The following is a 54,959-nucleotide window of genomic DNA, read 5'->3' as shown; positions in this document are numbered from 1 at the left end:
GCCGCCTTGCAGACACAGTATGGCATCCCGACTTCATGCGTATTGGAAACCTTCAGCTGAGAAATCGATTGATTGCAGCGCCTATGGCCGGTATTACCGACAGGCCTTTCAGGACGCTCTGTCATGAGATGGGTGCAGGCATGGCGGTTTCTGAGATGCTGTCATCAAACCCTGAAGTTTGGGCGAGTGACAAATCTCGGTTACGTATGGTGCACAGCGATGAGCCAGGCATTCGTGCCGTACAAATTGCCGGTTGCGATCCCAGCGAAATGGCCCAAGCTGCACGTGTTAACGTTAATGCCGGTGCACAGGTCATTGACATTAATATGGGCTGCCCTGCAAAGAAAGTTAACCGTAAAATGGCGGGTTCGGCCTTACTGCAATACCCCGAGACAGTGGAATCTATCCTCTCCGCGGTGGTTAATGCAGTGGATGTGCCGGTAACGCTTAAAATTCGTACTGGTTGGGATCCTGAAAACAGGAACTGTGTCGCGATTGCCCAATTGGCTGAACGCTGTGGCATTCAAGCCCTGACGATACATGGCCGCACTCGTGCCTGCCTGTTCAACGGGGAAGCTGAATACGACAGCATTCGGACAGTTAAGCAGAGTGTCTCTATTCCGATTATCGCGAATGGAGACATAACTGACCCGCATAAAGCCCGAGCGGTGCTCGACTACACCGGAGCCGATGCTCTGATGATAGGACGTGCTGCTCAGGGAAGACCGTGGATCTTCCGGGAAATCCAGCATTATCTGGACACTGGGGAGCTGCTTGCTCCGCTGCCCTTGGCAGAGGTGAAGCGCTTGCTTGTTTCGCATATACGTGAGCTGCACGACTTTTACGGTTCAGGCAAAGGATACCGTATAGCGCGAAAGCACGTCTCTTGGTATCTCCAGGAGCATGCCCCGAATGACCAGTTTCGGCGCACATTCAACGCCATTGAGGATGCCAGCGAACAGCTGGAGGCGTTGGAGGCATACTTCGAAAATCTTGCGTAACGAAATAAAGAGCTGAAAGAACTATGTTCGAACAACGCGTAAATTCTGACGTACTGACTGTTTCTACCGTTAACTCACAAGATCAGGTAACGCAAAAGCCGTTACGTGATTCGGTAAAACAAGCACTGAAGAACTATTTTGCTCAACTGAATGGTCAAGACGTTAGTGACCTGTATGAGCTGGTTTTGGCTGAAGTCGAGCAGCCTCTGTTGGACATGGTGATGCAGTATACCCGTGGCAACCAGACTCGCGCTGCCTTGATGATGGGTATCAACCGCGGTACGCTGCGTAAGAAATTGAAAAAATACGGTATGAACTGATTTTTAGTTCAGCCTGCTAATCACGCCAACCTTCGGGTTGGCGTTTTTATTTGTGCTTTATGCAACAAAGCCAAATAAAAACGCGTGAAACGATCAAGCGCCTAATGGTAACGAGTGTTGCAATCGCAAACGTAATATTTTCTCATCGCCTTGCTTGCCTCCCCTTTCTGTTTCTTCCCCTATGTTGCCGCTTATTGCGCGGTCTATGAGCTTTTGTGATCCCTCCCGACCTTATTAGCAACAAGTCCTGTCTGTACATTTTATCCTGAGGCTCTTCTCACACTGCTTCCATATAGTGAAACTAATTGCACTAAATGTGATCGAGTCGGCTCGCTATGCTTCCTTTTGGTGCGCGATATTAGCGGAACTTTCTAAGTGCTTCGGAGTATTAATAGATCTTTCTAAGGAATTCATGATTCTGCAAACCTGGCATCAGCTTTGCAAAGTCGTGAATGGCTGACTGCCGCAGACAGGAAAAAACGCACAAAAAAGTGCGCAATACATAACAACACGATTCCGCCACACAGGATGCTTTATGAAAAAGATGATGCTCTCCACTTTGGTCGCTGCTGCTTCTCTCTTTGCTGTTGCTCAGCAAGCGCATGCAGGAACCACATTGGATGCGATTAAAAAGAAAGGGTTTGTTCAGTGCGGTATCAGTGACGGCCTGCCGGGCTTTTCCTACGCTGATTCCAACGGCAAATTCACGGGAATTGATGTCGACGTCTGCCGTGCAGCGGCGGCGGCAGTCTTTGGGGATTCCACTAAAGTGAAATATACCCCGCTGACGGCTAAAGAGCGCTTCACAGCGCTGCAATCAGGTGAAGTGGATATCCTTTCACGTAATACGACCTGGACCTCCGCGCGTGATGGCGGCATGGGCTTTTTGTTTGCTGGTGTGAATTATTATGATGGCATCGGCTTCCTGACACATCAGAAAGCGGGTCTCAAAAGCGCTAAAGAGCTGGATGGCGCTACCGTATGTATTCAGGCAGGCACCGATACCGAGCTGAACGTGGCGGACTTCTTTAAAGCCAATAAAATGCAGTACACACCTGTCACCTTTGATCGTTCTGACGAATCAGCTAAAGCGCTCGACAGCGGCCGCTGCGATACGCTGGCTTCTGATCAGTCTCAGCTCTATGCATTGCGCATTAAGCTGGGTAAACCAGACGAATTCATCGTGCTTCCTGAAGTCATTTCAAAAGAGCCGTTGGGACCGGTGGTACGCCGTGGTGATGATGACTGGTTCACCATCGTGAAATGGTCGCTTTACGCAATGCTAAATGCTGAAGAGATGGGCATCACTTCTAAAAACGTTGATCAGATGACGGCCAAACCTACCACGCCGGATATGGCGCACTTGCTGGGTGCTGAAGGCGACTTTGGCAAGGATTTGAAGCTTGATAACAAATGGGCTTACAACATCATTAAGCAGGTTGGTAACTATCAGGAAAGTTTTGACCGTAACGTTGGTAAAGACAGTGCGCTGAAAATCGCACGTGGTCAGAATGCGCTTTGGAACAACGGCGGTATTCAATACGCGCCACCGGTACGTTAATTACACCTCGCCAATCGGGCACCGTATTCTTCGGTGCCCCACCAAAGCTTTTGTCATTGAGGTTTCAACATGTCGCAACGCCCAATCGTGAAAAGGGATTTTTCATTCGGTAATCCCAAAGTTCGCGCCTGGCTTTACCAAACAATCGCGATAGTAGCGGTCATTGCGGTGGTGGGGTATCTCATCCACAACACAGTGATCAACCTGTCTAATCGTGGGATAACATCCGGTTTTGGTTTTCTGGAACGTAATGCTGGCTTCGGTATCGTCCAACATCTTATTGCTTATACAGAAGCAGATACCTATGCGCGTGTCTTTCTGGTTGGTTTAACTAACACTCTGCTGGTCTCCGCCCTTTGCATCGTGTTTGCCTCTTTTTTAGGTTTTTTTATTGGCCTTGCTCGCCTGTCTGAAAACTGGCTGCTGCGTAAAATCTCTAATATCTATATCGAGACCTTCCGTAATATTCCGCCACTGCTGCAAATTTTCTTTTGGTATTTTGCCGTGTTGCGTAATTTGCCGGGACCGCGCCAGGCATTAAGTGCATTTGATATGGCTTTTGTTAGTAATCGAGGTTTATACGTTCCCTGGCCTACGTACGCAGCGGGAACCTGGCCTTTTGTTATCGCATTGCTGCTAGCCGTTGCCGCTAGCTATGGGATGTTTCGTTTTAATCGAACGCATCAGCGCAAAACCGGCCAATTGCGTCGTACCTGGCCCGTAGCGATCGCTATGCTAGTCATTTTTCCATTCATTGCACATTTGGGATTTGGGGCCGCTACCCATTGGGATTTACCACAACTGCGTGGATTTAACTTCCGCGGTGGCTTCGTGATGATTCCTGAACTGGCCGCGTTAACGCTGGCATTGTCGATTTATACATCGTCATTTATCGCTGAAGTTATACGCTCTGGTATTCAGTCAGTACCGTATGGACAGCATGAGGCTGCGCGTTCGCTAGGCTTACCGCATCCAGTCACGTTACGTCAGGTCATTATTCCACAGGCGATGCGCGTCATCATTCCACCGCTGACCAGCCAATACCTCAACATAGTGAAAAACTCCTCTCTGGCCGCAGCTATCGGTTATCCCGATATGGTGTCGTTGTTTGCCGGGACCGTGCTCAACCAAACTGGCCAGGCGATCGAGACCATTGCGATAACTATGGGCGTTTACCTGATTATCAGCTTGTTGATTTCATTATTGATGAACCTCTACAACCGCAAAATTGCGCTGGTTGAGCGTTAAGAGAACGGGATAACTATGTCTGTTACTACACATGAAACACCGCCCGTACCTACCACGCCAATAAGTCGCGCCTGGAGTTGGGCACGTAAGAATCTGTTTTCAGGTTGGGTGAACTCCCTGCTTACCCTCTTTTGCATCTGGGTGATGTGGAGTGTGATTCCACCGGCATTGAATTGGTTAATCTTTCAGGCTAACTGGTTTGGCACAACCCGTGCTGACTGCACGAAAGAAGGCGCATGTTGGGTATTTATCCATTCGCGCTTTGGTCAGTTTATGTATGGGCTTTACCCACATGAGCAGCGCTGGCGTATTAACCTGACGCTGATTATTGGCCTGCTTTCAATTGTTCCGATGTTCATCAAGAATTTGCCATACAGAGGGCGCTATATCGCTGCTTGGGCGGTTACTTATCCCATTATCGTCTGGTTCATGTTGTATGGTGGATATTTTGGTCTTGAGCGCGTGGAAACGCGTCAATGGGGTGGTTTAACGCTAACGTTAATTATCGCTGCTGTTGGGATCGCCGGTGCATTGCCATTGGGTATTTTGTTAGCGCTAGGACGCCGTTCACACATGCCAGTTGTACGCTCGCTTTCAGTAATATTTATTGAATTCTGGCGTGGTGTTCCGCTAATTACTGTGCTGTTTATGTCTTCGGTGATGTTGCCGCTGTTCATGGCCGAGGGCACCACTATCGATAAGTTAGTGCGCGCATTGGTTGGCGTCATACTTTTCCAATCGGCTTATGTCGCAGAAGTGGTAAGAGGCGGGTTACAAGCGCTGCCGAAAGGCCAATATGAAGCTGCGGAGTCGCTGGCGTTAGGATACTGGAAGACTCAGATGCTGGTTATATTACCTCAAGCATTGAAGCTAACTATTCCCGGCCTGGTGAATACTATTATTGCGCTATTTAAAGACACTAGCCTGGTAATCATTATTGGCCTTTTCGATCTCTTCAGCAGCGTTCAGCAGGCAACTGTCGATCCAGCATGGCTAGGCATGTCCACTGAAGGCTACGTATTTGCCGCGCTTGTTTATTGGATTTTTTGTTTCAGCATGTCGCGTTATAGCCAGTATCTGGAAAAGCGCTTTCACACCGGGCGTAAATCGCACTGAGGTTTTTAAATGACACAAATTATCACTCCATCTGCCAATGCTATGATGATTACGCTCGAAAATGTGAATAAATGGTACGGACAATTTCATGTTCTCAAAGATATTAATCTTCATGTAAAACCGCGTGAGCGCATTGTATTATGCGGCCCTTCCGGTTCAGGTAAGTCGACGACTATTCGTTGTATCAATCATTTAGAAGAACATCAGCAAGGTCGAATTGTGGTAGATGGCATCCATCTCAACGATGATGTCCGCAATATTGAGAAAGTTCGAACAGAAGTGGGTATGGTATTTCAGCACTTCAATTTATTTCCCCATCTGACAGTTTTGCAGAACTGTACGTTGGCTCCTTCATGGGTACGTAAAATGCCAAAGAAGGAAGCTGACGAGCTGGCTATGCATTATCTGGAGCGAGTCCGTATTGCCGAGCATGCCCACAAATTTCCGGGTCAGCTTTCAGGTGGTCAGCAACAGCGTGTAGCCATTGCTCGCTCTCTGTGTATGAAACCGAAAATTATGCTTTTTGATGAACCTACCTCAGCACTCGATCCCGAAATGGTAAAAGAGGTACTCGATACCATGATCGGTTTGGCTGAAGATGGTATGACAATGCTATGCGTCACGCATGAGATGGGGTTTGCTCGTACCGTGGCTGATCGAGTGATCTTTATGGATCGTGGTGAAATCGTTGAGGTTGCTCCACCGCAGGAGTTCTTTGCGAACCCTAAATCGGAACGCACGCGCGCTTTCCTGTCGCAGGTTATCCATTAACAGGATGACAATTATGCCGTTCACACCCGGCCACGCGCCGGGTTTTTTATATGTATTTTTGCGGTGTCTCGATCACGTCAATCTTTCCATCCCATTGATTAAATAGACGTTATTTTACCGTGGAATTTATAGACGCAAGGACAGGAAAGGATTAAAAATGTTGTTTTTATTAACGTACAAAACGAAAAAAGCCCTTTGCAGATGCAAAGGGCTTTTTCTTATTTGATGCCTGGCAGTTCCCTACTCTCGCATGGGGAGACCCCACACTACCATCGGCGCTACGGCGTTTCACTTCTGAGTTCGGCATGGGGTCAGGTGGGACCACCGCGCTACAGCCGCCAGGCAAATTCTTTAAAATCGAACTCATGCTTATACTACTGGTGCTGATACCCAGAGTCGAACTGGGGACCTCACCCTTACCAAGGGTGCGCTCTACCAACTGAGCCATATCAGCACACTAAATTTGATGCCTGGCAGTTCCCTACTCTCGCATGGGGAGACCCCACACTACCATCGGCGCTACGGCGTTTCACTTCTGAGTTCGGCATGGGGTCAGGTGGGACCACCGCGCTACAGCCGCCAGGCAAATTCTGTTATCCCGCGCCGCTTCTGCCGCGCAGGTGTATCCGGTGAACAAGCTGAAATTTCTCTGTCTCTCAACCAAAACGCCTCTGGCGTTGTAAGGTTAAGCCTCACGGGTCATTAGTACCGGTTAGCTCAACGCATCGCTGCGCTTACACACCCGGCCTATCAACGTCGTAGTCTTCAACGTCCCTTCAGGACCCTCAAGGGGTCAGGGAAAACTCATCTCGGGGCAAGTTTCGTGCTTAGATGCTTTCAGCACTTATCTTTTCCGCACTTAGCTACCGGGCAGTGCCACTGGCGTGACAACCCGAACACCAGCGGTGCGTTCACTCCGGTCCTCTCGTACTAGGAGCAACCCCCTCAGTTTTCCAGCGCCCACGGCAGATAGGGACCGAACTGTCTCACGACGTTCTAAACCCAGCTCGCGTACCACTTTAAACGGCGAACAGCCGTACCCTTGGGACCTACTTCAGCCCCAGGATGTGATGAGCCGACATCGAGGTGCCAAACACCGCCGTCGATATGAACTCTTGGGCGGTATCAGCCTGTTATCCCCGGAGTACCTTTTATCCGTTGAGCGATGGCCCTTCCATTCAGAACCACCGGATCACTATGACCTGCTTTCGCACCTGCTCGAGCCGTCACTCTCGCAGTCAAGCCAGCTTATGCCATTGCACTAACCTCACGATGTCCGACCGTGATTAGCTGACCTTCGTGCTCCTCCGTTACTCTTTAGGAGGAGACCGCCCCAGTCAAACTACCCACCAGACACTGTCCGCAGCCCGGATTACGGGCCTACGTTAGAACATCAAGCATTAAAGGGTGGTATTTCAAGGTTGGCTCCACGCGGACTGGCGTCCGCGCTTCAAAGCCTCCCACCTATCCTACACATCAAGGCTCAAGGTTCAGTGTCAAGCTGTAGTAAAGGTTCACGGGGTCTTTCCGTCTTGCCGCGGGTACACTGCATCTTCACAGCGAGTTCAATTTCACTGAGTCTCGGGTGGAGACAGCCTGGCCATCATTACGCCATTCGTGCAGGTCGGAACTTACCCGACAAGGAATTTCGCTACCTTAGGACCGTTATAGTTACGGCCGCCGTTTACCGGGGCTTCGATCAAGAGCTTCTCCTTGCGGATAACCCCATCAATTAACCTTCCGGCACCGGGCAGGCGTCACACCGTATACGTCCACTTTCGTGTTTGCACAGTGCTGTGTTTTTAATAAACAGTTGCAGCCAGCTGGTATCTTCGACTGGCTTCAGCTCCGGGAGCAAGTCCCTTCACCTACGCGCCAGCGTGCCTTCTCCCGAAGTTACGGCACCATTTTGCCTAGTTCCTTCACCCGAGTTCTCTCAAGCGCCTTGGTATTCTCTACCTGACCACCTGTGTCGGTTTGGGGTACGATTTTGTGTTACCTGATGCTTAGAGGCTTTTCCTGGAAGCAGGGTATCAGTTACTTCAGCACCGTAGTGCCTCGTCATCACGCCTCAGCCTTGAGGCCGTCCGGATTTACCTGGACTGCCAGCCTACACGCTTAAACCGGGACAACCGTCGCCCGGCTAACCTAACCTTCTCCGTCCCCCCTTCGCAGTAACACCAAGTACAGGAATATTAACCTGTTTCCCATCGACTACGCCTTTCGGCCTCGCCTTAGGGGTCGACTCACCCTGCTCCGATTAACGTTGAACAGGAACCCTTGGTCTTCCGGCGAGCGGGCTTTTCACCCGCTTTATCGTTACTTATGTCAGCATTCGCACTTCTGATACCTCCAGCAGACCTCACAGTCCACCTTCGACGGCTTACAGAACGCTCCCCTACCCAACAGCGCTTACGCGCCGCTGCCGCAGCTTCGGTGCATGGTTTAGCCCCGTTACATCTTCCGCGCAGGCCGACTCGACCAGTGAGCTATTACGCTTTCTTTAAATGATGGCTGCTTCTAAGCCAACATCCTGGCTGTCTGTGCCTTCCCACATCGTTTCCCACTTAACCATGACTTTGGGACCTTAGCTGGCGGTCTGGGTTGTTTCCCTCTTCACGACGGACGTTAGCACCCGCCGTGTGTCTCCCGTGATAACATTCTCCGGTATTCGTAGTTTGCATCGGGTTGGTAAGCCGGGATGGCCCCCTAGCCGAAACAGTGCTCTACCCCCGGAGATGAGTTCACGAGGCGCTACCTAAATAGCTTTCGGGGAGAACCAGCTATCTCCCGGTTTGATTGGCCTTTCACCCCCAGCCACAAGTCATCCGCTAATTTTTCAACATTAGTCGGTTCGGTCCTCCAGTTAGTGTTACCCAACCTTCAACCTGCCCATGGCTAGATCACCGGGTTTCGGGTCTATACCCTGCAACTTAACGCCCAGTTAAGACTCGGTTTCCCTGCGGCTCCCCTATACGGTTAACCTTGCTACAGAATATAAGTCGCTGACCCATTATACAAAAGGTACGCAGTCACCCCATAAAAGAGGCTCCCACTGCTTGTACGTACACGGTTTCAGGTTCTGTTTCACTCCCTCGCCGGGGTTCTTTTCGCCTTTCCCTCACGGTACTGGTTCACTATCGGTCAGTCAGGAGTATTTAGCCTTGGAGGATGGTCCCCCCATATTCAGACAGGATACCACGTGTCCCGCCTTACTCATCGAGCTCACAGCTTGTGCACTTTTGTGTACGGGACTATCACCCTGTACCGTCGGACTTTCCAGACCGTTCCACTAATGCACAAGCTGATTCAGGCTCTGGGCTGCTCCCCGTTCGCTCGCCGCTACTGGGGGAATCTCGGTTGATTTCTTTTCCTCTGGGTACTTAGATGTTTCAGTTCCCCAGGTTCGCCTCGCAACACTATGTATTCATGTTGCGATGATGCACTGAGTGCACCGGGTTTCCCCATTCGGACATCGACGGCTGTAGCGGTTCATATCACCTTACCGTCGCTTTACGCAGATTAGCACGTCCTTCATCGCCTCTGACTGCCAGGGCATCCACCGTGTACGCTTAGTCGCTTAACCTCACAACCCACAGGCGTTTTGCAACGCTGCGTGCTGCAAGCATTTGAGAGACTCGAACGCGTCGCCTGTGCACCCCTTATTACGGAGGGATGCGGCGCGCGTCGTTTCAATTTTCAGCTTGTTCCGGATTGTTAAAGAGCAATATCTCAAACACGGCTGAAAAGCCGGCTTTGAGATATTTTGTGGAGACACCTTTCACCTGTCACCAAGCAAGTGGCGTCCCCTAGGGGATTCGAACCCCTGTTACCGCCGTGAAAGGGCAGTGTCCTAACCGCTAGACGAAGGGGACACAAAGGTGTGTCACGACTTCGCAGCCGTCTTGCTCATTACTTTTCTATCAGACAATCTGTGTGAGCACTTCGCGGGAAGGTATCTTCAGGTAAGGAGGTGATCCAACCGCAGGTTCCCCTACGGTTACCTTGTTACGACTTCACCCCAGTCATGAATCACAAAGTGGTAAGCGCCCTCCCGAAGGTTAAGCTACCTACTTCTTTTGCAACCCACTCCCATGGTGTGACGGGCGGTGTGTACAAGGCCCGGGAACGTATTCACCGTGGCATTCTGATCCACGATTACTAGCGATTCCGACTTCACGGAGTCGAGTTGCAGACTCCGATCCGGACTACGACGCACTTTGTGAGGTCCGCTTGCTCTCGCGAGGTCGCTTCTCTTTGTATGCGCCATTGTAGCACGTGTGTAGCCCTACTCGTAAGGGCCATGATGACTTGACGTCATCCCCACCTTCCTCCGGTTTATCACCGGCAGTCTCCTTTGAGTTCCCGACCGAATCGCTGGCAACAAAGGATAAGGGTTGCGCTCGTTGCGGGACTTAACCCAACATTTCACAACACGAGCTGACGACAGCCATGCAGCACCTGTCTCAGAGTTCCCGAAGGCACCAAAGCATCTCTGCTAAGTTCTCTGGATGTCAAGAGTAGGTAAGGTTCTTCGCGTTGCATCGAATTAAACCACATGCTCCACCGCTTGTGCGGGCCCCCGTCAATTCATTTGAGTTTTAACCTTGCGGCCGTACTCCCCAGGCGGTCGACTTAACGCGTTAGCTCCGGAAGCCACGCCTCAAGGGCACAACCTCCAAGTCGACATCGTTTACGGCGTGGACTACCAGGGTATCTAATCCTGTTTGCTCCCCACGCTTTCGCACCTGAGCGTCAGTCTTCGTCCAGGGGGCCGCCTTCGCCACCGGTATTCCTCCAGATCTCTACGCATTTCACCGCTACACCTGGAATTCTACCCCCTCTACGAGACTCAAGCCTGCCAGTTTCAAATGCAGTTCCCGGGTTGAGCCCGGGGATTTCACATCTGACTTAACAGACCGCCTGCGTGCGCTTTACGCCCAGTAATTCCGATTAACGCTTGCACCCTCCGTATTACCGCGGCTGCTGGCACGGAGTTAGCCGGTGCTTCTTCTGCGGGTAACGTCAATCGACGCGGTTATTAACCGCATCGCCTTCCTCCCCGCTGAAAGTACTTTACAACCCGAAGGCCTTCTTCATACACGCGGCATGGCTGCATCAGGCTTGCGCCCATTGTGCAATATTCCCCACTGCTGCCTCCCGTAGGAGTCTGGACCGTGTCTCAGTTCCAGTGTGGCTGGTCATCCTCTCAGACCAGCTAGGGATCGTCGCCTAGGTGGGCCATTACCCCGCCTACTAGCTAATCCCATCTGGGCACATCCGATGGTGTGAGGCCCGAAGGTCCCCCACTTTGGTCTTGCGACGTTATGCGGTATTAGCTACCGTTTCCAGTAGTTATCCCCCTCCATCGGGCAGTTTCCCAGACATTACTCACCCGTCCGCCACTCGTCACCCAAAGAGCAAGCTCTCCTGTGCTACCGTCCGACTTGCATGTGTTAGGCCTGCCGCCAGCGTTCAATCTGAGCCATGATCAAACTCTTCAATTTAAGTTTGATTTGCTTAAACAAGTTAAGCGGTGCTCATCTGTAAAACGTCATAATGAATTTCATTATGTGTTCACTCGTGAGGCTTGATATTTTTTACGTCCGGAGACGCTGATATCCATCCTGCGAGTGCCCACACAGATTGTCTGATAAATTGTTAAAGAGCAGTGCGAACAGCGGCTTAGCCGGTCTGTCGCGAGGTGGCGTATATTACGCTTCTCTCCTTCAGAGTCAACCTCTTTTTCAGAAGCTTTTCTCCGGCGACGCAGTTTCCTGTGTCTCCTGAACCGCCATCCCGTTGCCGGTTTGCCGTGTCAGTGGAGGCGCATTATAGGGATCCAATTTCTTAGCACAAGCCTTTTTCTGGATCTTTTTTCTAAGTGGCGAGAAAACATTCATATTGATGAGATCGTCATCGATCTCAGGCAGAATCCCCTTGCCTGCCGCTCAAAATCACACCAGGCTGCAAAGAAACTAAGTAAAGGAGAGCTTTTATGTCATCAGCCTTACGTCCTTACAAACGCCTTTATCCACAGCTGGGCCAGCGCGTAATGATAGATCCGACCAGCGTTGTCGTTGGGGATGTCATCATGTCGGATGATGTTAGTATTTGGCCCTTGGTTGCTATTCGTGGAGATGTGAATCAAGTGCGTATTGGTGCCCGTACTAACATACAGGACGGCAGCGTTCTGCACGTCACTCATAAATCAGCATCAAATCCCGAAGGTTACCCTCTAATAATTGGTGAAGATGTCACGGTTGGGCATAAAGCAATGCTACACGGCTGCACTATAGGTAATCGTGTTTTGGTTGGGATGGGGTCTATTTTGTTGGATGCGGTCGTTGTAGAAGATGATGTGATGATTGGTGCAGGAAGCTTGGTGCCTCCAGGTAAACGTCTCGAAAGCGGTTATCTATATTTAGGAAGTCCGGTAAAACAGATTCGACCGCTTAACGAAAAGGAAATTGAAGGGCTGCTCTATTCGGCTAATAATTATGTCGGATGGAAAGATGACTATTTGACAGAAAGCCAAACCCAACCCTGAACATCAACTTCATCTCGACGAATACAGCGTTCGGCTTCTTCTTCCAGATCCCAGCGGTGGTTGCTAAAAAGCGTCATCGCTTCCTCGTCGCCAAACCGTTGATGTAACGCCTCTGTATGGATGGCACAGGTCAGCCCCATGCCATTAACTAATACAGGAAAACAAATAGCGTTTAAATTCGGATCGAGATGTTCTCGATCGGGAAATTGAATCGCCTGATTCATAGCTCTAGCTCTCTTTTCAAAGATTCAATTACTGGCGCGGTATCAGGCATAACGCCATGCCATAAATGAAAGGCATGTGCCGCTTGTCCCACCAGCATGCCCAGACCGTCGGCTAAATGAAGTGCACCAAACTGTTGGCACCAATATAAGAACGGCGTTTGCCCAGACTGATAAAACATGTCATAGCAGCGTAAGCTGGGATGCACTAACGAAACAGGTAAGGGTGGAGTATGCCCATCAACGCCACTAGACGTAGCATTAATGATGAGTTCGAACGCTTTGCCTTCTAATTCATCAAAGCTACAAGTATTGATTGCACCGCTGTGTTTAAAGAGATTTGCTAATTCATCTGCTCGCGAGCGCGTACGATTAGTCACGGTTAATGCAATGCCCAAAGAAAGTAAGGGTAGAATTACGCCACGTGCAGCGCCGCCTGCCCCGACCAGAAGAACTCTGTCTCCCGGCTTAATCATCGAGAGACGTTCGAGATCGCTCAATAAACCAATACCATCAGTATTGTCGCCGAGGATAGTGCCATCTTTGCGCTTCTTTAATGTATTCACTGCGCCGGAAAGGGCTGCCCGCTCGCTAAGCTCGTCTGCCAATTTCCACGCCTGCTGCTTAAAAGGCAGGGTGACATTTGCCCCTACGCCTTCTTGAGCAAAGAACTCAGCGATTTCCTGCGGAAATCCATCTAGCGGAGCACAAATACGGCCGTAGCGATGTTCTATTCCCGTCTGTTGGGCAAAGGCTTGGTGAATGAATGGTGACTTACTGTGGCTAACAGGGTTACCAAAAACAGCATAGTTATTCATAAATTATCCCTGTCGTATGAGATCACCGGTGATGACGTCGCGAATTTCGGAAGGATTTTGCCTCCCACCGGTTAATCCCGGGAGGACAGGAAAGTCATTACCAAACTGCAATTTTACTTCTTCTATTGTGCGGCAAGGCGGTTGCCCCGAAAGATTAGCGCTGGTTGAAACTAAAGGTTTACCAAATGCGCGGCATAATGCTTGTACATCAGGATGATCACTGACTCGTATCGCCAATGAATCAAATTTTCCCGTTAACCAACGGGGAGTATGCGGCGGAGCCGGCACAACAAATGTTACTGGTCCAGGCCAGCAGGCAAACATCCGCTCTCGCTGGATGACTGAAAGCTCTCGATCGGACACATAGGGTTCTAATTGCGCATATTCAGAAGCAATCAGGATCAATCCTTTTTCGACGGGTCTTTGTTTAAGAGCTAATAACGCCATTACTGCACTTTCATTATCCGGATCGCACCCCAGCCCAAAAACAGCTTCAGTAGGATAGGCGATTACGGCGTGACGTTTAAGGTGACCTACGCAATCATTTAACGAAGTAGAAAGATCTTGGTTATGCATGTTGAACTCTTAATTCTCTTGAGCGATAGCTTTGCCGCAACTTTTACTGGCACAGAACAGCTTTACGCCCTGCGCAGTTTTTTCTCAACTAATAACGGAAACTGGCAATATGGACACACACCTGCAATTGGGGTGAGATTTACTGCAAATTGACAGGCCGGATAACGATCGCAGGCATGAAACGTTTTGCCGAAGCGCGATCGGCGCTGTACAAGCTTGCCTTTCTGACACTGAGGACAATCAATCGTAGTCTCATCTGGTTTGTCGATGGTTTCCGTATAAGCGCATTCGGGATAATGGCTGCAACCGATAAACATACCGTAGCGCCCTTGGCGCAGCACTTTATCTGCTCCACAATCCGGGCAAGCATGCCCCTCCAACACTTTAACGATATGGCCATCAGCCTGATTTTTCAGTGGGCGGATATAATCGCAAGCAGGATAATTTGCGCAGCCAAGAAAAGGTCCATGTTTGCCAGAACGAATAACAAGTTCTGCCCCGCAAGCGGGGCAGGGATCCTGTTTTCGCACAGCGAAGAGTGCAGTTTTACTCATAACGATAGAGATGTATGAAAAGGAATTTAATGCAGCATACCTTCATTGACGTCGAATAGCAGTTCTTCCATCTGCTGATAAGCGTTTTCACATCCAGGTATATTAAACAAAACCATTAATATTACCCACTTAAGGTCCTCAAGATCGAAGTCTGGAGTATCAAGCGCCATGACACGTTCAATGACCATTTCACGTGTTTCCAAATTCAAAACTTGAATTTGTTCCAAAAATAACAGGAAACCACGGCTTTCAGCATCTAAACGTTTGCTCTCTTCATCTGTATAGATACGCATGGAGAGCGGATCATTTGTCAGTAAAATTGGCGCAACCAGCCCTTCTTGATAGTCCGCCAACTTCTCTAACCAGTTCAACGCATTATAAATATCTTCACGATGAAAACCGGCATCCGTCAAGTCATCTGTCAATCTGTCCTGATCAACACCCATTTCTGCTTCGTTGTGGATATATGTCTCAAACAAGTACATGAGTACGTCGAACATGGCATGCCCTCCTCAATCGGACATAGCCGCCGGGTACAGCTGCGATCCATCCTGCTAACTCCAGTTCCAGCAACTGAGCTGAGATAACTGGCACAGGTTGGCCGGCACGTTCAGCGACAACGTCAACAGGTGTAACCTCATCACCTACGTTAGCCAACACATCGGCAAATGGCAATGGAGCATGAACATTGTCATCACAATATATTTCATCTGATTTTGTAACAGGTAACCAGTTAAGCGCACTGCCCAAATCTTCGAGAATATTATTGGGGTGCGCCACTAACATTGCGCCTTGTTGGATTAGCCAATTTGTACCTTCGCTGCTGGGATTACCCAATGACCCGGGCAAAGCATATACGTTACGATTTTGCTCAAGGGCATAACGTGCGGTAACAAGTGAACCGCTCTTGAGTGAGGCTTCAACCACTAACACACCTTGGCTCAGGCCACTGATAATACGATTACGTCGAGGGAAATGGGTGGCGTTAGGTGGTGCATTTAGCGGGAATTCTGAGATAATCGCCCCACCTTTTTCTACGATTTCTTCAGCGAGTGCGAAATGAGATTTCGGATAGAGGTGCTTCAAACCACTACCCAATACTGCCACCGTTTTGCCTTCGACATTAAGTGCAGCATGATGTGCAACGCCATCAATGCCACGGGCTAACCCACTCGTTATAGTCAAACCACTTAACGCCAATTGTTGAGTAAACCATTCGCACCAGTGTCGTCCATAATGTGAGCAATTACGGCTCCCGACCACAGCCAACTGCGGTGTATTTAGAGCTGCAGGATCACCCTTGATATAAATAAGCGGCGGGAAGCGATCAGTCTCAGTAAGCAAAGCGGGGTAATGGTCATCAAGCGCCGTAAGGAAATGGTGTTTGCGATGACTGGCGAGCCATGCCTGTAGCTCTTTGAAATTAGCCTGCTGGAAACTATTGAATTGTTGTCGTTGGCGCTCATCAAATTTAAGCTGAGACAAATGTTTAGCGACATCACCCCCGCTTAAAAGCAGGTTTGCGGCTTCAAGCCAACGCTTACCAACCATTCCGCTAACAGCGGCTAATTGTAGACATAACGCCATCTTTTCCATTTTTTAGCATCCATTTTCGCTGAGGCTTCCTGCGGTGGAATGCTGTCAATCATGCCCCAAAAAGTCTACAATATGAGGTAGTAATCTTTACTTAACCGAATACAGATCTGGAAATTTATGTCAGTTTTGCAGGTATTACATTTCCCTGACGAGCGTCTGCGCAAAATCGCCGCGCCAGTTAAAGAAGTTAACGCAGATATTCAGCGTATCGTGGATGATATGTTTGAAACGATGTACGCCGAAGAAGGCATTGGGCTGGCCGCTACGCAAGTCGATATTCATCAACGCATTATAGTGATTGATGTTTCTGAAAGCCGTGAAGAACGCTTGGTGCTGATTAATCCCGAGTTGCTGGAAAAAAGTGGCGAAACGGGAATTGAAGAAGGTTGTCTCTCTATACCCGATCAACGCGCTTTCGTACCGCGTGCTGAGCGTGTAAAAATTCGTGCGCTCGATCGCGATGGTAATAGCTTTGAGCTGGAAACCGGTGATTTGTTGGCAATCTGTATCCAGCATGAAATTGATCACCTGGACGGCAAACTTTTTATTGATTATCTGTCGCCGTTGAAGCGTCAGCGAATCAAAATGAAATTAGAGAAGCTGGCGCGTCAAAACACGCGAGAATCTTAAGCTCTTTAGAAGGGATAAATGTGTCTGCCCCATTAAAAATAATCTTCGCTGGCACACCTGACTTTGCAGCGCGTCATCTTGACGCGCTGCTCGCTTCTGAGCATCAGGTAGTGGCTGTATTTACACAGCCCGATCGCCCTGCAGGCCGCGGTAATAAATTGACGCCTAGTCCGGTAAAGGTTTTGGCTCAGTCAAACGACATTCCAGTCTTCCAACCTAAATCATTACGCCCTGAAGAGAGTCAGCAGTTGGTTGCCAATCTTCAGGCAGATATTATGGTTGTCGTTGCCTATGGTTTGATCCTGCCAAAAGCGGTTCTTGATATGCCACGATTAGGATGCATTAACGTGCACGGCTCGCTACTCCTCGCTGGCGTGGTGCAGCACCCATTCAGCGTGCGCTGTGGGCTGGAGATAACGAAACGGGTGTCACTATCATGCAGATGGATGTCGGCCTGGATACCGGCGATATGCTGTATAAGCTTGCCTGCCCTGTCACCGCTGAAGATACCAGTGCAACGCTTTATAACAAACTTGCACAGCTTGGGCCGCAAGGATTACTGGATACGCTGTCGCAGCTTGCTGATGGCCGTGCGCATCCAGAAAAGCAGGATGAAGCATTAGCCAATTATGCAGAGAAATTGAGTAAAGAAGAGGCGCGTCTTAACTGGCAGCTCCCCGCGATGCAACTTGAGCGCTGCATTCGCGCTTTCAATCCATGGCCAATGAGTTTTTTCAACATTGATGATCAGCCAATTAAAGTCTGGCAAGCAAGCGTGCTTCCGCATGCTGATAAGCAACCCGGTGAAATCATCCAGGCTGATAAGCAAGGTATACAAATAGCGACAGCAGAGGGCGTGCTCAATTTGCTCCAGCTTCAACCTGCTGGGAAAAAGCCAATGTCTGCACAAGATCTTCTCAACTCGCGCCGTGAATGGTTTGAACCTGGAACTATTCTGGCCTGACCCTTTAGCCCGGTAATCACCGGGCTTTTTGTTTGATGACAAAAACCTATGAACAAAAATACCAATCTACGTAGCCTTTCAGCCCAGCTTATCGAACGTGTTGTCGATAAAGGTGAATCACTCAATACCGTATTGCCTCAGGCACAAAAAAACTGTCCGATAAAGACAGCGCACTAGTGCAAGAAATTTGCTTCGGTGTACTACGCACTTTGCCACAGCTTGAAGCCTTGATTGGTAAATTAATGGAACGCCCCTGACGGGTAAACAACGCGTTTTACATTATTTGATCATGGTTGGATTGTATCAATTACTCTACACACGCATACCTGCTCACGCTGTTTTGGCAGAAACTGTTGCGGGTGCAGAAGTTTTAAAACGTGGTAGCTTGAAAGGCTTATTGAATGGCGTGCTTCGCCAGTTTCAGCGACAGCAGGATGCATTGCTTGCCAGTATAAAAGAGGGTCCACAGCGCTACCTCCATCCTGGATGGCTACTGAAGCGTTTGCAAATTGCCTGGCCTACACAATGGCAACAAATTGTTGAAGCAAACAACGTTCGTCCGCCAATGTGGCTACGCGTAAACCAGCAACATCATTCTCGTGATAGCTGGCTTGCTTTATTAGCTGAAACTCAAAAAACAGCCTTTATAGATGCTGAAGTGCCTGAGGCTTTGCGACTCGAAACCCCTACGTCTGTGACCCAATTGCCAGGCTTCGATCAAGGCTGGGTAACAGTTCAAGATGTTTCAGCTCAACGCTGCGCTTTATTGCTTGAGCCTAAAAATGGTGAATACATTCTCGATCTCTGTGCAGCACCGGGTGGAAAAACCACTCATATTTTAGAAATCGCACCTGAAGCTCGGGTGCTTGCAGTGGATATTGATGCACAGCGTCTGGTGCGCGTGCATGAAAATTTACAACGGCTAGGGATGAAGGCTGAAGTGAAGCAAGGCGATGGTCGCTCTCCCCAAGATTGGTGTGGCGATGAACTGTTTGATCGCATTTTACTTGATGCGCCTTGTTCAGCGACTGGTGTAATTCGTCGACATCCAGATATTAGTGGCTGCGCCGCGAACGCGATATTGCCGAACTAGCCAAACTTCAATCTGAGATCATTGAAGCTATTTGGTCCCAGCTCAAACCCGGCGGAACGCTATTGTATGCGACATGTTCCATACTCCCGGATGAAAATCAGCTGCAGATAAGCGCATTTCTGGAACGCCATAATGATGCTGTCGCGTGCTCACTTTTTGGTGCGCCTGAAACAGGCTTGCAAGTATTTCCAACTGTCGATGGTGGCGATGGTTTCTTCTACGCTAAGCTTGTGAAGAAACCTGAGGTAAATTGAAATGAGCATTCTTAATCGATGAAAATCATTATTCTTGGTGCCGGTCAGGTAGGTGGCACACTGGCAGAGAACCTGGTCGGCGAAAATAACGACATAACGGTAGTTGATACCGATTCAACGCGTCTACGTCAGTTACAAGATAAGTTTGATCTGCGTGTTGTTCAGGGCCATGGTTCTCATCCGCGTATTTTACGCGAAGCCGGTGCCGAGGATGCTGACATGTTGGTTGCTGTCACTAACTCTGACGAGACCAATATGGTTGCCTGCCAAATCGCCTATTCACTTTTCAATACGCCTAACCGTATTGCTCGTATCCGTGCTGCTGATTATTTGCGTGATGCGGATAAATTATTTATTCCAGAAGCCGTGCCCATTGACCACCTTATCTCTCCAGAGCAATTAGTGATCGATAATATTTATCGATTAATTCAGTATCCTGGCGCGCTGCAAGTCGTTAATTTTGCTGAAGGGAAAGTGAGTCTTGCCGTAGTAAAAGCTTACTATGGTGGGCCTTTAGTCGGGAATCCACTTTCTATCCTACGCGAACATATGCCGCACATTGATACGCGTGTCGCCGCCATTTTTCGTCAGGATCGCCCTATCCGCCCGCAAGGTTCAACCATTGTAGAAGCGGGCGATGAAGTGTTTTTTATAGCGGCCAGTCAAAATATTCGTGCTGTTATGAGCGAAATGCAGCGGCTCGAAAAGCCTTATAAGCGCATCATGCTTGTTGGTGGTGGAAACATTGGTTTTGGTTTAGCCCAAAGACTTGAGAAAAATTACAGCGTCAAATTAATAGAGCGCAATCCACAACGCGCTGCAGAACTGGCAGAGCGTCTTGAGGATACTATCGTGTTTTATGGTGATGCTTCTGACCAAGAGTTGCTGGCAGAAGAACATGTTGAACAAGTTGACTTGTTTATCGCTGTTACCAATGACGATGAAGCTAATATCATGTCTGCGATGCTCGCGAAAAAGATGGGCGCGAAGAAAGTCATGGTATTGATACAACGTCGTGCTTATGTCGATTTAGTGCAAGGAAGCGTTATTGATATTGCGATATCACCACAGCAAGCAACTATATCTGCCCTGCTGGGCCATGTGCGCAAAGCTGATATCGTAGGCGTTTCATCTTTACGCCGTGGTATTGCCGAGGCAATAGAAGCCATAGCCCACGGTGATGAAACAACATCACGTGTCGTTGGGCGTCCAATTGATGATATTAAACTGCCACCTGGTACTATTATTGGTGCCATAGTACGTGGCGATGATGTCATGATTGCTAATGACAATCTGCGTATAGAACAAGGCGATCATGTCATCATGTTTTTGACAGATAAAAAGTTTGTTCCTGATGTTGAACGGCTATTCCAGCCTAGCCCTTTCTTTTTATAGAAGAAATGAACGTTAAAATACTAACTCAAGATAATTCTGCTAATTGCGCATCGATGATGGCAAATACAGGAAGCTTTGTTAGACTTTAGGTCATTGGCCAGGGCAAGGAGAGAAGAATGAGTTTATTCAAAGAGTTTCGTGATTTTGCAATGCGTGGAAACGTGGTTGATCTCGCGGTAGGTGTGATCATCGGTGCAGCATTCGGCAAAATCGTTTCATCTTTAGTCGCAAACATAATTATGCCACCACTAGGATTGCTGATTGGTGGCGTTGATTTTAAATCATTTAGCTGGGTGCTCAAACCTGCAGAAGGAGAGACGCCGGCAGTAATAATACAGTATGGTATTTTCATTCAGACAGTTTTTGATTTCATTATTGTTGCCTTCGCGATTTTTATGGCTATTAAATTGATGAACAAACTGCACAAGAAAAAGAAGTTGAAAAACCAGCTGCAAAACCGAGTAATGAAGAGGTTCTGCTCACTGAGATTCGTGATTTGCTTAAACAGCAAAATACAAAAATCTAAAATAGGCCGCCAACGAGGCGGCTTTTTTATAGTTTAAAGAAGGGCAGTGATAAATTTTGGATTTATCACTGCCCTCCCAAATATTTTCCTTATTAGATTTTTCTTTGCGCTTAAAGCTGCCTTTCCCTTTACGCTGTTGCACAATACGTTGACGGTACAGCGGATCGTGAAGCAATGCTTCAATAGCATTGTCTCTAATTATCCCTTTGGTATGTTTATAACCACTCATATATTCTCCTGTAATGTATTCCTGTTTTGTATCTCGCAATGTAACACAGCCTAACTTTCATTCAACACTGGACCACGTTCTAACGCTTCCAGAATTGAGCAGGCAACACTTGTATGACTATCACCGCAACATGCTTCTGATAAATGAAGGAGCGATTGCTGCATTACTTTTAACTCAGCCATCATTTTATTAACTTCATTAAGCCTTTTTTCAACTATGGCTTTTGATTCCTGGCAGGTGTGTTTAGCAGGTTCGACTCGAATAGAAAGCAACTCTCTGATTGATTCGAGGCTAAAACCTAACTGGCGGCCATAGCGAATAAATTTTAAACGTTGAAGATCGCTACTGCTATAAAGTCTAAAACCACCCTCCGTTCGAATCTCATGATCCATCATATGTTGCTTCTCGTAAAAGCGAATCGTATCTGGCGTAACATCCGCTAGCTTTGCAAGCTGACCAATACGGTACATTTAATTCTCCCCAAGCGTTGGCGAATGGATTTTCCATATTCGCTATGAAGAAAGTCTGTATTCATTCCCGCTTGATGAAGTTTAAATTCTAACAACATTAGGTACTTACAATGATCTGAATATTGAGGATCGTCAGGATCGAGTTGCTGGAGAAGATCGTTGATTTCTATAGCCTGACGGCGTATTTCAAGCTCTGGCGGTAAAAAGCCTGAATTTTTAAGCAGCCGATAGCCCGCTCGGAGTTCTGAAGGTACGTGACTATCATCATCGAGCTCGAGAGGTTTACCCTCCCGGGAAGATGACTAAGTTCACCTTTATCCTGTGCTGCTTTTATATGCTGCTCAGCAAGTTGATCGAGTAACCACATAAGTGCCTCCAAAATCGCATGATGATCAGAATAGTTAATTTGCTTAACGATAGGCAATAAAAAACCCGCCGAAGCGGGTTCTTTACGTTGCTACAGATTACTCTGCAACAGCTTCTGCTTGAGCTTCTGGACGATCAACCAGCTCGATGTATGCCATCGGAGCGTTGTCACCAGCGCGGAAGCCACACTTCAGAATACGAGTGTAACCACCGGCACGGCTCGCGAAACGCGGGCCCAGTTCATTAAACAGTTTTGCCACGATCTCGTTATCACGAGTACGGGCGAATGCCAGACGACGATTAGCTACGTTGTCGGTCTTGGCAAGAGTAATCAGCGGCTCAACTACGCGGCGCAACTCTTTGGCTTTCGGCAGAGTCGTCTTGATGATCTCATGACGAACCAAAGAGCCAGCCATGTTGCGAAACATAGCCTGACGATGGCTGCTGTTGCGGTTCAGTTGACGACCACTCTTACGATGGCGCATGACCTTATCCTTCTCAGTGAAACCTTAACCTGTGATCCGGTTATTCATCAGCAATGCTTGCCGGCGGCCAATTCTCGAGGCGCATGCCCAAAGAAAGACCACGTGAGGCGAGCACATCTTTAATCTCAGTAAGAGATTTTTTACCCAGGTTAGGCGTTTTAAGCAGCTCAACCTCAGTACGCTGTACCAGATCACCGATGTAGTGGATAGCTTCTGCCTTAAGGCAGTTAGCAGAGCGGACAGTCAATTCCAAATCATCAACTGGGCGCAGCAAGATCGGATCGAATTCTGGTTTCTCTTCTTTAACTTCTGGCTGACGTACATCACGTAAGTCAACAAAAGCTTCAAGTTGTTCAGCCAGGATGGTAGCTGCACGACGAATCGCCTCTTCAGGATCGATTGTGCCGTTAGTCTCCATTTCGATGACCAGCTTATCCAAATCAGTACGTTGTTCTACACGCGCTGCTTCAACATTGTAGGCGATACGGTCTACAGGGCTATAGCATGCGTCAACCAACAGACGGCCGATTGGGCGCTCATCTTCTTCCGAATGAATTCGGGCAGAAGCCGGCACATAACCACGTCCACGCTGAACTTTGATACGCATGCTAATAGATGCGTTCTCATCGGTCAGATGACAGATTACATGCTGAGGCTTGACGATTTCGACATCACCATCATGGGTGATGTCGGCTGCAGTCACAGGGCCAATGCCAGATTTATTCAGCGTTAAGATAACTTCATCTTTCCCCTGAACTCTTACCGCCAGCCCTTTCAGGTTGAGCAGGATTTCCAGGATATCTTCCTGTACGCCCTCTTTGGTGCTGTACTCATGCAGTACACCATCAATTTCAACCTCGGTCACCGCGCAACCCGGCATGGAAGAAAGCAGAATACGGCGCAGTGCGTTACCAAGAGTATGGCCAAAGCCACGCTCTAACGGCTCAAGGGTCACCTTGGCGTGCGTCGAACTCACTTGCTCGATATCTACCAGGCGCGGTTTTAGAAACTCTGTCACAGAACCCTGCATTGTGTCCTCTCTTTGGTACTAAGCTTTACTTGGAGTAAAGCTCGACGATCAGGTGTTCGTTAATGTCCGCAGACAGATCAGTACGCTCAGGAATACGCTTGAACACACCTTCCATCTTAGTCGCATCAACTTCCAGCCAGGTTGGCTTTTCACGCTGCTCAGCCAGCTCCAGAGCGGCCTTCACGCGAGATTGCTTTTTGGCTTTCTCACGGATGCTAACAACATCATTCGGAGATACCTGATAAGAAGCGATGTTAACAACGCGGCCATTTACCAAAATAGACTTGTGGCTTACCAACTGACGTGATTCTGCACGCGTTGCACCAAAGCCCATACGATAAACTACGTTGTCCAGACGGCCTTCCAGCAGAGCCAACAGGTTTTCACCGGTGTTGCCTTTCAGACGTGCTGCTTCTTTATAGTAGTTACGGAACTGACGCTCAAGAACACCGTAGATGCGACGAACTTTTTGCTTTTCACGTAACTGACCGCCGTAGTCAGACAGACGCGGTTTACGCGCACCATGCTGGCCAGGGGCTTGTTCAATTTTACACTTGGTGTCAATCGCGCGAACGCCAGACTTAAGGAATAAGTCAGTGCCCTCACGACGGCTCAGCTTGAGCTTAGGACCCAAATATCTTGCCATTTTCTTTCTCCAACTATCCTAAAAAACGAGGGCGTTATACGCGACGTTTTTTCGGCGGACGACAACCGTTATGAGGGATAGGAGTCACATCAGTAATATTAGTGATGCGGAAACCAGCGGCGTTCAGAGCACGAATAGTTGATTCGCGACCCGGACCCGGACCCTTAACCATAACTTCCAGGTTCTTAATACCGTAATCTTTTACCGCTTCTGCACAGCGCTCTGCAGCGACCTGAGCAGCAAACGGAGTAGATTTACGTGAACCGCGGAAACCGGAACCACCGGCGGTTGCCCAACCCAATGCGTTACCCTGACGATCAGTAATAGTAACGATGGTGTTGTTAAAAGAAGCATGGACATGAGCCACGCCATCTGAGACTTGTTTTCTTACACGCTTGCGTGCACGAACTGGTGCCTTTGCCATTATTTACTCACCCCGATTATTTCTTGATCGGTTTACGCGGACCCTTACGGGTACGTGCGTTGGTCTTAGTACGCTGACCGCGAACCGGCAGACCACGACGATGGCGCAAACCACGATAGCAACCAAGGTCCATAAGACGCTTGATGCTCAGGGTGATTTCACGGCGCAGATCACCTTCTACAACGAATTTAGCAACTGCATCACGCAGCTGATCAATTTGTTCTTCAGACAGCTCACTGATCTTAACATTTTCAGCAATACCCGTTGAAGCGCAGATGGCTTTTGAACGAGTCTTACCGATACCGAAGATCGAAGTTAATGCGATAACGGTATGTTTTTGATCAGGAATGTTAATGCCTGCTATACGGGCCACTATGCACTCCTATTATTAAATAAGCACGTTCCATGCTGAAAAGCCCGTTTTCAGGATACTCAAATGGCAACGTACTGACATACAAAAGATTGGCTGGCTAATCTAGCCAGCTCAACCCGACTTTGCAAGAAAAATATGTGACAATATCAGCCTTGGCGCTGTTTATGCTTTGGCTCGGCACTGCAGATCACACGAACGACACCGTCGCGACGAATGATTTTGCAGTTACGACATAATTTCTTGACGGAAGCACGAACTTTCATTTTTACTCTCCGTAACTTCTCAACCACCTGAATTAACGGCCATAGCCCTTCAGGTTAGCTTTCTTCAGTGCAGACTCGTACTGACTTGACATCATTAAAGTTTGCACTTGAGCCATAAAGTCCATGATGACGACCACTACGATGAGCAGTGACGTACCGCCAAAGTAGAAGGGGACCTTCATCGCATCACGCATGAACTCCGGGATAAGGCAGATAAAAGTAATATACATAGCGCCAATTAAGGTCAAACGTGTCATTACTTTATCGATGTACTTCGCCGTTTGCTCTCCCGGACGAATTCCCGGTACGAATGCACCAGACTTCTTCAGGTTATCTGCTGTTTCACGTGGGTTGAAAACCAACGCCGTGTAGAAGAAACAGAAGAAGATGATTGCAGTCGCATAGAGTAGCACATAAAGCGGCTGTCCTGGTTGCAAATACAGCGAAATAGTTGTCAGCCAGTTCCAACCGGTCCCGCCCCCAAACCACGATGCAATCGTTGCCGGGAACAGAATAATGCTGGAAGCAAAAATAGCTGGGATTACGCCCGCCATATTCACTTTCAACGGTAAATGTGTGCTCTGTGCAGCGTATACACGACGACCTTGTTGACGTTTTGCATAGTTCACCACAATGCGGCGTTGACCACGCTCAACGAAAATAACAAAGAAGGTCACTGCAAATACAAGAACTGCAACCAACAGCAACAGAAGGAAGTGCAGGTCACCTTGCCGCGCTTGCTCGATGGTATGGCCAATGGCCGGCGGTAAACCCGCAACAATACCTGCGAAGATAATGATCGAAATACCGTTACCGATACCCCGTTCAGTAATCTGTTCGCCTAGCCACATCAAGAACATCGTTCCTGAGACCAGACTCACAACAGCGGTAAAATAGAAGGCAAAGCCCGGATTCATCACCAGGCCCTGCATTCCAGGCATATTCGGCAAACCGGTAGCAATACCAATCGACTGAAATATGGCTAATACCAACGTACCGTAACGAGTGTACTGACTAATCTTACGACGGCCAGCCTCCCCTTCCTTCTTAATTTCCGCTAACGCTGGATGAACCACCGTCAATAACTGGATAATTATCGATGCCGAAATATACGGCATGATACCCAGTGCGAAAATAGAAGCACGGCTAAGAGCACCACCAGAGAACATGTTAAACATTTCAATGATGGTGCCACGCTGTTGTTCAAGCAGTTTGGCAAGTACAGTGGCATCAATACCGGGGATTGGAATAAAAGAGCCAATACGGAAGACAATCAGTGCACCGATAACAAACAAAAGTCTGCGTTTCAGTTCACCAAAGCCGCCTTTGGCGCTTTGAAAATCTAATCCCGGTTGTTTAGCCATCTGCTACTTATTCCTCAATTTTACCGCCAGCAGCTTCGATTGCAGCACGAGCACCTTTAGTGACACGTAAACCGCGAATCGTTACCGGTGTAGAAACTTCACCAGACAGAATTACTTTTACGAATTCAATCTGCACACCGACAATGTTGGCCGCTTTCAGCGTGTTCAGGTCTACGATACCGCCTTCAACTTTCGCCAGATCAGACAGACGAATCTCTGTGGTGATCATTGATTTGCGAGAGGTGAAGCCGAATTTCGGCAGACGACGGTACAGAGGCATCTGACCGCCTTCAAAACCGCGACGTACGCCACCGCCAGAACGTGAGTTCTGACCTTTGTGACCACGACCACCGGTTTTACCGAGGCCAGAACCAATACCACGACCTAAACGCTTAGGTGCGTGCTTAGACCCGTCGGCCGGAGACAGAGTATTTAAACGCATCTCTTACTCCTCCACTTTAACCATATAGGAAACCGCGTTAACCATACCGCGTACAGCAGGCGTATCTTCACGCTCAACGGTGTGGCCAATACGACGCAGACCCAGGCCAACCAGTGTGGCTTTATGCTTAGGCAAACGGCCAATTGCACTGCGGGTTTGAGTGATTTTAATAGTGTTAGCCATCGTGATTACCCCAGAATTTCTTCAACGGATTTACCACGCTTGGCAGCGACCATTTCCGGAGAATTCATATTGCCCAGGCCATCAATCGTTGCACGAACCACGTTAATCGGGTTGGTGGAACCATATGCTTTAGCCAGAACGTTATGTACTCCAGCGACTTCCAGGACGGCGCGCATTGCACCACCGGCGATGATACCGGTACCTTGAGAAGCCGGCTGCATGAACACGCGGGAACCCGTGTGAGCACCTTTAACAGGGTGCTGCAGAGTGCCGTTGGTCAGCGCGACGTTAATCATATTGCGACGGGCTTTCTCCATCGCTTTCTGGATCGCTGCTGGAACTTCACGCGCTTTACCGTAACCAAAACCAACGCGGCCGTTACCATCACCCACTACAGTCAGTGCGGTGAAGGAAAAATACGACCACCTTTTACAGTTTTAGAAACACGGTTTACCGCGATCAGTTTTTCCTGCAGTTCGCCAGCTTGTTTCTCGATGTGTGCCATCTTAGACCTCTACCTTAGAACTGAAGGCCAGCTTCACGAGCAGCATCTGCCAGTGCCTGGACGCGACCATGATATTGGAAACCGGAACGGTCGAAAGAAACACCAGTGATGCCTTTTTCGATTGCGCGTTCTGCAATAGCTTTACCTACAGCAGCTGCGGCTTCTTTATTACCGGTATACTTCAGTTGTTCAGTGATAGCTTTTTCTACAGTAGAAGCAGCGACCAGAACTTCGGAACCGTTCGGGGCGATTACCTGTGCGTAAATGTGACGCGGGGTACGATGTACCACCAGGCGAGTAGCACCCAGCTCTTTGAGCTTGCGACGTGCACGGGTCGCACGACGGATACGAGCAGATTTCTTATCCATAGTGTTACCTTACTTCTTCTTAGCCTCTTTGGTACGCACGACTTCGTCGGCGTAACGGACACCCTTGCCTTTATAAGGCTCAGGACGACGGTAGGCGCGCAAGTCAGCTGCAACCTGGCCGATCAACTGTTTATCTGCACCTTTCAGTACGATTTCAGTCTGAGTCGGACACTCTGCAGTGATACCCGCGGGCAGCTGGTGATCTACTGGATGAGAGAAACCCAGAGACAGGTTAACTACGTTGCCTTTAATGGCAGCACGATAACCTACACCAACCAGCTGCAGCTTCTTAGTGAAGCCTTCGGTAACACCGATAACCATTCCGTTAAGCAGCGCGCGAGAAGTACCCGCTTGCGCCCAGCCATCAACGAAACCTTCGCGTGGAGCGAAAGTAAGAGCGTTGTCAGCATGCTTAACTTCAACAGCATCATTGATAGTACGAGTCAGCTCGCCGTTTTTACCTTTAATCGAAATTACCTGACCGTTGAGTTTTACCTCTACGCCGGCAGGAACAACGACAGGTGCTTTAGCAACACGAGACATAGTATCCTCCGATTACGCTACGTAGCAGATAATTTCGCCACCAAGACCAGCTTGGCGCGCTGCACGATCAGTCATGACACCTTTAGATGTAGAAACTACAGCGATGCCCATACCAGCCATTACCTTTGGCAGCTCATCTTTTTCTTATAGATGCGCAGACCAGGACGGCTTACTCGCTGAATGCTTTCTACAACAGCTTTTCCCTGGAAATACTTAAGAGTAAGTTCCAGTTCCTGCTTGATGTCGCCTTCGATTTTAAAATCTTCAATATAGCCTTCTTCTTTCAGCACGTTGGCAATTGCCAATTTCAGCTTGGAAGAGGGCATGATGACCGCAACTTTGTTTGCGGCCTGACCGTTACGGATACGGGTCAGCATATCCGCGATCGGATCTTGCATGCTCATCTGTGTTACTCCCGTGATTCAATTGGTGACAATTACCAGCTAGCCTTTTTAAGACCCGGGATTTCACCGCGCATTGCGGCTTCACGGACCTTGATACGGCTCAACCCAAACTTCCGCAGGAAACCGTGCGGACGACCTGTTTGACGGCAGCGGTTACGCTGACGTGAAGGGCTGGAATCACGCGGCAGACTCTGCAGCTTCAGAACAGCATCCCAACGATCTTCGTCGGAAGCGTTCACATCAGAAATGATCGCTTTCAGTTCAGCGCGTTTTGCGAAGAATTTGTCTGCTAAATTCGCACGCTTAACTTCGCGTGCTTTCATAGATTGCTTAGCCATTAAGTAACCCTACCTTACTTACGGAACGGGAAGTCAAAGGCAGCCAGCAGAGCACGGCCTTCATCATCAGATTTCGCAGTAGTGGTAATGGTGATATCCAAACCACGAACGCGATCGACTTTGTCATAGTCGATTTCTGGGAAGATGATCTGCTCACGTACACCCATGCTGTAGTTGCCACGACCATCGAATGACTTAGCGGACAGGCCACGGAAGTCACGGATACGTGGAACAGCAATGGTGACCAGACGCTCAAAGAACTCCCACATGCGTTCGCCACGCAGAGTTACTTTACAGCCGATCGGATAGCCCTGACGGATTTTGAAGCCTGCAACTGATTTGCGTGCTTTGGTGACTAACGGCTTTTGGCCGGAGATTGCTGCCAAGTCAGCTGCTGCGTTATCCAGCAGTTTCTTGTCAGCGATCGCTTCACCTACACCCATGTTCAGGGTGATCTTCTCGACCCGAGGGACTTGCATGACAGAATTGTAGCCAAACTCTGTCATGAGTTTCTGGACTACTTCGTCTTTGTAGTAATCATGCAGTTTCGCCATCGTACTACTCCAAATTACTTGATAGTTTCGCTATTAGATTTAAAGAAACGGACTTTTTGCCGTCTTCGAATCTAAAGCCTACACGGTCTGCCTTGCCAGTTGCCGTATTGAACAGTGCAACGTTAGAAACCTGCACTGCAGCTTCCTTTTCAACGATGCCACCTGGTTGGTTCAGAGCCGGAACCGGCTTCTGATGTTTCTTCACCAGGTTGATACCTTCAATAATGACCTTGCCAGAAGACAGGACATTCTTAACTTTACCGCGCTTACCTTTATCTTTACCGGTTAACACGATAACTTCGTCGTTACGACGGATTTTAGCTGCCATTGTTCGCTCCTTAGAGTACTTCTGGTGCCAGAGAGATAATTTTCATGAACTTTTCAGTACGAAGTTCACGAGTTACCGGCCCAAAAATACGCGTACCGATAGGCTGCTCACTGTTATTGTTTAAAATAACGCATGCATTACCATCGAAGCGAATGACAGAACCGTCCGGGCGACGAACACCCTTCCTGGTGCGCACCACTACCGCCTTCAGGACATCACCTTTTTTCACCTTACCACGCGGAATTGCTTCCTTGATGGTAACTTTGATGATATCGCCGACGCCTGCGTAGCGACGGTGCGAGCCACCCAGAACCTTGATACACATTACGCGACGTGCACCGGAGTTGTCGGCGACGTTCAGCATAGTCTGTTCTTGGATCATTTTAGTGCTCCGCTAATGTCAACTACTACTTCGGGACCTAGACCTCAGGTCGTTAGAAAGCCCCATAATTGAGGGCGCGGCATTATAACACCGGTTCTCGCAGATGGGTAGAAAAATGAACGGCTCTTGCGAGCCGTTCATCAGATTTTTAAAGAGGGCGAATTCTATTACAGAATCGCTTTCTCTACAACGCGAACCAGCGTCCAAGACTTAGTCTTAGACAGTGGACGGCATTCGCGGATTTCAACCACGTCACCGATACCACATTCGTTGTTCTCGTCATGGATGTGCAGCTTGGTCGTACGCTTAATGAATTTACCGTAAATTGGGTGCTTCACGAAACGTTCGATAGCGACAACTGCAGATTTCTGCATTTTGTCACTGATCACACGACCTTGCAGAGTACGGATTTTATCGGTCATTACGAACCCGCCTTCTCAGTCAGTAAAGTCTTAACGCGTGCAACATCACGGCGAACTTGCTTCAGCAGATGGGTCTGCTGCAGCTGGCCAGATGCTGCCTGCATGCGCAGGTTAAATTGCTCACGCAGCAGATTAAGCAGCTCAGTGTTCAGCTCTTCAACGCTTTTTTCACGCAGCTCAGTTGCTTTCATTACATCACCGTCTTAGTTACAAAGGTGGTTTTGATAGGCAGTTTTGCTGCTGCCAGCTTGAATGCTTCACGGGCCAGCTCTTCTGGTACGCCGTCCATTTCATACAGGACTTTACCAGGCTGGATCAGGGCAACCCAATACTCAACGTTACCCTTACCTTTACCCATACGCACTTCCAGCGGCTTCTCGGTGATCGGTTTGTCCGGGAATACACGGATCCAGATCTTACCTTGACGCTTAACTGCACGGGTCATAGCACGACGTGCTGCTTCGATCTGACGAGCAGTCAGACGACCACGGCCAACAGCTTTCAGACCGAAAGTACCGAAGCTGACATCCGTACCGGCAGCCAGACCGCGGTTACGGCCTTTGTGCACTTTACGGAATTTCGTACGCTTTGGTTGTAACATCAGCGACTCTCCTTACTTACGGCCTTTACGCTGCTGCTTTTTAGGTTGAGCAGCCGGTTCCGGTTGTTCAACAGCAGCCATACCACCCAGGATCTCACCTTTGAAGATCCATACCTTAACGCCGATTACACCATAAGTGGTGTGCGCTTCTGAGGTGTTGTAGTCGATGTCAGCACGCAGAGTGTGCAACGGCACGCGACCTTCACGGTACCATTCGGTACGTGCGATCTCGGCGCCGCCCAGACGGCCGCTAACTTCAACTTTAATACCTTTCGCGCCCAGACGCATGGCGTTCTGAACAGCACGCTTCATCGCACGACGGAACATCACACGACGCTCCAGCTGTGAAGTGATGCTGTCAGCTACCAGTTTCGCGTCCAGTTCCGGTTTACGGACTTCGGCGATGTTGATCTGTGCAGGAACGCCAGCGAGTTTCGCGACGACCGTGCGCAGTTTTTCAACGTCTTCACCTTTCTTACCGATAACGATGCCCGGACGAGCAGTGTGAATAGTCACACGGATGCTCTTCGCTGGACGCTCGATAACGATACGAGATACAGACGCTTTAGCCAGTTCTTTAGTCAGGAACTGACGTACTTTAAAATCGCTGTCCAGGTTGTCAGCGAATTCTTTGGTGTTCGCAAACCAAGTAGAGTTCCATGGTTTTACAATACCCAGGCGAATACCATTAGGATGTACTTTCTGACCCATTGCTAGTCTCCAGAGTCTCAGCGATCGGACACAACCACAGTGATGTGGCTGGTGCGCTTCAGGATGCGATCTGCACGACCTTTGGCACGCGGCATAATGCGTTTCATGGTCGGACCTTCATCAACGAAAATTTTCGTGATTTTCAGATCGTCGATATCAGCGCCATCGTTGTGTTCAGCGTTAGCAATGGCAGATTCCAAGACTTTTTGACCAATACAGCAGCTTTCTTATTGGTGTAGGTCAAAATATCCAGAGCCTGCGACACTTTCTTACCGCGAATCAGGTCAGCCACCAGGCGTACCTTCTGAGCAGAAGAACGAGCATGGCGATGTTGAGCAATAGTTTCCATCTCTTCCTCCTACTTATTTCTTCTTGGCTTTTTTATCAGCCGCGTGACCGCGATAAGTACGTGTCGGCGCGAATTCACCCAATTTGTGACCAACCATTTCGTCGGAAACAAAGACAGGAACGTGCTGACGACCATTATGGACAGCGATGGTCAAACCGATCATGTTAGGAAAGATCGTTGAACGACGGGACCAAGTGCGCAAAGGCTTCTTGTCACCGCTTTCCACCGCTTTCTCTACCTTCTTCAGCAAGTGCAGGTCAATAAAAGGACCTTTCTTGAGAGAACGTGGCATGGCTTATCCTCTAATATTATTTGCTACGGCGACGTACGATAAATTTATCGGTACGCTTGTTGCTACGGGTCTTCTTACCTTTGGTCTGAACGCCCCACGGAGTTACCGGGTGCTTACCAAAGTTACGACCTTCACCACCACCGTGCGGGTGATCAACTGGGTTCATCGCGGTACCACGAACGGTCGGACGAATACCACGCCAACGGGTTGCACCGGCTTTACCCAGAACGCGCAGCATATGCTCAGCGTTACCGACTTCGCCCAGAGTTGCGCGGCAGTCAGATTCGACTTTACGCATTTCACCTGAACGCAGACGCAGGGTCACGTAGGAACCTTCACGCGCAACGATCTGCACGTAAGCACCAGCAGAGCGAGCAATCTGACCGCCTTTGCCTGGTTTCATTTCTACGTTATGAACGGTAGAACCTACTGGGATGTTACGCATCGGCAGGGTATTACCTGCTTTGATCGCAGCATCAACGCCAGATTGAATCTGGTCGCCAGCTTTCAGGCCTTTAGGGGCCAGGATATAACGGCGCTCGCCGTCTTTGTACAGAACCAGTGCGATGTTCGCAGAGCGGTTCGGATCGTACTCAAGACGTTCAACAACTGCCGGGATACCATCTTTGTTGCGTTTGAAGTCAACCAGACGGTATGCCTGCTTATGACCACCACCGATGTGACGGGTAGTGATACGACCGTTGTTGTTGCGGCCACCGGATTTGCTGTTTTTTTCCAGCAACGGGGCAAACGGCTTGCCCTTGTGCAGCTCTGGGTTCACCACTTTAACAACGTGACGACGACCCGGAGATGTCGGTTTACATTTAACAACTGCCATTGTCTTTCTCCTCCGACTTACTCAGCGCCGCCGACGAAGTCCAGATTCTGGCCTTCCTTCAGGGTGACGTAAGCTTTTTTCCAGTCGCTACGACGACCGATACGCTGTCCGTGACGCTTAACTTTACCTTTAACAACTAAGGTGTTTACGTCTTTAACTTCTACTTCGAACAGTTTCTCAACAGCAGCAAAAATCTCTGCTTTAGTCGCGTCTTTAGCTACTTTGAGTACGATGGTATTGGTTTTTTCCATCGCGCTAGATGCTTTTTCAGATACATGCGGCGCGCGCAGTACTTTCAGCAGACGTTCTTCACGGATCATGCCAGCATCTCCTCAACTTGCTTAACTGCATCAGCAGTCATAACGACTTTGTCGAAGGCGATCAGGCTAACTGGATCGATACCTGCTGCATCACGCACGTCAACCTTGTACAGGTTACGCGCAGCCAGGAACAGATTCTCATCCAGTTCACCGGTGATGATCAACACGTCTTCCAGCGCCATGTCTTTCAGTTTCTGTACCAGCAGCTTGGTTTTCGGTGCTTCTACAGCAAATGATTCGACAACGATCAGACGATCTTGACGTACCAGTTCGGACAGGATGCTTTTCAGCGCGCCGCGGTACATCTTTTTATTAACTTTTTGACTGTGATCCTGCGGCTTCGCAGCGAAAGTCACACCACCTGAACGCCAGATTGGGCTCTTAACAGAACCTGCACGAGCACGGCCGGTGCCTTTCTGACGCCAAGGCTTTTTGCCTGAACCGGTTACTTCTGCGCGAGTTTTCTGCGCGCGAGTACCTGGCGGGCGCCTGATGCGTAAGCAACAACAACCTGGTGAACCAGCGCTTCGTTAAAATCACGACCGAAGGTAGTTTCGGAAACAGTCAGCGCGCTCTGCGCGTCTTTCAATACTAATTCCATTGCTATCCCCTTACGCCTTCACAGCTGGTTTAACAATCAGGTCGCTACCGGTCGCACCGGGAACTGCACCTTTAACCAGCAGCAGGTTGCGCTCAGCGTCAACACGTACTACATCCAGGCTCTGAACGGTTACGCGCTCGTTACCCAGCTGACCTGCCATCTTCTTGCCTTTGAACACTTTGCCCGGAGTCTGGTTCTGACCGATTGAACCCGGAACGCGGTGTGACAAGGAGTTACCGTGAGTAGCGTCCTGGGTACGGAAGTTCCAGCGCTTAACGGTACCAGCGAAACCTTTACCTTTAGAGGTGCCAGTTACGTCAACTTTTTTAACTTCAGCGAAAATCTCAACGCTGATGCTCTGACCTACAGAAAACTCTTCACCTTCAGCGGTGCGGAATTCCCACAGGCCACGGCCAGCTTCTACGCCAGCTTTAGCAAAATGACCAGCTTCAGGTTTGTTCACACGGTTTGCTTTTTAGCACCGGTGGTAACCTGAATTGCCTGGTAACCATCGTTCTGCAGGGCTTTAACCTGAGTAACGCGGTTCGCTTCAACTTCGATTACGGTGACGGGGATAGATACGCCATCTTCAGTGAAGATGCGGGTCATGCCCACTTTTTTACCGACTAAACCAATCATTGTTTCAACCTCTCAATCGCTCGATGACCTGATTAACCCAGGCTGATCTGCACGTCAACACCGGCAGCCAGATCCAGACGCATCAGAGCATCAACGGTTTTTTCAGTTGGCTCAACGATGTCTACCAGACGCTTGTGAGTGCGAATTTCGTACTGATCACGCGCATCTTTGTTAACGTGCGGAGAGATCAGAACGGTAAAACGCTCTTTGCGGGTTGGCAGCGGGATCGGACCACGAACCTGCGCACCAGTGCGCTTGGCGGTCTCAACGATTTCCGCGGTTGATTGATCGATCAGACGATGATCAAACGCTTTAAGACGGATACGGATTCTTTGGTTCTGCATGAGACCAGAGCTCCAAACTTTTTATAGACGAAAAAATTACTACTCGAACCCATTACGATTGATGGGAGAGTGTAATCGTTCAGCATATAACTCCCCAATTGGGAGTATTGTCAGACGGCCCAAAATTCTGCCGTCTACGATTCTGCTCGAATCGCGCCTACCAATGTCGGCAGGCCCGCGCATTATACGTAAATCTGTTCAGGAAGCAACCCGCGTTCTTGTTATAACCCCCATTCTCACGAAAATATTATCCGCTCACTCCTCCCTTTGCATGGCTGGTAACATAAGAAGGGGTGATTTGATGGGTAGCTTAAGGTGAATTTCTCTATACCTGTTCTGATGCAGCTGCGTGCTGCAGCGAAAATATGCAGAGATTTTAATGAGGGATTTTTTGGCAGGCTAAAAAGATTAACCACTTAACAAGCCCGCGTTTTCGTATCTTCAATGATTCGCGGGCTTGGCGTAGTGTTGGTTTGAGTCAGATTCATTCGTCTTTTATTTGTGCCAGTAGGTAATTTTGAATACCCAATTTTTGTATCAGATCGAGTTCCGTCTCTAGCCAGTCAATGTGATGTTCTTCTTCAGCTAAAATTTCAATCATCATATCGCGGCTAACGTAATCATGGATTTTATCTGCGTAGGTAATGGCTTCACGCAAATCCTTCGCTCCCTCAAGTTCAAGAGCCAAATCTGAGTTCAACATCTCAGGAACATCTTCGCCAATTCGAAGTCTGCCTAGATCTTGTAAGTTGGGTATACCTTCAAGGAACAAAATTCGCTCAATGTACTTGTCCGCATGTTTCATCTCATCTATTGATTCATGATATTCAACATCATTGAGGCGTATCAGGCCCCAATTTTTAAACATACGCGCATGAAGAAAATACTGATTGATAGCAACCAATTCATTTCCCAGCAATTTATTGAGATGACTTATGATTTTGACGTCGCCCTTCATTTTGCTTCCTCCGCTTCCAGTTATCTTGAGCGTAGATGCGTATAAAAAGAAGTCAAAAAAACGCGACAAATATTGTGGGTATTTAGCAGGAATTTAAAACAGCAATTTAAATAGCTTCTTTATACAGCGGTACAAGCTGCATCTCTTCGTCCATTATTTCACGTGTGGCACGAATACACTTCCCGCATTGCTTCCCCACGGGAACAATTTGGCGCAGTTGCTGGATAGATTTTGGCTGGTAGCGGCGAACCGCTTCACGGATAGTTTTATCGCTGATGGCATTGCACAGGCAGACGTACATTTACTCTTCACTCTGGTACATTTTCTATACGTAGTGTAAATGCGAATAGTTTTTATTTCAAACCCAGGCTTTGTGGGGTAATTAGAAAAAGAGCAAAAAAAGAGCACCGAAGTGCTCTTTCTGCATAGTGGCTGCAATACACAGCCACTTAAGCAATCACAATTAAGCGATAACTTTAGCAACAACGCCCGCACCAACGGTACGGCCGCCTTCACGGATTGCGAAGCGCAGACCGTCGTCCATTGCGATTGGGTGAATCAGGGTAACAACCATTTTGATGTTGTCGCCCGGCATTACCATCTCAACGCCTTCTGGCAGCTCTACTGAGCCAGTCACGTCAGTTGTACGGAAGTAGAACTGTGGACGGTAGCCTTTGAAGAACGGAGTATGACGGCCGCCTTCGTCTTTCGACAGAATATAAACTTCTGATTCGAACTGGGTGTGTGGCTTGATTGAGCCTGGCTTAGCCAGAACCTGTCCACGCTGGATGTCTTCACGCTTGATACCGCGCAGCAGAACACCACAGTTTTCGCCAGCCTGACCCTGATCCAGCAGTTTGCGGAACATTTCAACGCCGGTACAGGTTGATTTCACGGTATCTTTGATACCAACGATTTCAACTTCGTCGCCGACTTTAACGATGCCGCGCTCAACACGACCGGTAACAACAGTACCACGGCCAGAGATTGAGAATACGTCTTCGATTGGCAGCAGGAACGGCTTGTCAATTGCACGCTCTGGCTCTGGGATGTAGGTATCCAGGAATCCAGCCAGTTCGATGATTTTCTCTTCCCACTCAGCTTCGCCTTGCAGCGCTTTCAGAGCAGAACCACGAACGATTGGAGTATCGTCGCCTGGGAAATCATACTGAGTCAGCAGATCACGGACTTCCATCTCAACCAGTTCCAGCAGCTCTTCATCATCAACCATGTCGCACTTGTTCAGGAACACGATGATGTAAGGAACGCCAACCTGACGACCCAGCAGGATGTGCTCACGGGTCTGAGGCATTGGGCCGTCAGTCGCAGCAACAACCAGGATCGCGCCGTCCATCTGCGCAGCACCGGTGATCATGTTTTTCACATAGTCGGCGTGGCCTGGGCAGTCAACGTGTGCGTAGTGACGAGTCGGGGTTTCATACTCAACGTGAGAAGTGTTGATGGTGATCCCGCGCGCTTTCTCTTCTGGCGCGTTATCGATCTGATCAAACGCGCGAGCCTGGCCGCCGTAAGTTTTAGACAGAACGGTAGTGATTGCTGCAGTCAGAGTGGTTTTACCGTGGTCGACGTGACCGATGGTGCCCACGTTTACGTGCAGTTTGTTACGCTGAAATTGCTCTTTCGCCATGGCGATAATTCCTTACGTTATGCCTTCATCATTTGGATGAAGGCATCAGTTCAAATTTAAACCGTAGCCTTATTTGCTACGAGCTTCAATAACGGCCTGCGCTACGTTGTTCGGCGCATCGTCATACTTCAAGAACTCCATGGAGTAAGAAGCACGACCTTTGGTCAGAGAACGCAGCTGAGTTGCGTATCCGAACATCTCAGACAACGGAACTTCAGCGTGAATCTGAACGCCAGTAGCGTTAGATTCCTGCCCTTTGAGCATACCACGACGACGGCTAAGGTCACCGATGACATCACCCGTGTTCTCTTCTGGCGTTTCAACTTCAACCTTCATGATAGGTTCAAGCAGAACAGGTGTCGCTTGTTTAAAGCCTTGTTTGAAGGCAATAGACGCGGCCAGTTTAAACGCCAGCTCTGAGGAGTCGACATCGTGGTAAGAACCGAAGTGCAGACGCACGCCCAGATCCACAACCGGGTAACCAGCCAGAGGGCCTGATTTCAGCTGCTCCTGGATACCTTTGTCAACCGCAGGGATGTATTCACCAGGAATCACACCACCTTTGATGTCGTTGACAAATTCGTAGCCTTTCGGGTTCGAACCTGGCTCCAGTGGGTACATGTCGATAACAACATGACCATACTGACCACGACCACCAGACTGCTTGGCGTGTTTACCTTCAACATCGGTAACTTTGTTGCGAATCGCTTCACGGTAAGCAACCTGTGGTTTACCCACGTTTGCTTCAACGTTGAACTCACGCTTCATACGGTCAACGATGATGTCGAGGTGCAATTCACCCATACCGGCGATGATGGTCTGGTTAGATTCTTCATCAGTCCATACGCGGAATGATGGGTCTTCTTTTGCCAGACGGCCCAGAGCCAGACCCATTTTTTCCTGGTCAGCTTTGGTTTTTGGCTCAACGGCGATAGAGATTACCGGCTCCGGGAACTCCATGCGCTCAAGGATGATGACGTTATCTGGGTCACACAGGGTGTCACCAGTGGTCACATCTTTCAGGCCGATCGCAGCTGCGATATCACCCGCACGAACTTCTTTAATCTCTTCACGCTTGTTAGCGTGCATCTGAACGATACGGCCCAGACGCTCACGGTTTGACTTAACCGGGTTGAACACGGTGTCACCCGTGTTAACAACACCAGAGTAAACGCGGAAGAAGGTTAAGTTACCCACGAACGGGTCGGTAGCGATTTTGAACGCCAGTGCAGCAAACGGCTCGTTGTCATCAGAGTGACGAACAGCCGGCGTGTCTTTACCGTCGTCCAGCATACCGTTGATCGCGGTAACGTCAGTCGGTGCTGGCAGATATTCAACAACTGCATCCAGCATCGCCTGAACACCTTTGTTCTTAAATGCAGAACCACAGGTTACCAGGATAATTTCGTTGTTCAGAACACGCTTACGCAGAGATGTTTTGATCTCTTCTTCAGTCAGTTCTTCACCACCGAAGAATTTCTCCATCAGCTCATCAGAGCCTTCAGCAGCGGCTTCAACCAGCTTCGCATGCCATTCTTCAGCCAGTTCCTGCATATCAGCTGGAATATCTTCGTAGTCGAAGGTTACACCCTGGTCTGCGTCGTTCCAGTTGATTGCTTTCATTTTCACCAGGTCAACAACACCGGTGAATTTCTCTTCTGCGCCGATAGCCAGCTGCAGAGGAACTGGAGTTGCGCCCAGACGAACTTCCATCTGCTTAACAACTTTCAGGAAGTTAGCACCCATGCGGTCCATTTTGTTAACGAACGCAATGCGTGGAACTTTATATTTGTTAGCCTGACGCCATACGGTCTCAGACTGTGGCTGAACGCCACCAACTGCACAGTAAACCATTACCGCGCCATCAAGCACACGCATAGAACGTTCAACTTCGATGGTGAAGTCAACGTGTCCTGGGGTGTCGATGATGTTGATGTGGTGTGGTTCAAACTGCTTGGCCATACCAGACCAGTAACAGGTGGTCGCAGCGGAAGTGATGGTAATACCACGTTCCTGTTCCTGCTCCATCCAGTCCATGGTTGCTGCGCCGTCATGTACTTCACCGATTTTGTGGTTTACACCGGTGTAGAACAGAACGCGTTCGGTAGTGGTAGTCTTACCGGCGTCGATGTGCGCACTGATACCGATATTACGGTAGCGAGCAATGGGTGTTTTACGAGCCATTTGATTCCTCTGATTCTCGGACGTTCAAAGTAAGTTGAACCCAGCGGGTTAGCTTTTTGAGCGCCCGCTGGTTTAACAACAACTACGTGGCTATTACCAGCGGTAGTGAGCGAACGCCTTGTTGGCTTCTGCCATGCGGTGAACGTCTTCACGTTTCTTAACTGCAGTACCTTTGTTCTCTGCAGCATCAGAAAGTTCGTTCGCCAGGCGGAGAGCCATAGATTTATCACCGCGTTTACGAGCAGCATCTACGATCCAACGCATTGCCAGAGCATTACGACGAACCGGACGGACTTCTACTGGTACTTGGTAAGTAGAACCACCAACGCGACGTGACTTAACTTCGACAGTCGGACGCACGTTTTCGAGGGCTACTTCAAAAGCTTCCAGGAGTTTTTACCAGAACGTTGAGCCAGGGTCTCAAGAGCGGTATAAACGATTGTTTCTGCAGTAGATTTTTTACCATCTACCATCAGGATATTTACAAATTTGGCCAGCAGCTCTGATCCGAACTTAGGATCTGGCAGAATTTTACGCTGACCAATGACGCGACGACGTGGCATGGAAATACTCCGTTGTTAATTCAGGATTGTCCAAAACTCTATGAGTTTATTTTGACATTTAATTTAAAACGTTTGGCCTTACTTAACGGAGAACCATTAAGCCTTTGGCTTCTTCACGCCGTACTTGGAGCGAGCCTGCTTACGGTCTTTAACACCTGAGCAGTCAAGCGCGCCACGAACGGTGTGGTAACGCACACCTGGCAGGTCTTTTACACGACCGCCACGGATCAGGATCACGGAGTGTTCCTGCAGGTTATGACCTTCACCACCAATGTAGGAGGTAACTTCAAAACCGTTGGTCAAACGCACACGGCAGACTTTACGCAGTGCGGAGTTTGGTTTCTTAGGAGTGGTGGTGTACACACGAGTACAAACGCCACGTTTTTGCGGGCAAGCTTCCAGCGCCGGCACGTTGCTCTTTGCAACTTTGCGGACGCGTGGTTTGCGAACCAGCTGGTTAACTGTTGCCATTAAATAGCTCCTGGATTTGCTTTTGCTTCGTAAACACGTAATAAATCGCCTCGTAGAATTACGAGGAGGCAGAATTTTAGGGCTGAGTCAAAGGGGTGTCAAGAAATAACCAGGTTTTACCTCATTACCAGGTCATTTGTTGTGAATGCTTTTCTGTCAGCGCGACGAAACCATTATAGTTCACTGGCTGTATTTTGGTTGAAGTTTGTTCAGCCAGGCCGCGCGCCATCAGGTCTTCTTCCAATACCCACAAGGTTGCTGGTGTGCTTAACAGCCGAGCCAGCGTCCGACTTCCATTCAATGCAGCGAAAACACCATCCTGCATGAGCAAGACATCATCTTCAGCGTTAAGGAGCAAAAGTAAGGTATCAAGATCGCTATAAGCAGGAGAATGCATCAAGGTGTGCAGCATGAGTCTCTCTTAAAAAGTCAGAATGCGATCATACTGTGCCAGCTTTTGACGCAGCGCAGCAGCGGCAACGAGTTCTACATCCAATATGCGCGATTGCTCAGCAGCCAGTCCCCGCGTCTTAAGGGAATCCAGGCAAAGATAGCAGTGTTCAATATCATAGAGTGCTAGCACGCCGAACGTTGCAGCATAGTGACGACTAAGAATCGCATCAGGTTGCTGGTTCATCATTAATTGCAGCACGCCATCACCTATAAAAAACAGGCCGACCTGATCGCTGAGCGCAGCGGTGGCCAATGCCGCATCTAAACCTTCTCGCCCTGCACTGCTACCATGTGGGCCGCGAGTAAAAACAAAAGCCACGCGATTCATTAAAGAAGCACCTTGTTAAAATTGCACCAGACGGTCGCAGCTCAATGCAGCTTCTGCTAGCGCACCCAAACCACTTAACTCAAAACCGGGCTGCAGATTATTTCCTGAAAGCTGTAAACGCTCCGCCTCTTGCGCATCGGCTACACCGCGTCGTAATGCCGCCGCCACACAAATGTTCAATGCCACGCCCTCTTCATTACTTAGCTTCTGCCAGGCCCGTACCAGATCATATTCATCATTTGCCGGTGCAGTGAGCTGGTTAGCGTTCAACACACCTTCCCGATAAAAGAAGACGCTTTCCAGGTGATGCCCTGCCGCTAATAACGCCCGGGCAAACAGCAGCGCACTGCTGGCTTGCTGCGTACCATAGGCAGGACCTGTCACCAACAAGGTGTAGCGCATCAACGATCCTGTCCCTGAAAATCGCCATTCTTGAACTGGCGAATATAAAGGTAAACCGTGTGCTTTGAGATATTAAGGCGATCGGCGACCTGGTTGATGGCATCTTTAATGTCAAAAATACCTTTCTCGTACAGATTCAACACTATCTGGCGATTCTTAGCATTGTTTGAAACGTTACGATCGGCGCTCACTTCTTCAATAGTGAACTCCAGCGTTTGCATTACCAAATCGTCCACTGAGCTGGCAAAATTAACATTCGAATCAACCTGCTGCATTTCGGGTGGCATAAACGTCGACATGATTTGCGAGAACGGCACATCCAGATTCATGTTGATACACAGCAAACCAATGACACGTTGCTGGCGATTACGAATGGCAATAGTCACCGATTTCATTAGCACGCCACTCTTGGCGCGTGTGAAATAGGCACGGGAAACGTTGCTGTCTGCGCCGTGCATATCGTGCAGCATGCGCAGCGCCAGATCGGTAATTGGCGATCCCACTTTACGTCCCGTGTGCTCACCATTTGCGATGCGCACGGCGGAACATTTCAGGTCTTCCAGAGAATGCAGGACAATTTCGCAATGCGAGCCAATTAACATCGCCAGACCATCAACAACGGCCTCGTACGACTTTAAGATATCGTAATCGCTTTGTTCGAACGGACGCTGCTCCAGAAGATCGAAGTCGCTTAGTTCGCCGGGATTGAATGGATTAGACATTGAAGACATCACCCTAAGTGGCTGGAGCCTGTCACAGCGCTGCAGGGCAGACTCAATATTGGGATAGTTATGCAGGCGCTAGTCTGGCAAATGTCGCCCGCTTATGCCAGAGGTTTGTGGTGATGCGGAAATGAAACCGCCGCCCGAAGGCGGCGGTGAACAGATTACTGCGATTTTTTCGCGTCAGCCGCAGGAGCCTGCGCTTTTTCATCTGCTTTAGGTGCAGGTTTGATGTCGAGCAGTTCTACATCAAATACCAGCGTGGAGTTTGCCGGAATACCCGGAACGCCGTTTTTACCGTAAGCCAACTGCGGTGGGATAACCAGTTTGATCTTGCCACCTTTTTTCACGTGCTTCAGACCTTCGGTCCAGCCTGGAATCACGCCGTCTAAACGGAATGACAGCGGCTCGCCACGTGTATACGAGTTGTCGAACTCAGTACCATCAGTCAATGTACCCTTGTAGTTCACAACCACCGTGTCGCTGTCTTTCGGTGCGTCACCGGTACCTTCTTTCTCGACTTTATACAGCAGACCACTTTCAGTCTTCTTCACACCGCTTTCTTTAGCAAATTTGGTCGCATAAGCGTCGCCTTTATCGGCATTTTCTTTCGCGTCTTTTTCCATCTTCGCTTGGGCTGCGCCTTTCACGCGGCCTTCGAATGCTTGCAGAGTCTGCTCAATTTCTTCATCGGACAGTTTGCTTTTGCCCCCAAACGCATCCTGAACACCAGAAATCAGCTGATCTTTATCCAGTTTGATGCCCAGTTTTTCCTGCTCCTTCAGGGAGTTGTCCATGTAGCGACCCAACGAGGCGCCCAGCGCGTAAGCGGATTGCTGATCTTCATTTTTGAAGGCCGCATTTTTTGGAGCCTGAGGTGCAGACGTCGCTGCTGCTGCTGGTGCAGCGGCAGTTTCTGCAGCCATTGCCAGCGGAGCATTCAGCGCGACGGCCATGGTGGTAGCTAACAATGTGACTTTTAACAGTGATTTCATCCTTTCTCCAAAACCGAAGCCTCTAACCTCGGGAATCATTGCAGACTTGAGGGCCCACACTATAACTGTACGTGGCAGTGGCGAACACTCCCACAACGTAATTACCCGGTTAACCTCCGACCTTTTTTGCGACAGGAAGTTTCATCAGAGATGATGCCGTAATGTGCTTTTTCAAGCGTAACGCCAGAGAATGGTAAAAAATCGGGTAATTCTGTGCCGTCAGGCCGTAGAATCACGCCCTTAGCCAATCACATCACCCATATTATGAGGAGGGGTCATGCAACAATCAGAGTGGGAACAACGTCTCGAAACGCTGGAAAGCAAACTGGCCTTTCAGGAAATGACCATTGATCAACTGAACACCACCGTGGTGCAACACGAATTGGAAATGGTAAAAATGCGCGAACAGATGCGCATATTACTGGATAAACTGAAAGCCAGCGCGCCATCAATGATTGCTTCGCAATCGGAAGAAACACCGCCACCTCATTATTAAGTCTGGCGCGGCCCGCGCAGTCACGAGACAAGCCCTTACGATACCAAAAGAAAGGCCACCCGAAGGTGGCCTTTTTATCACGCTTTACTTAGTGGCTGCAGCCACAACCGCCCGTACCGCAACCACCTTTACCGTGGTCATGGTCATGGTCGTGATCATGGTCGTGGTGATGACCATCAGCACCGTGAACGTGGCCATGAGCCAATTCTTCCGGCGTTGCTTCACGAATCGCTACCACTTCAACATTGAAGTTCAGGTTCTGACCCGCCAGCATGTGGTTACCGTCGACCACGACGTGATCGTCTTCCACTTCGGTGATTTCAACCGGAACGGGACCTTGATCGGTTTCTGCCAGGAAACGCATGCCAACTTGCAGTTCGTCAACGCCCATAAATACATCTTTTGGTACACGCTGAACCAGGTTGTCATCGTACTGACCATACGCATCGTTAGCGGGAATATGCACGTCAAACTTATCGCCTGCTACGTGATTTTCCAATGCGTTTTCCAGACCAGAAATCAGGGAACCATGACCGTGCAGATAGTCCAACGGTGCACTCACCGGTGACTCGTCAACCAACACGCCGTCTTCTGTACGTACCTGATAGGCCAGGCTTACCACCAGGTCTTTTGCTACTTTCATGATATCTCCTAACCGTTGAGAGCTGAGATCCCGTCTCATTGGTCTATTTTTGCGTGCAATAACACCAACCAGAAAGGTTCGGGGCTGGGTACGAGAGGGTTTTACTTTCTCTCGCGACCCCAGCGTTAATGGCGCCAATTGTAACGGAATTCAATCCCGCTGTAAGTTCAAGCTTAAAAAAGCTGCGCCATTCCGCTACTCAGGATGGAAAATTCCAATAACTTGTTCATTGCTGCGAACCTGATCGCGAGCCTGCTTATCAGCCTCACGCATCTGATGGCCGCATTTTACACACTCAACCACATCAACATTATTTTCACGCCACATCGCTAGCGTGTCTTTTTCCTGACAGTGCGGACAGACCGCACCAGCAATAAATCGTTTACGCATTGTGTCCTGCCTGTGTTGTCTTTTTACTCGTCATCATCCCAACCATCCAGCTGACGCTTCTCCTGTTGCATCTCGCGACGGAAGATATCCTCCAGTTCACGACGCGCCTCACGAACACGAGAAACCTGCGCGCTGTCCGCATGGTTAGGCATAAGCTCACGTAACATGCGCATATCCAAACGACGGAAATGCAGCTGCGCGCGCTGTGCCTGATGTGGATGCATGCCTAACGACATTAATGCCTTACGGCCCAGCTCCAGCGCACTGGAGAACGTCTCACGTGAGAATTGTGTCACGCCCGACAGTAGCAGTTCGTGAGCTTCAACACGTCCACGTGCGCGCGCCAAAATCTGCAACTGCGGAAAATGCTGTTGGCAAAGATGAACAATAGTCATAGTGTCTTCGGGTTCATTACAGGTAATCACAATGGATTGGGCGCTGGCTGCACCTGCTGCACGCAGCAACTCCAGCTCAGTTGCATCACCGTAATAAACCTTGTAACCATATTTACGCATCAGGCTGACCGCGCTGATGTCACGTTCCAAAACGGTAATCCGCTTGTTATTAGCCATCAACAAGCGTCCGATAACCTGACCAAAACGTCCAAAACCGACCACAATCACCTGCGGCTGGTCGTCTTCAACAAAATGCTTCTCTGCATTCTCATCCGTTTCGTTGAAACGGCGCGCCAGTAGCCGATCAATTCCTTTCATCAGCAGCGGCGTGGTCATCATTGATAAGGTTACTGTCACCAGCAGCAACGGCAGCTGATCGCCAGAGAACAATTTTGCCGATGAAGCGGCGGAAAAGAGCACGAAGGCGAATTCACCGCCTTGACTTAACACACCGGCAAACTGCTGACGCTCTGAACTGCGCAAGCCGAACATTCTGCCCAACACATACAGCACCAGCGTTTTAACCACTACCAGAATCAGCACGCCGAGTAAGATGGTAAAGATATGGGTATAAAGCACGCCAAGGTTTAACGCCATGCCCACGGAAATAAAGAACAAGCCCAGCAGCAAGCCCTTGAAGGGATCAATAGCCACTTCCAGCTCATGACGATATTCGCTTTCCGCCAGCAGAATCCCGGCGATGAATGTGCCAAGCGCCATAGACAAACCCAGCGCGTCCATAAACAGCGCTGATCCCAGCACCAACAGCAGCGACGCGGCAGTAAACACCTCACGCACGCCCGAAGCGGCGATGTAACGGAATATCGGGCGCAGCAAATAGCGGCCACCAATCAACATGCCCGCAAACGCCAGCACTTTCATGCCAAGTTTTAGCCAGTCGATGTGTCCGCTGTCGGTTCCGGCTAAAAGAGGAATCAATGCCAGCGCTGGAATAACCGCGATGTCCTGAAATAGCAGCACAGAAAAGCCCAGCTGCCCTGACTCGCTGCGGTTCATGCCTTTGTCACGCATCAACTGCAATGCCATTGCGGTGGAGGACATGGCTAAACCAATCCCACCGATCACTGCAGCTTGCCAGTCAAAATGACTCAACCAGAGCAGCGTGCCAAGAATCGCGGCTGAGAAGATAACCTGAGCGGCGCCTACGCCAAAGATTGATCGACGAAGTGACCAAAGCTTTGAAGGGTTCAGCTCCAGCCCAATGATAAACATCAGGAAAACAACGCCAAGTTCAGAGAAATGCAGAATTTCTTCGACGTCGCTAATAAATCCTAATCCCCACGGGCCGATAGCGATGCCCGCCACCAAATACCCCAAAACTGCACCAATACCGAGGCGAGCCGCCACGGGTACAATCAGCACCGCCGCAACCAGATAAATCACTCCTGCGGTCAGCAGCGTTTGTCCTCCCATTACAACCCTCCATTCGACAGCGGTGCTGCCAGCCAATCGCCATAGGCGCGGGCATAATTTTTCATCAACTCGGGATTCTGGCGGCGCGCCCAATAGATAATCATCGGTGGCATCCAGTGCATACTGCACATCTGCGCGGTCAGCTCAAACGGCAGCATGATGTCATTCATGCGATAGCGATTTAGGCCCTGGCTTTGAAAAGCGCCTTCAGGTTCACCGGTCGTCACCACGCTGCGCCAATATTTCCCTTCCAGCGCATTGCCATCGGTACCATTGGCAAACCCGCGCGACAGTACGCGATCCAGCCACTCTTTCAGCAGCGATGGACAGCTATAAGTATAAAGTGGGTGTTGAAAAACAATGACCTGATGTTCACGCAAGAGTTCTTGCTCTCGGTGAATATCAATAAAAAAGTCCGGATAGATCGCGTAGAGATCGCGAACCGTGACATGTTCCATTGCCTGAGCCGGTTGCAGCAAAATCCGATTAGCAACCGAATCCTGTGATTCCGGGTGGGCGTAAAGCAGCAAAATCTTCGGTGGCTGCGACATCGTTACCCTCCAAATCGTCGTCATTGGTGCGCTTTTCCGCTACCATGCACGACCAGCAAAATCTTATTATGTTGCCTGTAAATTAACATATTCTGACGATACGGCGCTTATGATTGTCTTTTCAGCCTTACAAATACGCCGCGGCATCCGCGTCTTGCTCGACAATGCCACCGCCACCATCAATCCTGGCCAGAAAGTCGGATTAGTGGGGAAAAACGGCTGTGGTAAATCCACACTGCTGTCGCTGCTAAAAGGTGAGATCACCAGCGATGCCGGCAGCATGACCTTTCCTGGTAACTGGGCATTGGCTTGGGTTAATCAGGAAACACCTGCCTTGAGCAAACCGGCTCTTGACTACGTTATTGATGGCGATCGCGAATTCCGCCAGCTTGAATCTGAATTAGCTGACGCGAATGCACGCAACGATGGCAACGCCATTGCGCTTTTGCACGGCAAACTGGATGCGGTTCAGGCGTGGAGCATACCGGCTCGCGCCTCAAGTCTGCTGCACGGTTTGGGCTTTAGTCAGGAACAATTGCAACGTCCGGTAAGCGATTTCTCCGGTGGCTGGCGTATGCGCCTCAACCTGGCACAAGCGCTGATTTGCCGCTCTGATTTGCTGCTGCTGGATGAACCTACAAACCACCTCGATCTTGACGCGGTGATTTGGCTGGAGCGCTGGCTTAAAAGCTATGAAGGCACGCTGATCCTGATTTCCCATGACCGTGATTTCCTCGATCCCGTTGTGGACAAGATCATCCATATTGAACAGCAATCGTTGTTTGAATATACCGGCAATTACACGTCGTTTGAGCGTCAGCGCGTCGCCAAACTGGCACAGCAGCAGTCGCTGTATGAAAGCCAGCAAGAAAAGGTGGCGCATTTACACAGCTACATTGATCGCTTCCGCGCCAAAGCATCTAAAGCTAAACAGGCGCAAAGCCGCATCAAAATGCTGGAACGCATGGAGATGATTGCGCCTGCGCACGTGGATAACCCGTTCACCTTCAGTTTCCGTCCACCGGAAAGCTTGCCGAATCCATTACTCAAAATGGAGAAAGTCACCGCCGGCTATGGTGATCGCATCATTCTTGACGCCATCAAACTGAACCTGGTGCCGGGTTCGCGCATCGGTTTACTGGGCCGTAATGGCGCGGGTAAATCAACGCTGATTAAGCTATTGGCAGGCGAACTGGATGCGCTTCAAGGTCAGATTGGTTTAGCAAAAGGCATCAAACTGGGCTACTTCGCTCAGCATCAGTTGGAATTTTTGCGCGCCGATGAATCACCATTGCAACATCTCGCCCGCATTGCGCCCAAGGTATTGGAACAGCAGTTGCGTGATTATTTAGGCGGCTTTGGTTTCCAGGGCGATAAAGTCAGTGAAATTACTGAACGCTTTTCTGGCGGTGAAAAAGCGCGTCTGGTGTTGGCACTGATTGTCTGGCAGCGCCCTAACCTGCTGTTGCTTGATGAACCGACCAACCACCTTGATTTAGACATGCGTCAAGCGCTGACTGAAGCATTGATCGACTTTGAAGGCGCGCTGGTGGTGGTGTCGCACGATCGTCACCTGCTCCGCGCCACCACCGACGATCTCTATTTAGTTCATGACGGTAAAGTTGATGTTTTTCCGGGCGATCTGGAAGATTACCAGCAATGGTTGAGTGATTTGCAGAAGCAGCAGGCGCAACAAGATAGCGCGCCCAAGCAGGATAACGTCAACAGCGCGCAGTCGCGTAAAGATCAAAAGCGCCGTGATGCCGAATTGCGTAGCCAAACTCAGCCGCTGCGTAAAGAGATCGAGAAGCTGGAAAAGCAGATGAGCAAATGGCAAAGCCAGTTGGCTGACGCTGAAGCGCAGCTTTCCGACAGCGCTATTTACGATCAAAGCCGCAAAGCCGATTTAACCGCCGCGCTGCAGCAGCAGGCAGAGAGTAAATCGGCGCTGGAAGAGGTCGAAATGGCGTGGCTTGAAGCGCAAGAAAAGTTAGAGCAGATGATGGCATCAATTTAAGACGCTTTTTAGTGCGAGGTCGTTTGTCCCCCACCTCAGTCCTCCCCCATACATGGGGGAGGAAGATGCTGCAACATGCGAATTCGGTGTCAGCATGCGGCAGCGTCGCCTTCCCCGCTTAGCGGGGAAGGCCGGGATGGGGGACAACCAGCACTGTCTGAGGCACAAACTACGAATCCAGCCCGCAAAAATCAAACCGGTTTATCGCCTAACACTGTCGCCCGATGCATCACCCGCCGCGCCGGATAATAATCCGCATTGGCATAATGCTGTGTTACGCGATTATCCCAAATAGCGACATCGTTTGGCTGCCAGCGCCAGCGCACCTGAAACTCAGGTTTAGTCGCATGGGCAAACAAAAAGCCTAACAGCGCCTCGCTCTCTTTCTCACTTAAATCAACAATCCGCGTAGTAAAGCCTTCATTAACGAACAACGCTTTTTTACCGCTGACCGGATGGGTACGAATCACTGGGTGTTGTACCGGCGGATGCTTCGCCACCGCTTGCTGCCAGCGCTGATGCTCTTCTTCACTCTTGCGGTATTTAAATTCCTGAAACGATTTTTTGAAATCGTGCTCGGCATGCAATTCCGCCAGCAATGTTTTAAGCGGCGTAGAAAGCGCTTCATAGGCGGCAATGCCGCTGGTCCACAACGTATCGCCGCCAGACTCCGGCAACACCTTTGACGCTAAAATCGCAATCGCGGGTGGCGTATCGATAAACGTGACGTCGGTATGCCAGTTATCGTTGTCTGGTGGATTATCCTGATGCGTATCCAGCACGATAATCTCTTCCACGCCTTCAGCATGCGGATAAACCGGATGAATATGTAAATCGCCAAATCGTATTGCCAGCGCCCGCTGCTGCTCCGGGGTAATCACCTGATCGCGTAAAAAAGCACCTGATGACGCAGCAAGCCATGATAAAGCTGCTCAAACTGCGCATCGCTTAAGGGACGCGCTAAATCAAGGTTAGCAACCTGCGCACCAATGTTCGGGCCCAGTGCAGTGATATTCAGACGTTCGTTCATTGTTGTTCTCCATTCCAGGGCGTCAGGCGGCGCTGCAATGCGCGCAGCCCGAGTTCTAAGCTAAAAGCAATCACGGCAATCACGGCAATTCCGGCCAGCACCACATCGGTAGCGAGGAATTCTCCGGCTGACTGCACCATAAAACCGAGTCCACGCGTTGCAGCGATCAATTCAGCAGCCACCAGCGTTGACCAGCCCACCCCAAGCCAATACGCAGACCGGTAAGAATTTCTGGCAACGCACCAGGCAAAATAACCCAGCGCAAGATTTGCCAACGGCTGGCACCGAGCGCTTGCGCGGCACGAATACGCACCTGCTGCGCATTACGTACGCCAGCCAGCGTTGACAGAGCAACCGGCGCGAATATCGCCAGGTAAATCAGCAAAATTTTCGAGGTTTCGCCGATGCCAAACCAGATCACCATCAGCGGCAAATACGCCAGCGGCGGTACCGGACGATAAAGCTCTATTAGCGGATCGAGTAACCCACGCACTGCCGGACTCAGCCCCATCGCAATGCCAACCGGGATACCGATTGCCGCCGCCGCCAGCAAAGCAATGACCATGCGCGTTAGGCTCGCGGCCAGATGCTGCCACAGCGTGGCGTCCATAAATCCTTGGGCGCTGGCAATCAGGAACAGCTTGCTCAGCACCTGCTGCGGTGAAGGCAAGAACAGCGGCGCAATCAGGCCAAGCGCCGTGACGCCCCACCACACCAGCAACAGCGTCAGTAAACTCAGCAAGCTCAGGCTGAGTTGCATGGAGAGCGGCCAATGCAGGCGGCGTCGTGCCACGCTGGTTTTGTCGTTGATTAAGGCGCTCATACAAAAGCCTCTCGCTGGGCAAAGACGCGGCTCAGCACATATTCGCGTTGAGCAATGAACGCTGGATCAGATTTGATACTGCGGCACGCTTCACCACTGGCAAAGCGCTGTCCAAAATCAAGATGCAGTCGCTCAACAATGCGGCCCGGCCCCGGTGAAAGCAGAATCAATTCGCTGGCAAGAAAAATGGCTTCTTCGATATCGTGGGTAATCAACAGAATCTGTTTGCCGCTGTCGCGCCACAGCGTCAGTAGCAACGTTTGCATCTGTTCGCGGGTAAAAGCGTCAAGTGCTCCAAACGGTTCGTCCAGCAATAACAGTTGCGGATCGGCAGCTAAGGCTCGCGCAATCCCTACACGCTGGCGCTGTCCACCGGAAAGCTGCCAAATCTGGCGTTTTTCCGCACCTTCCAGTCCCACTTTTTTGATCAACCGGCGCGCAATAGTTTCGCGTTCCTGACGCGCCATGCCGGCTAGCTGTAAGCCAAACGCAACGTTGTCGAGGACATTGCGCCAGGGCAGCAATCCTTCATTTTGGAATACCACGCCACGCTCCGCGCCCGGGCCATTGATCGTCTTGCCTTCCAACGTGATGCTGCCAGATTCAACCGGAAGAAAACCGGCAATCAGGTTGAGCAGCGTGGTTTTGCCGCAACCCGATGGGCCCAGCACCACCAGCAGTTCGCTTTTATCCACTTGCAGATTGATGTCCTGCAAGGCGGGTTGTCCGGCGTAACGAGCATTAAGATGCGCGATGCGTAGCATAGTGACTCCTTACAAGGTGACTTAGGGTTTAGCTAACGGCGCAACAAAACGCGTAGTGACGAAGCTGCTGTAGTCACTCTCCGCCTGCGGCACACGGCCCTGCTCTTTCAGGAACTGCGCGGTATCGACAATCGCCTTGTTAACCGGCTTGCCTAACTGCTCAACCTGCTGCTGTGCAGTGAGATAAGTGTTGCCTTTCACCAGTCCCGCAACTTGCGCTTCCGGCACGCCGCTCAGACGAGACAGCTTGCTCAGGTTGTCTGGCTGTTTCAGCCATTCATCAGGGTTATCGATGTAAGGTTTCTGTGCTGCCAATGCACTACGGGCGAAAGCCGTTACGATATCGGGATGCTGTTCGGCGAAGTCTTTGCGTACCACCCAAACGTCGAGGGTTGGCGCGCCCCAGCTGCCCACTTGTGAAGAATCTGTCAGCACCTTGCCCTCTTTCTCCAGCTGGTTAACGGCGGGAGCCCAGACGTAAGCGCCATCAATGTCGCCACGCTGCCAGGCGGCAATAATGGCGGGCGGTTGAAGGTTAACAAGCTGAACCTGCGAAGGCTTGATGCCCCAATGCTTAAGTGCGGCCAACAAGCTGTAATGCGTCGTTGAAATGAAAGGAACAGCGATGCGTTTACCGATCAGGTCTTTCGGGCTGGTAATGCTTTTTTCACCACGAACGCTTCTGAATTTCCCAGCTGAGAGGCCAGCAGGAATGCTTCTATGGGTAACTGCTGCGTCGCCGCAACCGCTAGCGGGCTAGAACCGATATTACCGATTTGTACGTCACCCGAAGCGAGTGCACGCAACACGCCTGCACCACTGTCGAATTTGCGCCAGTCAACCGTTGCGCCGCTCTCTTTCGCAAACGTATTGTCCGCCTGCGCAACTTTGGCTGGTTCCGCTGAAGTCTGGTACGCCACTGTGACGTTTACCGCTGCCGCCTGGAATGTCAGCAGCGCCAATGCCGCCGCTAAAATTGACAATCGTCCTTTTACTACCATGATGCTGCACCCCGATGCTTTTATGATGCAGGCAGTTTCACTGAGACGTTTAATTTCATGAAGGAATTAAAAATTATCCCTAATAGAAATAAGTTCTTAGATCAAAATCCGCAAAACTCATGCACTGGATGCAATTAGAAAAGCAGTCAAGACTGCAGTCGATAACGTTAAAAAAGCGTAAAGGCGGAAATAGGTTATGCGCTCACATTCGGGTTGTGATATTGGTATATCCTCTTTTTTGCTGGCTAATGAAGGGCTTTGTGTTCGATGTCGATAGAGAAAGTTGCTCAGTTGGCTGGCGTATCCAAAGCCACCGTTTCAAGGGTTCTGAACCAACATCCCGGCGTTAAACCGGCTACCCGCCAAAAGGTCTTATCAGCTATTTCCGCCAGCGCTTATCAGCCAAATTTGTTAGCGCGCCAACTGCGTACGTCACAAAGCCATATGTTAATGGTGTTAATTTCTGACATCACTAATCCCTTCTGTTCACGGGTAGTTCAGGGGATTGAAGCTGAGGCTGAAATCCACGGTTATCATATTTTGCTCTGTCATTCGGCTTCACAGCTGCAGCGTGAAGCGGCCTATCTGGCCTTGCTGACCGGGAAAGTAGTGGATGGCGTGATTACTATGGATGCAGCGGCAGGTTTACAAGATCTCAACACCATCATCGGCAATGCGCCTTG

56 protein-coding genes, 2 tRNA genes, 4 rRNA genes and 15 pseudogenes (1 of these 77 running past the window's edge) are annotated in these 54,959 nt (G+C 49.7%); 15 read left to right on the top strand and 62 right to left on the bottom strand.

Annotated elements, in window-relative coordinates; all coding sequences use genetic code 11:
- Positions 1 to 35: 35 nt before the first annotated feature.
- The 6 genes from dusB (at position 36) to KQP84_RS05045 (ending at position 6,017) form a co-directional block, all read left to right on the top strand.
- The gene (dusB, locus tag KQP84_RS05070; RefSeq protein ID WP_215848212.1) at positions 36 to 1,001 is read left to right on the top strand and encodes a tRNA dihydrouridine synthase DusB; all 966 of its coding nucleotides are present in this window, start codon (positions 36 to 38) and stop codon (positions 999 to 1,001) included.
- A gap of 23 nt (positions 1,002 to 1,024) precedes the next feature.
- Positions 1,025 to 1,321, top strand: coding sequence for a DNA-binding transcriptional regulator Fis (gene fis, locus KQP84_RS05065; RefSeq protein WP_003855228.1), 297 nt, complete (start codon positions 1,025 to 1,027; stop codon positions 1,319 to 1,321).
- A gap of 535 nt (positions 1,322 to 1,856) precedes the next feature.
- Positions 1,857 to 2,882 (top strand): amino acid ABC transporter substrate-binding protein, encoded by a 1,026-nt coding sequence (locus KQP84_RS05060; RefSeq protein WP_215845444.1) that lies wholly within the window; start codon positions 1,857 to 1,859, stop codon positions 2,880 to 2,882.
- A 69-nt stretch (positions 2,883 to 2,951) separates the two neighbouring features.
- On the top strand, positions 2,952 to 4,130 hold the full coding sequence (locus KQP84_RS05055) for an amino acid ABC transporter permease (protein ID WP_215845443.1): 1,179 nt from the start codon (positions 2,952 to 2,954) through the stop codon (positions 4,128 to 4,130).
- A 15-nt stretch (positions 4,131 to 4,145) separates the two neighbouring features.
- Positions 4,146 to 5,246: an amino acid ABC transporter permease gene (locus KQP84_RS05050; protein ID WP_215845442.1), complete on the top strand. Its 1,101-nt coding sequence runs from the start codon at positions 4,146 to 4,148 to the stop codon at positions 5,244 to 5,246.
- A gap of 9 nt (positions 5,247 to 5,255) precedes the next feature.
- Positions 5,256 to 6,017 carry an amino acid ABC transporter ATP-binding protein gene (locus KQP84_RS05045; RefSeq protein ID WP_279234001.1) on the top strand — a complete coding sequence of 254 codons (762 nt, stop codon included), beginning with the start codon at positions 5,256 to 5,258 and terminating at the stop codon, positions 6,015 to 6,017.
- 227 nt (positions 6,018 to 6,244) lie between these two features.
- On the opposite strand, the gene rrf (KQP84_RS05040) is transcribed toward KQP84_RS05045, so the two are convergent.
- The 6 genes from rrf (KQP84_RS05040) to KQP84_RS05015 all read right to left on the bottom strand — a co-directional run bounded on the left by rrf (KQP84_RS05040) (position 6,245) and on the right by KQP84_RS05015 (position 11,524).
- Positions 6,245 to 6,360: ribosomal RNA gene (gene rrf, locus KQP84_RS05040) — 5S ribosomal RNA — on the bottom strand.
- A 35-nt stretch (positions 6,361 to 6,395) separates the two neighbouring features.
- Positions 6,396 to 6,471: transfer RNA gene (locus KQP84_RS05035), tRNA-Thr, on the bottom strand.
- A gap of 14 nt (positions 6,472 to 6,485) precedes the next feature.
- Positions 6,486 to 6,601 (bottom strand): 5S ribosomal RNA (gene rrf / locus KQP84_RS05030).
- A 97-nt stretch (positions 6,602 to 6,698) separates the two neighbouring features.
- A 23S ribosomal RNA gene (locus tag KQP84_RS05025) occupies positions 6,699 to 9,603 on the bottom strand.
- A gap of 214 nt (positions 9,604 to 9,817) precedes the next feature.
- A tRNA-Glu gene (locus tag KQP84_RS05020) sits at positions 9,818 to 9,892 on the bottom strand.
- Positions 9,893 to 9,983: 91 nt separating this feature from the next.
- Positions 9,984 to 11,524, bottom strand: a 16S ribosomal RNA gene (locus KQP84_RS05015).
- Together the 16S, 23S and 5S rRNA genes with 2 tRNA genes alongside form the textbook arrangement of a ribosomal RNA operon.
- Before the next feature lie 491 nt (positions 11,525 to 12,015).
- Between KQP84_RS05015 and KQP84_RS05010 the strand changes: the two genes are divergently transcribed.
- Entirely contained in the window at positions 12,016 to 12,567 is a 552-nt protein-coding gene (locus KQP84_RS05010; protein WP_215845441.1) for a gamma carbonic anhydrase family protein, read from the top strand.
- Here the strand turns inward: KQP84_RS05010 and KQP84_RS05005 are convergent.
- The 6 genes and pseudogenes from KQP84_RS05005 to dprA form a co-directional block, all read right to left on the bottom strand.
- A complete protein-coding gene (locus tag KQP84_RS05005; protein WP_215845440.1) occupies positions 12,537 to 12,791 on the bottom strand; it encodes a DUF1488 family protein in 255 nt (84 codons plus the stop codon). The two genes, KQP84_RS05010 and KQP84_RS05005, sit on opposite strands and share 31 nt — an antisense overlap.
- Entirely contained in the window at positions 12,788 to 13,606 is an 819-nt protein-coding gene (aroE, locus tag KQP84_RS05000) for a shikimate dehydrogenase (RefSeq protein ID WP_215845439.1), read from the bottom strand. Before aroE ends, KQP84_RS05005 begins: the two co-directional genes overlap by 4 nt.
- 3 nt (positions 13,607 to 13,609) lie before the next feature.
- Positions 13,610 to 14,182 carry an L-threonylcarbamoyladenylate synthase type 1 TsaC gene (gene tsaC, locus KQP84_RS04995; protein ID WP_215845438.1) on the bottom strand — a complete coding sequence of 191 codons (573 nt, stop codon included), beginning with the start codon at positions 14,180 to 14,182 and terminating at the stop codon, positions 13,610 to 13,612.
- A gap of 9 nt (positions 14,183 to 14,191) precedes the next feature.
- Positions 14,192 to 14,736, bottom strand: a pseudogene (locus tag KQP84_RS04990) (DNA topoisomerase family protein).
- A 26-nt stretch (positions 14,737 to 14,762) separates the two neighbouring features.
- Positions 14,763 to 15,236, bottom strand: coding sequence for a DUF494 family protein Smg (gene smg / locus KQP84_RS04985; RefSeq protein ID WP_215845437.1), 474 nt, complete (start codon positions 15,234 to 15,236; stop codon positions 14,763 to 14,765).
- Complete coding sequence (dprA, locus tag KQP84_RS04980) at positions 15,208 to 16,332, bottom strand: DNA-protecting protein DprA (RefSeq protein ID WP_215845436.1); 1,125 nt, start codon at positions 16,330 to 16,332, stop codon at positions 15,208 to 15,210. Before dprA ends, smg begins: the two co-directional genes overlap by 29 nt.
- 117 nt (positions 16,333 to 16,449) lie before the next feature.
- On the opposite strand from dprA, the gene def reads away from it, so the two are divergent.
- From def to mscL, 5 genes and pseudogenes are all read left to right on the top strand, one after another.
- A complete protein-coding gene (gene def, locus KQP84_RS04975; RefSeq protein ID WP_215845435.1) occupies positions 16,450 to 16,962 on the top strand; it encodes a peptide deformylase in 513 nt (170 codons plus the stop codon).
- A gap of 20 nt (positions 16,963 to 16,982) precedes the next feature.
- A pseudogene (gene fmt / locus KQP84_RS04970) lies at positions 16,983 to 17,926 on the top strand (methionyl-tRNA formyltransferase).
- 48 nt (positions 17,927 to 17,974) lie between these two features.
- Positions 17,975 to 19,273 (top strand): annotated as a pseudogene (gene rsmB / locus KQP84_RS04965) (16S rRNA (cytosine(967)-C(5))-methyltransferase RsmB).
- An 18-nt stretch (positions 19,274 to 19,291) separates the two neighbouring features.
- Positions 19,292 to 20,668, top strand: a complete 1,377-nt coding sequence (gene trkA / locus KQP84_RS04960; RefSeq protein ID WP_215845434.1) for a Trk system potassium transporter TrkA — start codon at positions 19,292 to 19,294, stop codon at positions 20,666 to 20,668.
- Between the two features lie 116 nt (positions 20,669 to 20,784).
- Positions 20,785 to 21,194, top strand: a pseudogene (gene mscL, locus KQP84_RS04955) (large-conductance mechanosensitive channel protein MscL).
- Here mscL and KQP84_RS04950 read toward each other — a convergent pair.
- The 42 genes and pseudogenes from KQP84_RS04950 to fkpA all read right to left on the bottom strand — a co-directional run bounded on the left by KQP84_RS04950 (position 21,169) and on the right by fkpA (position 44,732).
- Positions 21,169 to 21,423, bottom strand: coding sequence for an alternative ribosome-rescue factor A (locus KQP84_RS04950; RefSeq protein ID WP_215845432.1), 255 nt, complete (start codon positions 21,421 to 21,423; stop codon positions 21,169 to 21,171). The pseudogene mscL and the gene KQP84_RS04950 sit on opposite strands and share 26 nt — an antisense overlap.
- 50 nt (positions 21,424 to 21,473) lie before the next feature.
- Entirely contained in the window at positions 21,474 to 21,893 is a 420-nt protein-coding gene (gene zntR / locus KQP84_RS04945) for a Zn(2+)-responsive transcriptional regulator (RefSeq protein ID WP_215845431.1), read from the bottom strand.
- Positions 21,863 to 22,260 (bottom strand): annotated as a pseudogene (locus KQP84_RS04940) (DnaJ family domain-containing protein). The gene zntR and the pseudogene KQP84_RS04940 overlap by 31 nt, the downstream one beginning before the upstream one ends.
- 97 nt (positions 22,261 to 22,357) lie before the next feature.
- Entirely contained in the window at positions 22,358 to 22,744 is a 387-nt protein-coding gene (gene rplQ / locus KQP84_RS04935; protein ID WP_215845430.1) for a 50S ribosomal protein L17, read from the bottom strand.
- Positions 22,745 to 22,784: 40 nt separating this feature from the next.
- Positions 22,785 to 23,774, bottom strand: coding sequence for a DNA-directed RNA polymerase subunit alpha (locus tag KQP84_RS04930; protein ID WP_007891688.1), 990 nt, complete (start codon positions 23,772 to 23,774; stop codon positions 22,785 to 22,787).
- Between the two features lie 25 nt (positions 23,775 to 23,799).
- Entirely contained in the window at positions 23,800 to 24,420 is a 621-nt protein-coding gene (gene rpsD, locus KQP84_RS04925) for a 30S ribosomal protein S4 (RefSeq protein ID WP_215845429.1), read from the bottom strand.
- Between the two features lie 34 nt (positions 24,421 to 24,454).
- Positions 24,455 to 24,844 (bottom strand): 30S ribosomal protein S11, encoded by a 390-nt coding sequence (gene rpsK, locus KQP84_RS04920; protein ID WP_004160563.1) that lies wholly within the window; start codon positions 24,842 to 24,844, stop codon positions 24,455 to 24,457.
- Positions 24,845 to 24,860: 16 nt separating this feature from the next.
- Positions 24,861 to 25,217, bottom strand: a complete 357-nt coding sequence (rpsM, locus tag KQP84_RS04915) for a 30S ribosomal protein S13 (RefSeq protein ID WP_003850176.1) — start codon at positions 25,215 to 25,217, stop codon at positions 24,861 to 24,863.
- A gap of 146 nt (positions 25,218 to 25,363) precedes the next feature.
- A complete protein-coding gene (rpmJ, locus tag KQP84_RS04910) occupies positions 25,364 to 25,480 on the bottom strand; it encodes a 50S ribosomal protein L36 (RefSeq protein WP_004160566.1) in 117 nt (38 codons plus the stop codon).
- A 32-nt stretch (positions 25,481 to 25,512) separates the two neighbouring features.
- Positions 25,513 to 26,844: a preprotein translocase subunit SecY gene (gene secY / locus KQP84_RS04905; protein ID WP_215845428.1), complete on the bottom strand. Its 1,332-nt coding sequence runs from the start codon at positions 26,842 to 26,844 to the stop codon at positions 25,513 to 25,515.
- A 7-nt stretch (positions 26,845 to 26,851) separates the two neighbouring features.
- A complete protein-coding gene (rplO, locus tag KQP84_RS04900) occupies positions 26,852 to 27,286 on the bottom strand; it encodes a 50S ribosomal protein L15 (protein ID WP_215845427.1) in 435 nt (144 codons plus the stop codon).
- Between the two features lie 3 nt (positions 27,287 to 27,289).
- A complete protein-coding gene (gene rpmD / locus KQP84_RS04895) occupies positions 27,290 to 27,469 on the bottom strand; it encodes a 50S ribosomal protein L30 (protein WP_193405648.1) in 180 nt (59 codons plus the stop codon).
- Between the two features lie 5 nt (positions 27,470 to 27,474).
- A pseudogene (rpsE, locus tag KQP84_RS04890) lies at positions 27,475 to 27,974 on the bottom strand (30S ribosomal protein S5).
- A 14-nt stretch (positions 27,975 to 27,988) separates the two neighbouring features.
- Positions 27,989 to 28,342: a 50S ribosomal protein L18 gene (gene rplR, locus KQP84_RS04885; RefSeq protein ID WP_003850163.1), complete on the bottom strand. Its 354-nt coding sequence runs from the start codon at positions 28,340 to 28,342 to the stop codon at positions 27,989 to 27,991.
- Between the two features lie 9 nt (positions 28,343 to 28,351).
- Positions 28,352 to 28,885 (bottom strand): 50S ribosomal protein L6, encoded by a 534-nt coding sequence (gene rplF, locus KQP84_RS04880; protein ID WP_215845426.1) that lies wholly within the window; start codon positions 28,883 to 28,885, stop codon positions 28,352 to 28,354.
- A 12-nt stretch (positions 28,886 to 28,897) separates the two neighbouring features.
- A pseudogene (gene rpsH, locus KQP84_RS04875) lies at positions 28,898 to 29,289 on the bottom strand (30S ribosomal protein S8).
- Between the two features lie 32 nt (positions 29,290 to 29,321).
- The gene (rpsN, locus tag KQP84_RS04870) at positions 29,322 to 29,627 is read right to left on the bottom strand and encodes a 30S ribosomal protein S14 (RefSeq protein WP_215845425.1); all 306 of its coding nucleotides are present in this window, start codon (positions 29,625 to 29,627) and stop codon (positions 29,322 to 29,324) included.
- A 14-nt stretch (positions 29,628 to 29,641) separates the two neighbouring features.
- Positions 29,642 to 30,181, bottom strand: a complete 540-nt coding sequence (rplE, locus tag KQP84_RS04865; protein ID WP_003850155.1) for a 50S ribosomal protein L5 — start codon at positions 30,179 to 30,181, stop codon at positions 29,642 to 29,644.
- Positions 30,182 to 30,195: 14 nt separating this feature from the next.
- A pseudogene (gene rplX / locus KQP84_RS04860) lies at positions 30,196 to 30,509 on the bottom strand (50S ribosomal protein L24).
- A gap of 10 nt (positions 30,510 to 30,519) precedes the next feature.
- A complete protein-coding gene (gene rplN, locus KQP84_RS04855) occupies positions 30,520 to 30,891 on the bottom strand; it encodes a 50S ribosomal protein L14 (RefSeq protein WP_006120590.1) in 372 nt (123 codons plus the stop codon).
- 167 nt (positions 30,892 to 31,058) lie between these two features.
- Positions 31,059 to 31,313: a 30S ribosomal protein S17 gene (gene rpsQ / locus KQP84_RS04850; RefSeq protein WP_067427355.1), complete on the bottom strand. Its 255-nt coding sequence runs from the start codon at positions 31,311 to 31,313 to the stop codon at positions 31,059 to 31,061.
- Complete coding sequence (gene rpmC, locus KQP84_RS04845) at positions 31,313 to 31,504, bottom strand: 50S ribosomal protein L29 (protein WP_003850146.1); 192 nt, start codon at positions 31,502 to 31,504, stop codon at positions 31,313 to 31,315. Before rpmC ends, rpsQ begins: the two co-directional genes overlap by 1 nt.
- On the bottom strand, positions 31,504 to 31,914 hold the full coding sequence (gene rplP, locus KQP84_RS04840; protein WP_008927134.1) for a 50S ribosomal protein L16: 411 nt from the start codon (positions 31,912 to 31,914) through the stop codon (positions 31,504 to 31,506). The genes rpmC and rplP overlap by 1 nt, the downstream gene beginning before the upstream one ends.
- Positions 31,915 to 31,926: 12 nt before the next feature.
- Positions 31,927 to 32,625, bottom strand: a complete 699-nt coding sequence (gene rpsC, locus KQP84_RS04835; protein WP_215845423.1) for a 30S ribosomal protein S3 — start codon at positions 32,623 to 32,625, stop codon at positions 31,927 to 31,929.
- A gap of 17 nt (positions 32,626 to 32,642) precedes the next feature.
- Positions 32,643 to 32,974: pseudogene (gene rplV / locus KQP84_RS04830) on the bottom strand (50S ribosomal protein L22).
- A gap of 13 nt (positions 32,975 to 32,987) precedes the next feature.
- Positions 32,988 to 33,266 (bottom strand): 30S ribosomal protein S19, encoded by a 279-nt coding sequence (rpsS, locus tag KQP84_RS04825; protein WP_001138115.1) that lies wholly within the window; start codon positions 33,264 to 33,266, stop codon positions 32,988 to 32,990.
- A gap of 16 nt (positions 33,267 to 33,282) precedes the next feature.
- Complete coding sequence (rplB, locus tag KQP84_RS04820) at positions 33,283 to 34,104, bottom strand: 50S ribosomal protein L2 (RefSeq protein ID WP_215845422.1); 822 nt, start codon at positions 34,102 to 34,104, stop codon at positions 33,283 to 33,285.
- 17 nt (positions 34,105 to 34,121) lie between these two features.
- The gene (gene rplW, locus KQP84_RS04815) at positions 34,122 to 34,424 is read right to left on the bottom strand and encodes a 50S ribosomal protein L23 (protein WP_215845421.1); all 303 of its coding nucleotides are present in this window, start codon (positions 34,422 to 34,424) and stop codon (positions 34,122 to 34,124) included.
- A pseudogene (gene rplD / locus KQP84_RS04810) lies at positions 34,421 to 35,025 on the bottom strand (50S ribosomal protein L4). Before rplD ends, rplW begins: the two are co-directional and overlap by 4 nt.
- A 10-nt stretch (positions 35,026 to 35,035) precedes the next feature.
- Positions 35,036 to 35,664, bottom strand: a pseudogene (gene rplC, locus KQP84_RS04805) (50S ribosomal protein L3).
- A 32-nt stretch (positions 35,665 to 35,696) separates the two neighbouring features.
- Positions 35,697 to 36,008: a 30S ribosomal protein S10 gene (gene rpsJ / locus KQP84_RS04800; protein WP_001181005.1), complete on the bottom strand. Its 312-nt coding sequence runs from the start codon at positions 36,006 to 36,008 to the stop codon at positions 35,697 to 35,699.
- Between the two features lie 484 nt (positions 36,009 to 36,492).
- Entirely contained in the window at positions 36,493 to 36,966 is a 474-nt protein-coding gene (gene bfr / locus KQP84_RS04795) for a bacterioferritin (protein ID WP_215845420.1), read from the bottom strand.
- Between the two features lie 106 nt (positions 36,967 to 37,072).
- Positions 37,073 to 37,267: a bacterioferritin-associated ferredoxin gene (gene bfd, locus KQP84_RS04790; protein ID WP_215845419.1), complete on the bottom strand. Its 195-nt coding sequence runs from the start codon at positions 37,265 to 37,267 to the stop codon at positions 37,073 to 37,075.
- A 162-nt stretch (positions 37,268 to 37,429) separates the two neighbouring features.
- On the bottom strand, positions 37,430 to 38,614 hold the full coding sequence (gene tuf / locus KQP84_RS04785) for an elongation factor Tu (protein WP_215845418.1): 1,185 nt from the start codon (positions 38,612 to 38,614) through the stop codon (positions 37,430 to 37,432).
- Between the two features lie 69 nt (positions 38,615 to 38,683).
- Positions 38,684 to 40,798, bottom strand: a complete 2,115-nt coding sequence (fusA, locus tag KQP84_RS04780) for an elongation factor G (protein ID WP_003852908.1) — start codon at positions 40,796 to 40,798, stop codon at positions 38,684 to 38,686.
- Positions 40,799 to 40,891: 93 nt separating this feature from the next.
- Positions 40,892 to 41,361 (bottom strand): annotated as a pseudogene (gene rpsG, locus KQP84_RS04775) (30S ribosomal protein S7).
- Between the two features lie 96 nt (positions 41,362 to 41,457).
- The gene (rpsL, locus tag KQP84_RS04770) at positions 41,458 to 41,832 is read right to left on the bottom strand and encodes a 30S ribosomal protein S12 (protein WP_003852912.1); all 375 of its coding nucleotides are present in this window, start codon (positions 41,830 to 41,832) and stop codon (positions 41,458 to 41,460) included.
- Positions 41,833 to 41,956: 124 nt separating this feature from the next.
- Positions 41,957 to 42,244 carry a sulfurtransferase complex subunit TusB gene (gene tusB / locus KQP84_RS04765; RefSeq protein ID WP_215845417.1) on the bottom strand — a complete coding sequence of 96 codons (288 nt, stop codon included), beginning with the start codon at positions 42,242 to 42,244 and terminating at the stop codon, positions 41,957 to 41,959.
- Between the two features lie 9 nt (positions 42,245 to 42,253).
- Positions 42,254 to 42,613, bottom strand: coding sequence for a sulfurtransferase complex subunit TusC (tusC, locus tag KQP84_RS04760; protein WP_215845416.1), 360 nt, complete (start codon positions 42,611 to 42,613; stop codon positions 42,254 to 42,256).
- A 15-nt stretch (positions 42,614 to 42,628) separates the two neighbouring features.
- Positions 42,629 to 43,015, bottom strand: a complete 387-nt coding sequence (tusD, locus tag KQP84_RS04755; protein WP_215845415.1) for a sulfurtransferase complex subunit TusD — start codon at positions 43,013 to 43,015, stop codon at positions 42,629 to 42,631.
- Positions 43,015 to 43,737: a helix-turn-helix transcriptional regulator gene (locus KQP84_RS04750; RefSeq protein WP_193405631.1), complete on the bottom strand. Its 723-nt coding sequence runs from the start codon at positions 43,735 to 43,737 to the stop codon at positions 43,015 to 43,017. Before KQP84_RS04750 ends, tusD begins: the two co-directional genes overlap by 1 nt.
- Positions 43,738 to 43,901: 164 nt before the next feature.
- Positions 43,902 to 44,732 (bottom strand): FKBP-type peptidyl-prolyl cis-trans isomerase, encoded by an 831-nt coding sequence (gene fkpA, locus KQP84_RS04745; RefSeq protein ID WP_215845414.1) that lies wholly within the window; start codon positions 44,730 to 44,732, stop codon positions 43,902 to 43,904.
- Positions 44,733 to 45,009: 277 nt separating this feature from the next.
- Here fkpA and KQP84_RS04740 point away from each other — a divergent pair, with 277 nt between their 5' ends.
- Positions 45,010 to 45,228 (top strand): SlyX family protein, encoded by a 219-nt coding sequence (locus tag KQP84_RS04740; RefSeq protein WP_215845413.1) that lies wholly within the window; start codon positions 45,010 to 45,012, stop codon positions 45,226 to 45,228.
- Positions 45,229 to 45,316: 88 nt separating this feature from the next.
- Here the strand turns inward: KQP84_RS04740 and slyD are convergent, their stop codons facing one another.
- The 4 genes from slyD to kefG form a co-directional block, all read right to left on the bottom strand.
- Entirely contained in the window at positions 45,317 to 45,871 is a 555-nt protein-coding gene (gene slyD / locus KQP84_RS04735) for a peptidylprolyl isomerase (RefSeq protein ID WP_054632984.1), read from the bottom strand.
- Positions 45,872 to 46,066: 195 nt separating this feature from the next.
- Positions 46,067 to 46,261, bottom strand: coding sequence for a YheV family putative zinc ribbon protein (locus tag KQP84_RS04730; protein WP_006120567.1), 195 nt, complete (start codon positions 46,259 to 46,261; stop codon positions 46,067 to 46,069).
- A 23-nt stretch (positions 46,262 to 46,284) separates the two neighbouring features.
- The gene (gene kefB / locus KQP84_RS04725; protein WP_215845412.1) at positions 46,285 to 48,090 is read right to left on the bottom strand and encodes a glutathione-regulated potassium-efflux system protein KefB; all 1,806 of its coding nucleotides are present in this window, start codon (positions 48,088 to 48,090) and stop codon (positions 46,285 to 46,287) included.
- Positions 48,090 to 48,641 carry a glutathione-regulated potassium-efflux system ancillary protein KefG gene (gene kefG / locus KQP84_RS04720; RefSeq protein ID WP_215848210.1) on the bottom strand — a complete coding sequence of 184 codons (552 nt, stop codon included), beginning with the start codon at positions 48,639 to 48,641 and terminating at the stop codon, positions 48,090 to 48,092. The genes kefB and kefG overlap by 1 nt, the downstream gene beginning before the upstream one ends.
- Before the next feature lie 109 nt (positions 48,642 to 48,750).
- Between kefG and KQP84_RS04715 the strand changes: the two genes are divergently transcribed.
- On the top strand, positions 48,751 to 50,658 hold the full coding sequence (locus tag KQP84_RS04715; protein WP_215845411.1) for an ABC transporter ATP-binding protein: 1,908 nt from the start codon (positions 48,751 to 48,753) through the stop codon (positions 50,656 to 50,658).
- A 191-nt stretch (positions 50,659 to 50,849) separates the two neighbouring features.
- On the opposite strand, the pseudogene tauD reads toward KQP84_RS04715, so the two are convergent.
- From tauD to tauA, 4 genes and pseudogenes are all read right to left on the bottom strand, one after another.
- Positions 50,850 to 51,688: pseudogene (tauD, locus tag KQP84_RS04710) on the bottom strand (taurine dioxygenase).
- Positions 51,685 to 52,511, bottom strand: a pseudogene (gene tauC, locus KQP84_RS04705) (taurine ABC transporter permease TauC). Before tauC ends, tauD begins: the two co-directional pseudogenes overlap by 4 nt.
- Positions 52,508 to 53,275 (bottom strand): taurine ABC transporter ATP-binding subunit, encoded by a 768-nt coding sequence (tauB, locus tag KQP84_RS04700; RefSeq protein ID WP_215845410.1) that lies wholly within the window; start codon positions 53,273 to 53,275, stop codon positions 52,508 to 52,510. The pseudogene tauC and the gene tauB overlap by 4 nt, the downstream one beginning before the upstream one ends.
- A gap of 21 nt (positions 53,276 to 53,296) precedes the next feature.
- Positions 53,297 to 54,276 (bottom strand): annotated as a pseudogene (gene tauA / locus KQP84_RS04695) (taurine ABC transporter substrate-binding protein).
- A gap of 267 nt (positions 54,277 to 54,543) precedes the next feature.
- Here tauA and KQP84_RS04690 point away from each other — a divergent pair.
- Positions 54,544 to 54,959 carry the 5' portion of a LacI family DNA-binding transcriptional regulator gene (locus KQP84_RS04690; protein ID WP_215845409.1) on the top strand. 565 nt of this gene lie beyond the right edge of the window, so 416 of the gene's 981 nt are visible here — the first part of the coding sequence; its start codon is at positions 54,544 to 54,546; its stop codon lies off the right edge, out of view.

It is taken from the genome of Candidatus Pantoea bituminis, assembly GCF_018842675.1.
Lineage (GTDB): Bacteria > Pseudomonadota > Gammaproteobacteria > Enterobacterales > Enterobacteriaceae > Pantoea > Pantoea phytostimulans.
The sequence above is the reverse complement of the archived record's forward strand: the minus strand, read 5'-3'. Positions and strand labels throughout refer to the sequence as shown.

What these genes read in the sequence shown, in the direction of transcription:
- def (WP_215845435.1), top strand. Translation starts at nt 16,450, where the DNA reads ATGTCAGTTTTGCAGGTATTACATTTCCCTGACGAGCGTCTGCGCAAA.
- dprA (WP_215845436.1), bottom strand. Translation starts at nt 16,332, where the DNA reads ATGGAAAAGATGGCGTTATGTCTACAATTAGCCGCTGTTAGCGGAATG.
- KQP84_RS04730 (WP_006120567.1), bottom strand. Translation starts at nt 46,261, where the DNA reads ATGCGTAAACGATTTATTGCTGGTGCGGTCTGTCCGCACTGTCAGGAA.
- rplN (WP_006120590.1), bottom strand. Translation starts at nt 30,891, where the DNA reads ATGATCCAAGAACAGACTATGCTGAACGTCGCCGACAACTCCGGTGCA.
- tauB (WP_215845410.1), bottom strand. Translation starts at nt 53,275, where the DNA reads ATGCTACGCATCGCGCATCTTAATGCTCGTTACGCCGGACAACCCGCC.
- rpmC (WP_003850146.1), bottom strand. Translation starts at nt 31,504, where the DNA reads ATGAAAGCAACTGAGCTGCGTGAAAAAAGCGTTGAAGAGCTGAACACT.
- rplP (WP_008927134.1), bottom strand. Translation starts at nt 31,914, where the DNA reads ATGTTACAACCAAAGCGTACGAAATTCCGTAAAGTGCACAAAGGCCGT.
- KQP84_RS05005 (WP_215845440.1), bottom strand. Translation starts at nt 12,791, where the DNA reads ATGAATCAGGCGATTCAATTTCCCGATCGAGAACATCTCGATCCGAAT.
- rplE (WP_003850155.1), bottom strand. Translation starts at nt 30,181, where the DNA reads ATGGCGAAACTGCATGATTACTACAAAGACGAAGTAGTCCAGAAACTC.
- secY (WP_215845428.1), bottom strand. Translation starts at nt 26,844, where the DNA reads ATGGCTAAACAACCGGGATTAGATTTTCAAAGCGCCAAAGGCGGCTTT.
- tuf (WP_215845418.1), bottom strand. Translation starts at nt 38,614, where the DNA reads ATGGCGAAAGAGCAATTTCAGCGTAACAAACTGCACGTAAACGTGGGC.
- rpmD (WP_193405648.1), bottom strand. Translation starts at nt 27,469, where the DNA reads ATGGCTAACACTATTAAAATCACTCAAACCCGCAGTGCAATTGGCCGT.
- KQP84_RS05050 (WP_215845442.1), top strand. Translation starts at nt 4,146, where the DNA reads ATGTCTGTTACTACACATGAAACACCGCCCGTACCTACCACGCCAATA.
- zntR (WP_215845431.1), bottom strand. Translation starts at nt 21,893, where the DNA reads ATGTACCGTATTGGTCAGCTTGCAAAGCTAGCGGATGTTACGCCAGAT.
- rpsJ (WP_001181005.1), bottom strand. Translation starts at nt 36,008, where the DNA reads ATGCAGAACCAAAGAATCCGTATCCGTCTTAAAGCGTTTGATCATCGT.
- rplQ (WP_215845430.1), bottom strand. Translation starts at nt 22,744, where the DNA reads ATGCGCCATCGTAAGAGTGGTCGTCAACTGAACCGCAACAGCAGCCAT.
- smg (WP_215845437.1), bottom strand. Translation starts at nt 15,236, where the DNA reads ATGTTCGACGTACTCATGTACTTGTTTGAGACATATATCCACAACGAA.
- KQP84_RS05055 (WP_215845443.1), top strand. Translation starts at nt 2,952, where the DNA reads ATGTCGCAACGCCCAATCGTGAAAAGGGATTTTTCATTCGGTAATCCC.
- aroE (WP_215845439.1), bottom strand. Translation starts at nt 13,606, where the DNA reads ATGAATAACTATGCTGTTTTTGGTAACCCTGTTAGCCACAGTAAGTCA.
- KQP84_RS05010 (WP_215845441.1), top strand. Translation starts at nt 12,016, where the DNA reads ATGTCATCAGCCTTACGTCCTTACAAACGCCTTTATCCACAGCTGGGC.
- tusD (WP_215845415.1), bottom strand. Translation starts at nt 43,015, where the DNA reads ATGCGCTACACCTTGTTGGTGACAGGTCCTGCCTATGGTACGCAGCAA.
- rpsN (WP_215845425.1), bottom strand. Translation starts at nt 29,627, where the DNA reads ATGGCTAAGCAATCTATGAAAGCACGCGAAGTTAAGCGTGCGAATTTA.
- trkA (WP_215845434.1), top strand. Translation starts at nt 19,292, where the DNA reads ATGAAAATCATTATTCTTGGTGCCGGTCAGGTAGGTGGCACACTGGCA.
- KQP84_RS04715 (WP_215845411.1), top strand. Translation starts at nt 48,751, where the DNA reads ATGATTGTCTTTTCAGCCTTACAAATACGCCGCGGCATCCGCGTCTTG.
- rplF (WP_215845426.1), bottom strand. Translation starts at nt 28,885, where the DNA reads ATGTCTCGTGTTGCTAAAGCACCTGTCGTTGTTCCTGCCGGCGTAGAG.
- bfr (WP_215845420.1), bottom strand. Translation starts at nt 36,966, where the DNA reads ATGAAGGGCGACGTCAAAATCATAAGTCATCTCAATAAATTGCTGGGA.
- KQP84_RS05060 (WP_215845444.1), top strand. Translation starts at nt 1,857, where the DNA reads ATGAAAAAGATGATGCTCTCCACTTTGGTCGCTGCTGCTTCTCTCTTT.
- kefG (WP_215848210.1), bottom strand. Translation starts at nt 48,641, where the DNA reads ATGTCGCAGCCACCGAAGATTTTGCTGCTTTACGCCCACCCGGAATCA.
- KQP84_RS04750 (WP_193405631.1), bottom strand. Translation starts at nt 43,737, where the DNA reads ATGTCTAATCCATTCAATCCCGGCGAACTAAGCGACTTCGATCTTCTG.
- rpmJ (WP_004160566.1), bottom strand. Translation starts at nt 25,480, where the DNA reads ATGAAAGTTCGTGCTTCCGTCAAGAAATTATGTCGTAACTGCAAAATC.
- rplR (WP_003850163.1), bottom strand. Translation starts at nt 28,342, where the DNA reads ATGGATAAGAAATCTGCTCGTATCCGTCGTGCGACCCGTGCACGTCGC.
- rpsD (WP_215845429.1), bottom strand. Translation starts at nt 24,420, where the DNA reads ATGGCAAGATATTTGGGTCCTAAGCTCAAGCTGAGCCGTCGTGAGGGC.
- rplB (WP_215845422.1), bottom strand. Translation starts at nt 34,104, where the DNA reads ATGGCAGTTGTTAAATGTAAACCGACATCTCCGGGTCGTCGTCACGTT.
- KQP84_RS05045 (WP_279234001.1), top strand. Translation starts at nt 5,256, where the DNA reads ATGACACAAATTATCACTCCATCTGCCAATGCTATGATGATTACGCTC.
- dusB (WP_215848212.1), top strand. Translation starts at nt 36, where the DNA reads ATGCGTATTGGAAACCTTCAGCTGAGAAATCGATTGATTGCAGCGCCT.
- rpsS (WP_001138115.1), bottom strand. Translation starts at nt 33,266, where the DNA reads ATGCCACGTTCTCTCAAGAAAGGTCCTTTTATTGACCTGCACTTGCTG.
- rpsC (WP_215845423.1), bottom strand. Translation starts at nt 32,625, where the DNA reads ATGGGTCAGAAAGTACATCCTAATGGTATTCGCCTGGGTATTGTAAAA.
- fkpA (WP_215845414.1), bottom strand. Translation starts at nt 44,732, where the DNA reads ATGAAATCACTGTTAAAAGTCACATTGTTAGCTACCACCATGGCCGTC.
- tusB (WP_215845417.1), bottom strand. Translation starts at nt 42,244, where the DNA reads ATGCTGCACACCTTGATGCATTCTCCTGCTTATAGCGATCTTGATACC.
- fis (WP_003855228.1), top strand. Translation starts at nt 1,025, where the DNA reads ATGTTCGAACAACGCGTAAATTCTGACGTACTGACTGTTTCTACCGTT.
- tsaC (WP_215845438.1), bottom strand. Translation starts at nt 14,182, where the DNA reads ATGCATAACCAAGATCTTTCTACTTCGTTAAATGATTGCGTAGGTCAC.
- KQP84_RS04740 (WP_215845413.1), top strand. Translation starts at nt 45,010, where the DNA reads ATGCAACAATCAGAGTGGGAACAACGTCTCGAAACGCTGGAAAGCAAA.
- fusA (WP_003852908.1), bottom strand. Translation starts at nt 40,798, where the DNA reads ATGGCTCGTAAAACACCCATTGCTCGCTACCGTAATATCGGTATCAGT.
- rpsK (WP_004160563.1), bottom strand. Translation starts at nt 24,844, where the DNA reads ATGGCAAAGGCACCAGTTCGTGCACGCAAGCGTGTAAGAAAACAAGTC.
- rpsL (WP_003852912.1), bottom strand. Translation starts at nt 41,832, where the DNA reads ATGGCAACAGTTAACCAGCTGGTTCGCAAACCACGCGTCCGCAAAGTT.
- slyD (WP_054632984.1), bottom strand. Translation starts at nt 45,871, where the DNA reads ATGAAAGTAGCAAAAGACCTGGTGGTAAGCCTGGCCTATCAGGTACGT.
- KQP84_RS04930 (WP_007891688.1), bottom strand. Translation starts at nt 23,774, where the DNA reads ATGCAGGGTTCTGTGACAGAGTTTCTAAAACCGCGCCTGGTAGATATC.
- rpsQ (WP_067427355.1), bottom strand. Translation starts at nt 31,313, where the DNA reads ATGACCGATAAAATCCGTACTCTGCAAGGTCGTGTGATCAGTGACAAA.
- rplW (WP_215845421.1), bottom strand. Translation starts at nt 34,424, where the DNA reads ATGATCCGTGAAGAACGTCTGCTGAAAGTACTGCGCGCGCCGCATGTA.
- KQP84_RS04950 (WP_215845432.1), bottom strand. Translation starts at nt 21,423, where the DNA reads ATGAGTGGTTATAAACATACCAAAGGGATAATTAGAGACAATGCTATT.
- bfd (WP_215845419.1), bottom strand. Translation starts at nt 37,267, where the DNA reads ATGTACGTCTGCCTGTGCAATGCCATCAGCGATAAAACTATCCGTGAA.
- kefB (WP_215845412.1), bottom strand. Translation starts at nt 48,090, where the DNA reads ATGGGAGGACAAACGCTGCTGACCGCAGGAGTGATTTATCTGGTTGCG.
- tusC (WP_215845416.1), bottom strand. Translation starts at nt 42,613, where the DNA reads ATGAATCGCGTGGCTTTTGTTTTTACTCGCGGCCCACATGGTAGCAGT.
- rplO (WP_215845427.1), bottom strand. Translation starts at nt 27,286, where the DNA reads ATGCGTTTAAATACTCTGTCTCCGGCCGACGGGTCTAAGCACGCACCT.